Here is a 57,671-nt window from a genome sequence, read left to right on the forward strand (position 1 = left end):
AATGTGTTAGCAACTGTGTAAGAACCGAAATTCTTACTAAAATTAACGTTGACGTTTTGTCTTGTTTTGTTCAGTTTTCAAGGTTCAATCTGTTTTCGCTGTGTTTCAAAAGCGACTTTATTATCTTAACACTTCATCATCTCAGTGTCAAACACTTTTCAAAACTTTTTTTGAATGATGCGGTAAGTTAACGTGCCGTTTGCAGCGACGAATAATAATATATCATGATAATATTTTTTACGCAATACTTTTTTTGAAAACTTTTCTCTAATAAAACATAAATCTTTTATGGTCTCATATATTTTAAAAGTAAACATTACCTTTGAGAGGAGTTCTTCTATTACATGCTAATAAACACAGCCCTTTTTCTTTCATTCATCATGGCAATATATTTATTTTCATTTTCATATGTTCAAGCAATCAAGATCAGTGAATCCGAAACAGAGGTAAGAGGGGGGACATTCATTTTTTCTACCATTATGGCATTTTTCTTTTCCGCCCTTACGTACGTGTTTATATAAGATAATCAAAAAGGAGGAAGGCAAGCTCTGCCGTTCCTCCTTTTTGAATCTCACCTTTGGAAATCTTCTTTCAGCAGGGATGACAGTGATGCATCAACAAACTTTCCTTTTTCAAAAAACCGTTTCCTCTGTGTTCCTTCATATACAAACCCGCATTTCTCAAGAGCATTTTTTGATCGATCGTTCTCCGGATCATAAAAAGCTTCTATCCGGTTGACACCCATTTGTTCAAATGCATAAGTGAATATTGCATTTAACGCCTCTCGCATTATTCCCCTTCCCCAAAAATCGGGATTCAGTTCATAACCCGCTTCAACTTTGAAATGTTCTTTCTCGATTGCATGGAAGCCGCAAGTACCGATTAAGAGGTCTTCCGGCTTGATTGTGATCGCCCATCTCACTTGCTCACGGCTTGTGAAACCTGATAACAATTTATGTATGAGCGCTTCTGCTTGCGAAAGATCAGTGAATGTCTCAAGATCATAATACTCTGTCACCCGGTCATCAGAGAAGTTCTCATAAATTGCTTGTGCGTCCTCGACAGTTATTTCTCTCAGTATCAGTCTTTCTGTCTCCAGCAGAGGAAAGACCTTAAATGCCTGATCCATCGTTTTAAGCCCCCTTCATTTGTGCAGCTGTTAATTTTCTGAGTTTACGTTCCTCTCTTACAAATAGGTAGATCCCTAACAAGATGACACCTCCGCCAATCATTTGTGACGGCATTACCGACTCTTCCAAAAGATAATACGCTAGGACGGATGCGCCTATTGGTTCAAAAAGGATGGCCATGGAAATCGTTGAAGTGCTCAGCCATTTCAGTGACCAATTGAACAAGGTGTGTCCCAGCAAGGTCGGTATTATGGCCAGGAGCAGAAAATAGAACCATTCTTCATTTGGATATGGGCCCAGCCTTTCCCCTTTTATCAATACATATATGAAAAGGACGACCGCACTCATCAGATATACGATAAATGTATATGTAATCAAAGAAAGCCTCTGCCTGACGTTCTGTCCGAATAACAAATACGCCGTAACCAGCGCACAGGCAAGGAGCGCCAGCAGATCTCCCCATAAGGCCATTCCGCTTATCCGAAAATCACCCCAGCTGATTACGACACTTCCGCTGATTGCCAACGCAGCAGACAATAGTGCAGATCTACTGAATTTCTCTTTAAAGAAAAGATATGTCCCAATAAAAGCAAATAACGGCTGCAGCGTGACCAGGACTGTAGAACTCGCGACAGATGTGTAATTCAACGATTCAAACCATAGGATGAAATGAAACGCCAGAAAGAATCCTGCAGCTACTGTGTAGCCCCAGTCCTTAAGCGTGATCCTTCTCAGTTCCTGCCTGTACTTTATAAGGAATACAGGAGACATCAAGATGATGGTAAACAGAAGCCTGTAAAAGGCAATCACTCCGGCATCTGCGCTTGAAACCTTCACCAGGATGGCAGATGTGGAAACAGATAACACTCCGATGATCAGGATGAAATATGGATTTATGCGATATTCCTGCACCTTTATTACCTCCTTTAATTTAAACCCTCTCAGCGGATTCTTACTTCTATACCATTGAGCCAGAATCCTTCTCAATTGGCAAATAAAAAAATCAGCCTTGCTTCAGGCCGATTTTTTCTATGAGCGTTTATTCATTTCAGCTGACTTAACAAAAGTAAACTTTTGCAGTTCTTCCAGTATCTTTGAGGGATGAGACCGCCCTTTTGTCGAAATGGAAAGCGTATACTTTATCAAATTTCCGGCTTTCGTGGTGTCTCCCTCTAAATTATACTGAGATACATCCATATCTTCAGAAGAAAATACTTCATTTATTTTGCTGATATGTCCTTCACCTTTCTCCATGGTCAATGTCAGCAGCAGATTATCTTTCATATCTATTTTCTTTTTATACAATTTCTCGAATCGGTTTAAGAAGAACAATGTGGTAACGATGATGATAGTGGCCAGTACCGCTTCGTAGTACATGCCTATCCCGACCACGATGCCAAGTCCTGCCACAACCCAGATACTTGCAGCGGTCGTCAATCCTTTCACGGTTATACCGCCCTGGACTAAAATAGTACCCGCCCCAAGGAAGCCTATACCCGATATTACATAGGACGGGATCCTGCTGGGGTCGAAGCCTCGCAAGTCATTATGTTCCTTAAGATAATCTTCAAATCCAAAAATGGAAACCAGCATCAGGAGACATGCCCCGACACCGACAACAATATGCGTTCTTAAACCCGCGGGGTGATTTTTGGCTTCACGTTCAATCCCTATAAGCCCGCTTAATAGAACAATCACAAATAATCTTATAGTAGAAGTAATCATTTCATCGGTCATAAACATTGGTTTTCCTGCCTCTCCATCATACCCTGATTGCTTTTAGAAATATAATTATATTTTTTTCTCTTATTTATCCTCATTCAAAATGGATTAAACAGCAGTAATGCAGGGAATACTCGTTTTACATTGTAAATACGGCCATGCCTTTTTATATTTATATGCAGATTCCCTGCCATCATTATGACTTTTTCAACTTTGAACAATATAAAGGAGGCACTATGACAGAGTGGGAGAACTTATTAAGAAATTGGCAGCTCGAGAATAAACTCTTACGTGTGGAATATCTAACAGCCAAGAAGGGAAAATCCTCCTTTTCCGGCCGGCTCTTGCAGTTTTACCCAGACACTCGCACACTGATTTTTTACATGGATGATACGAAATCGGTCATTTCTCTTTACTTAAATCAAATAGAGAATATCAATGCCGATTAACTTGATAAATATTGGAAATCAACCCATTGATGATGAATCTTTTTATTCATCGTCCCCGGAAATCCCCCACTGGCAAGCTTCAGCCCTTAAATACTGAGGCAGTTCTGCCACATTCAGACGCCTTGACGAAAGCCCGTAATGGTGATAAGATGACATTAATTGTTTTTGTTCGGTAACGCTTAAAGATTCGTCTTGATAGATTATTTAGAGCAAGAATGGTAATACATTGTGGCAAAAGCCACGCAGGAGGAAACACATATGTTACAAGGTAAAGTAAAATGGTTCAACGCAGAAAAAGGTTTCGGTTTCATTGAAGTAGAAGGACAAGACGATGTATTCGTTCATTTCTCTGCTATCCAAGGCGACGGTTTCAAAACTCTAGAAGAAGGTCAAACAGTTTCTTTCGAAGTTGAAGAAGGCGCTCGTGGACCTCAAGCTGCTAACGTAACTAAGTAATTAGTTAATATAACTGCGAAAAAGAACTCCCGAATCGGGAGTTCTTTTTTTATTCCATTCCAGCCAACTCTGTATATACCACGAGGCGCTCCTCGTACTCTTGCTCTTCATCATTAAAATTCCCGGAACAGGTAATTAAATTCAATCGAGGATTTGCGTGGTAACCGAATATACTTTCGAGCGGTGCATCACCCGTAAAATAGGAAGCGATGCCAATGACCTCAAAGATAAGTCTTTTACCATTTTCACCCTGAATCTCAACGGTATCACCTTTTTTTAATTCCCTGATATGATAAAATGCCCCGGGCTCCCCCCTTCCATCAAGGTGTCCGGCAATGACGGCATTGCCTGACCCTCCCGGCTTTATACCAGGCTCGAACCACCCGGCTTCATGGATGTTATCAGGTACTTCCATTTCTCCATTTTCCAAATACCCCACCTTTGCGACAGGTGCTTCCATCTCAATAGAGGGTATGATAATTTTTTCAGGGATTACTTCAGCCTTATTGATGGTGTGGGTCTGTGTTGGATTATAATTGAGGTTGGTTCCAGCAATTTCTGCAACAGTACTTTCCTCTACTGGTGATGGAAGAATCATGCTATCCGAAGTTGCTGCACTTGTATTAGCACTAATTGTTGTAACAAGGAGAATCCAGTATAGAATAATGCTTTTTTTTAACCATGCTTTCATTTTTCTCCCCCTATGTAAAAAAGGGAAGAGTTACCCCTTCCCCTGTTGAATTTACTCTGTTACAGATTTACGTCTAAATAGTGCCAGGCCAGCAAACAGCAAACCAGGAACTGCCCATAGTACCCATGTACTGTCGGTATTGTTCATTCCACCAAGACCCGTATTCGGCATTTCAGGCATACCCGCAAATTTATCCGGGAACTGATTCACAAATGCCGAGCTGAATAATTTTGCAGGTGTGAACATATGTCCGTACCCTTTTCTGGCAGTTTCCCATGCTGCTTCATAGTCACCTTGGACATAACTATTAAAGGTTCCGATCAACTGGTCAACATGAGTTTGAAGCCCCGCTGCCAAAGCATCTGCTTCAACGCGTGTTTCAGTGGCGCTGCTGATGAATTGGGAGAAATCCTGACGGTACTGATTTAATTCATTCAGAGCTTCTTCTTTTGCTGCTTCATCTTCATTCGCTGTACCATTCACATAATCAACGAAATAGGAGATATGGTTGCTCCACATTTCTTTGAACTTAGCCGCTGCTTCATCTCCATATACAGAACCGATTGCTGCTGAAAGCTCTTCTGTATTTTCATTCAGGACATTGACATTCGCCTGAAATTCAGGTGCTCCATCGATTCCATTTTGCATCGCCTGCTGTGCAAGTGCAAAGTGTTCAGAAAGAAGGAAGTTCAAATCGGATCGAAGGTTTGAGGCATTCGTAACTGCTTTTGTATTATTGAATTTTTCCGGGAATTGATTCACGATTGCACTTGACAAGGCTTTACTAGTCATATACAAATGTTCCATTGCTTCACTCTGCGTTGAATATGCTTTATCATAGTCTTCAGCCATATATGCATCGAAACCGGATATTAATTGCTCGATATGAGTTTGCAATCCAGAAGCTAATACATCAGCAGGGACCTTTCCATCTGTAGCTTCAGAAATGAAAGTTGAAAAATCCTGCTTATACATTTGCAGTTCTTCCAAAGCTGCTTGTTTAGCATCTTCATCACCATTGGCAGAAGCTTTTACGTAATCTACAAAATAACTGATATGATTGCTCCAAAATTCATTAAATTGATTTCCTGCTTCTTCTCCGTAAACGCTTTCGATAGCGGCTGTCAGGTCATCTGTATTCCCATTTAATGCTTCTGCCACTTGAGCATAATCTTCATCCCCATTTGCCCCTTTTCTCATAGCTGTCATAGCAAGATAAGCATGTTCAGAGAACAGTTTATCCAGGTCAGCCCTTAACTCGACCGCCGGTGTCTCAACTGATGGTGCTTCCGAATTGTTTGCTGCTGCCACTCCGGGAACTAACAGCGATAAACTTAATGGAACTGCGACTAATGCTTTTTTAAAATTCATCTTTTACCTCCTTGGTTTTTTCTTCTTTTGAGATGTTATGTAACACCCTTGTAAAGAAGCTGTATAATTATATGTTACGTTAGGACTATTCCACCCCAAGTACTTTGTAAACAATCAGATTGTATCAACTCTGGTTTTTCAGGGTAGAAATAACCAGGCAAACCCTACTATCTCTAGAGATGAAAAAATATTTATTTTTTTAAAAAAACTTATTATTGAGGAGTGTTTGGTTTACGAAAAAACAAGGTAAGTATATAATGAAGGTATCATCATAAAATAAAAAGAGAGCCCTGACGGCAATCAGGACTCCCTTACAGCAAATACCTGCATGGAAATGCAGCGGCTCAACATAAGCTAAACATAAGAAGTAATCATCTTTAACCTTTGGCCGGGGATGGGATGGTTACTTCTTTTTTTCTGTCACCGCGATTATCGCGACAACGAGCGTTCCAAATGCAATCATGATCTGAAGGACATCTCCAATTGCAACCATAAGCGTATCACCTCCCTTCTTACGGGAGTATGAGCCGCTGCCCCATCCTGTATTATGCTGTATCTCTATTATATCATCTATTGGCTGATATTTATCTCAGCAAAAAGGACCCCTCTGAATTTTTAAATAGGTACATTTCCCTGTCATCGCACATATCCATATTCGTTTACTACAACTTTTTCAACTCGTCTGCCAGAAATTCAACGTCGGTTCCAACCACCACTTGCAAATCTCGTTGGTTAAGCTTGATGATTCCTTTGGCACCGAGTCTTTTCAATTCAGTTTCATCGATAATACCAGTGTCATTCACCACCATCCGGAGCCTGGTGACACAATTATCGATAACCGCCACATTTCCCTTTCCTCCCAAGGCATCAAGATATTTCACCGCAAGTTCTGCATAATTGCCGCCAGCGGGTGCAATTTGAGAAAATTCGCCTTCTACTTCATCTTCTCTTCCAGGTGTTTTTAAATTCAGCTTAATGATCAAGAAGTAGAAAACCACAAAGTAAATCGCACCGTACAACAGGCCGATTCCTAATAGCATCAGCGGCTTTTTGGCAATATTATAATTCAATATATAATCGATTACACCCGCGGAAAAACCGAATCCATAGTGAATATCAAGTATATAGACCAATGACATGGCTGCCCCTGTCAATATCGCATGTGCCAGATAAAGAACCGGCGACAGGAACATAAACAAGAATTCAATCGGCTCCGTTATTCCTGTCAGGAATGAAGTGAAGGCAATACCGGCCATTGCACCTGTAATCAGCTTCCTCCTTTCCTTCTTGGCCGCCGCTACCATTGCAAACGCCGCCGCAGGAAGACCGAACATCATTACCGGGAAGAAGCCCGTCATAAAGATCCCGGCATCAGGATCTTTGGCAAAGAAACGGGTTAAATCCCCTCTTACCACATCCCCCGCAGCATTCGTAAATTCACCAAACTCAAACCACACAAGTGTATTCAGCACATGATGAAGACCGAGGGGAATCAGTAATCGGTTTAGAAAACCAAACACTCCTACCCCTAGTGCACCCGCTCCCACGATCCATTCTCCTACAGCGTTGATCGCCTCCTGAATCGGCGGCCAGACATATCCAAAGATGCCTGCGAGCAAAATCATCGCCAGAGATGTGACAATTGGCACGAACCGCCTTCCTCCAAAGAACCCTAAATAATCAGGAAGTTTTTTATCGTGATACCGGTTATAGAGTATACCGGCAATCACACCCGCAAGAATCCCTCCCAGGACCCCCATGTTGATTTCCTCATTAATGGCTTTTGTTCCTTCCACTAATACAAGAAATCCTATCGCCCCTGCCAAACCGGCTGAGCCATTCCCGTCCTTCGAAAGCCCAATCGCTACCCCGATCGCAAACAACAATGCCAAATGATCAAATATCGCTTTTCCCGCTGCCGATATAAAAGCTATGTCCAATAAGTCCGGCTGGCCGATCCGCAGCAATAAAGCCGCTGCAGGAAGAACAGCAATCGGGAGCATCAACGCCTTGCCAATACGCTGCAAAAACCCTAACATTTCCACCCCTTCTTTCTCTCAAAATGTATTTACTTAGAAATAATGACTCGTACTATAAAATATGTCGGAATCCTATCGATAAGACGTACTTTCCATCTTGGAAAATAAAATCCCTCCATGAATTATGATTGATACGTGTTTATATGGCTTTCCCTTCAAGTCATTAGCCCGCGTGTGAAGAAGAGGAGAAAAAGGAAGTCCCATTGAAAGCTAAGAACCAGTAATCATGGATTCTAAAAGAAAGAGACAGACGCAGCATCTGTCTCTTTCTTCTATATTTATTTTCTTCCAGGTAAATGCCCGCTTTCTTACCATCCAGGCAGCCTGACCTCTTCTCTCATGAATCAGGTCTGTCCCCCCCTTAAACCACCGTGGAAGACCTTGCCACAAATATATCCATCTGCTTCATGGAAATCCCCCTGAAATACTGCTATATTAAACTATGTACCAAAAAGCAACGGAAGGAAGTTGTGAGATGACAAACAATTCAGAAACCAAAAATGAAGACATCGTTTATTATAAAGATGAACCTGATGAAGTCAGCGGAAGATGCGAATGCGGGAATAAATTATTCAAATCGACTGTTAAAGATGGAATGTTTTACAGAAAGTGCAGAGAATGCGGCAAGACAAAAATTGTATAAAAAACGAGGCTGGAACAAAAGCTTTTCATTAACTAAAAAAGCCGAATTATTTTTAGAAATGCTAACTCAGCATTCTAGAATAGTTCGGCTTTTTGAATTCAATTAGATCTTAAGTGAAATTAGCATTCGGCTTTGGACGCTAATAAAATAGCTATGTCACAGCCTCTACATTTTTATATCCGAATCTTTCTCTCTGTATTTTGTATATAGAACCTTCGCTCCCAAAACCAACAGGACGAGAGCTGCATAAATCATGAAAAAAACCAGGTATCCCCATAATCCGATTACAGCATCGGCAAATTCCATATTTCCCCTGTTTGTGATGGCCTGCTGAATTTCTATAGCAAACACTAGGACGAACATGAATGTCATGGTATAAAGGAAAGAAATGATTGTTATGCCAAAAGGAAGCTTCGAAAGCCATTTAGTGAAAAGGAAAACGACCATAAAGGCAGCGATCCCGATGAATCCCATGATCCAGAAATGCAAATCTTTATCCGTTAGGTTCAGGCCCAAAAAGTCATTCGACACTTTAATCAGTATATCATGCAGCTGATTCACAGCTTCAGCCAGCGCTTTGATGCCTTTCTTCATTTCCCGCTCTCCCATTTCTATATTAATCGAGCACCTACACAGTATACCAATATAGAAACCTGGATGGTATCACTTATTACAAGGCTGTTTTCGCATATATTGTTGCTTTTGGAAAAATCCCGGGTGCCTGATTTTCCCACCTGTATTCCGATGTTTTACTCTCGAAACAAAAGAGCATCTTTTTTCTTTCCGGCTTATCAGGATTTTTCGGCGATTTACCAGGATATTAGTTGAAATTCATTTTAAATAGCGACAAAGTTTACGAATAGAGCCTATTAAAATGATACCTTGGACACTTACGCCGTTACAGTATTACTGGCCCGCCAGCGTGGCAGTAAAGCTTTCTCAGTATATGATGGTTCTTTCGCATACATGCGGATGACGTCCTTGATCTCCTCAGCGAGGTACTTTTCATTTTTATTATTCGCAAGCGATGGATAGCCGGATCCTCTCTGAAGATAATCCGAACTTGCAACCTTGTAGAATTTTTCCTCTTCAAGCGGCTGGCCGCCGATCAATACCTCAATGACCTTATTGCCATCATGCTTTATTATCGCTCCGGAAACATGCAGTTTTCCGGCAAACCTCCCCCGAAACCCTGGTCCCTTTCCCTCGGCAAGGCATACCTGTGCATCAAGCGACTGCTCGAATGCTTCCCGCAAGTGCTTACCCTGGACTTCAAAAGAAGTGGGATTTAGTGGTGAGGGACAAATCTCAATGAGTTTCTTGTTAGATATAAATTCAAATGCCCCGGCGTTGACTATCCCGCTGTTGATCAATCCTATTTCACACTGAAGCATATCCCGCAACCCGTCTGCGATCAAGTTACTGATCGGATTTTCTTCGACGGCATCATGCCAAAGGGGGGTATTAAGGCGATATAGCGGCTGACTCAAAACATCAATGGCTTTCTCCTTATTTCGTTTGAGTATTGAGACCACTTCCCCATCTTCCTCCTCATCCCTTGTTGCCACTGTTTTGGAGTGAAGCAGTTCCACTCCTGCAGTAGAGATCTCAATATCAATGATTCCCACATATTCCCCATAACAACCGGCACTATTCAAGATCGTTCCATTGACTATTTTCGCCTCCGGGTAAAGCTGGTGATCATGAGAGGAGATGATGATATCAATACCATCTATTTCCTCTGCAAGGGCATCATCTGCAAAAGTACCGACATGATTCAGCACAAGACAAAGATCATATTCCCCTTTTCGAGTTTGGATTACCTCCTTAAGGGCTTCCTTATAAGAACTGATATGGACCCCCAAACCATCATTGAAAGCCCCAAGATCAGGTGAAGATCCAGTAATGAGGATACGGACCCCTTACTTCTGAATGATTATGGATGGCATAACTCCTTTGACCGGAACCTTTCCTTTTCTTTGAAGGTTGTTACTGATGAACGGCACCCTGCTTATCTCCGCCATATACTGCAGGGTGTCCACTCCATTGAAGGTTTCGTTATTGCCGATGGTGATGGCGTCATACCCTGCGTACTCCAGCAGTTCTATCGCAGCTGCCCCTCTTGTACCCTGGAGCTCGATACTTTTAAAGTCTGCAAAATCACCGCCATCCACTAACAATGTATGTTCATCTTTGTACTTTTTGATTAAAGTGACAGCTCTGGAAAATTGCCCAAAGTGACTGTGCAGATCATTCGTATGCATGATTCTTAATTTCATATTCCACCTCTATTTTCAATACTTGTTACCAATAAGCTTCGAGGCATCATCCTATACTCCTGCAAACATAGAAAAATTCCGAATATTAAAATTCCATTTTTTTCTTAATTTTTCGTTTAAAAATCTTGTTAATAGTCTATAATACCTATAGGAACGGAGATGTTGATATATGAACAAAGACATTGAAACCCTTATCTTCATAAAAGAACTCGGCAGACTTTTTGATGATTATAAGCGATGCCCTGACACTAGTTTAAAAGCATTGATACAAGATGAAATTCTTTTCTTGACAGAAATCATAAACCCGAATTAATTATTCTATAAATAACGGCCCTGTTTTTTTGCAGAGCCGTTTTTCTTTTCACTCATTTTCTAAGACAGGCATGAATAACCTTCTTATAGATGAAATCGTCTAAGGAGGAATAATGATGAAAAAGATTTTCGTAATTGGAGCTGCTCTCCTGTTCATTAGCGGATGCGGTACTGAAGAGGCAGCTGTTCCAAGTGAACTGTGCGGATATGGAGAGATGATGACCGTCAATGGAAAAGAGTATCTGCGGATTAATGAAGAAAAACCGCTGACTCTGGACAAAGAAATGGGTGAAATCACTTCAAAGATAGATAAAGCTCTTCACCCTGTCGCTGATCTCACCTCTAACAGCCTGGAGGAAGGGACTAAAATTTTCAGTGTACGGAACCATGATGATTTTCTTGTTGCAAAAACGAGTAATGAAAAGTATCTTCTATTCGAACAAATAAATTATTAAGTGAATGTCTGGCAAATGCCGGACTTTCTCTTGTCCACAATTAATTTCCTTTCCCTGGATGAAATAAGATATAATAATCGGTAGTTTGATAATTTGGAAGAGAAGTCCGGAAAACCGTGATAGAGAAGTTGGAGGATAATTAAATGACTAATGAAATACATGCATTGGGACACAGAATTTTAGTCAAGAAACATGATCTTGCAAAAGAAATACATAGGGATAGAATGGCAGGGGTCCCCATGACTGAAACAGATAAACACAATTTCGCAAAATTCGAACCAAAAATCCTCGAACTTCGTGCGGAATTTCTCAGCTTATTTGGAGAAGCATTGGTACAGTATGAAGATCCGCAGCAAGCTATCAATCAAGTTGACCAATGGGGGCGTACGAACGGTGAGTATTTCTTCCAACTGGGAGCACCTTTGAATGAAGCGTTGAAGGACACAAGTTTCTATAGGGAATATATCTGGAAGGCTGTCAGGGAAGCAGCAAATGAATGCAGTATTTCCACAGACACTTTATTTAAAGTAATCTCTATTATAGATCCATTATTGGACCGAGCGGTTTATAATTTCAGTCTGAGCTATGTGGACAGTTTCCAAAAGGCAATGGAAAATGCAAAATCGGCTTTCCTTGAATTATCAGTTCCAGTAGTCCCTCTTGGACCGGAAGTCGGTATCTTGCCTTTAATCGGAAATATCGATACTGAACGGGCAAGGCTGCTGATTGAGGAAACATTAAAGCAAGCGGAAAGATTACAATTGAATCACCTTGTCATCGACCTGTCCGGTGTACTCACTGTTGATACGATGGTTGCTGATCAATTATTCAAGATAATCGAAGCCCTTTCTTTAATCGGGGTAAAGGCGATCATCACCGGGATCCGCCCAGAGGTCTCTCATACAATGGTTTCCCTGGGATTGAACCTTGATCGCTTGACGATTAAAGGGACCCTTCATCAAGCTTTGATTGCGCTGAATTTCAATACCGTTTCTTAAGCCATATTTCCAGCAGCCACATTTATGCGGCTGCTATTTTTTCGAATTAATTTCATTTCAATAATGAGTCCGGCACAAATAAAAAGGACTGAAACTCAGCCCTTCATTCCACGCTACAAGGCAAATCTATCATATACTGTTTTGATTACTTTTCCGGTTTTGTCGTAATAAACTTCCTTCGTATAATACCAATAAGAATCCCTATCGCTATATAGCTTGATGTATCCTGATGAAGTATAGACAGTCTTCACATAGGTCCAGGTATGTCCGCCTCCATCCACTGGAACAGATAATGGACTGATTGTATCATCATCTGCCTGCATCACTGCTCCTTTATCGGATTCCTCAGCCGATGCTGCACCGCTGCTAAGGATTGCTGCTGCCGCTACCCCTCCAAGAAGACTAAAGAATGTTTTTTTTGCCGACATCATTTTCTTTCCCCTCTTTCAGTGATTTATCTATTTCTGCTCACTTGATGAAAATAATCTTTGATTTCAGCAGGGTGATATAGTGCAATTCTCTTATATATTATCATAATCTTTCCAATTCATTTGAAAATTGGTGCAATTTTATCGATCCGATTTGTCCATAACCCACCAGTATAGTTTGAAGGCAGTGTTTCCAGATCCTTCTCTGAATCAAACCCTTCAGACCAGGTTCCGTCTCCAGCCACAATGATGACTCTTGTCTCCACAGCCTCCATCCGATTTAGGAATTTATCCGGCCAGCCCCATAACAAACGGACATATTTTTGCGGTATGTGCAGCTGGGTTTCAGTGCAATCATCCGGCACTGCTCCCGACCATCCGTATGACAGGTAAGGAATAAGACAGCCTTTCAGCGTTTCTTTCGACATTACCCTGATATCAGGGAGGACCTTTTTCAGCGATTGAATCGGGGCATCTCCTCCATAAACTGTAATTAAATCCCGCTGGCTGTCTGAAAGCTGCAAGATTTTTTCAGCCAGCAGGCTGCCTTCCTCACGGTCATTGCTTTTAATATGAATCAAGAACAACTTACCAGGGAAAGTACTTAACACTTCCTTCAAGGATGGCATGAGCCCGACTCCTTCTCCCCTGAAAGGGTACGTCTTTCCGCCATCAGCTGTATATCCATATCCAATATCAGCCTTTTTCAACTGCTCCATTGTATACTCTTTCGGTTCTCCTGTAAGATTGGTGCGGCAATCCAGGGTCCAGTCATGAAAAACGGCAAATTCCCCGTCCTTCGTTGGCCGGATATCAAATTCCACCATATCTGCCCCCTCCTTAAAGGCTGCTTCTATAGAAGGAAGCGTATTCTCCAAATAAGTATGCTCCGGCTCATAGATTCTTTCCGCCGTACAAGTATCCCCTTCAATCCCATGCATGCTGAACGTTTGGGCCATTCCCCGGTGAGCAAGAAGGAAGGGGTCCCCTTTCCGCTCTTTTGTGAGGAGAGATGTATTATTGGCAAAAATAAAAACTGATAGAATAAGGATGACAATGGCACTCTTCTTTACTAGTTTCTTAAAGTTCACTTTCCTAACCTCCAATTTCGGTATAAACTATCTATGAAGACTATAGTAAATATTAAGGACATTCCTCAATAGAAGATCAATGATAATTCAATAACAATCACATCATTAGGAGAATAAAATGAAAGCAGCTGCATTTATGATCATTGAACAAGGCACACCTTATGAAAACGGCGCCTTTATACCCCTTAGCTCCAGAAAAACCATTATTGGCAGGAAGTCAAAAGAGAATTCTCCTGACATCCCCTTTCAGAATATCCACATATCAAGGGAACACGCCGCGATAATCCAACATCAATCCGGTGAGTTCTTCATTGAAGATCTAGGCAGCAAGCATGGGACATGGCTCAACCGCCGGCCGCTTACTGCTAATCAGCAGATTCCCTTAAGAAATTCTGACAATATTTCATTGGCTGGCGGCTTGATTAAATTTTCTTTTACACTGACCAGCCTTGAGTTGACAGCCGATCTTGTTCCCATGGGCCATGCCGCCACCCCAAAGGAATTTCAGTTAAACCCCATAAGACAGGAACTGACAGTCAATGGGGCCATCCGTGTTTTTTCAGAGAAGGAGTTTAAATGTTTAGAGGTTTTATTGAACAACCACAGTCAGTTCATCTATAACGACGATATAAAAGAAACTGTCTGGCCAGAGAGAAAACATTCAGAGGATTCGACACCTGATGTAACACCTGAAGAAATCAATGCACTGATCTATCGTATCCGAAAGAAACTACCTGAGTGCCTGAGCATAGAAAATATAAGAAGCAGGGGATACATCTTATCAATTCAAGATATTACCTGAAGGATCCGGTGAAAAGGACAGAACAAACTTCTCTACATGTTCAATGAAAGACCATGTTCCGTCTTTTTGTGATAGCACCACTATTCATAAAAAGAGCCAAAAAAAGCAGACACATGACAGCGTCTGCTTTTTGTCCCACTGCATTTAAAAATCAAAGTCATCCGGATCAGGACCGACCCGATGATCCTGATTCAAACCATCTATCTTTCTCATATCCGGTTCAGTAAGTTCAAAATCAAATACGGATGCATTTTCTATAATCCTTTTTTCTTTGGTGGACTTGGGAATCACCACGATCTGATTCTGCAAATGCCAGCGAAGGATCACTTGTGCTGCTGTCTTGGTGTACTTTTCTCCTATTTCTTGAAGAACAGGGTGTCCGAGGATTTCCCCCTGCATCAAAGGTGACCATGCCTCAAGCTGGATATTATTTTTTTCACAAAAAGCCAGCAGCGTTTTCTGCGTCAATCTTGGATGGAGTTCTACCTGATTCACCATCGGCTTTATAACAGCTTCCATAAGCAAGGTTTTTAAATGATGAATTTGAAAATTGCTTACCCCCACCGCTTTGATTTTTCCATCTTTATAAAGCTTCTCAAGGGCTTTCCATGCATCGATATATCTCCCTTCCACCGGCCAATGGATCAGATAAAGGTCCAGGTAATCCAAGCCGGATTTTTCTAATGATTGTTCAAATGCAGCCAAAGTTTCTTCATAACCCAGATCATCATTCCATACTTTCGAGGTGATGAACAGGTCGCTTCTGTTTATTCCGGCTTCTTGGGTTCCTTCCCTGATCCCTCGGCCTACTCCTTCTTCATTTCCATAGATGGCGGCAGTATCGATACTTCTATATCCATGCTTGATCGCTGTATTAACCGCATGGACAAGCTCCGGACCTTCTTCTACTTTAAATACACCCAGCCCCAGCAATGGCATTTGAATTCCGTTAGATAATTGAGTTGTGCTTTGTAACATGTTCATATTCTTTTCCTCCAATTATTTTATTCTTTACGCTTATTCTGCCTGTGAAGTAATCTGATCAACATTTTCCAGGCGCCTGCTCCAGGCTGTAAGCAGAACCGCTGCCGTCACCATAAGGCCGCCCAGCCAGCCTGTATGAATTAATCCGATTGAATCGGTAATGACCCCGCCAAGGTAGGAGCCGATTGCGATTCCCGCATTAAATGCGGCAATATTGAGGGCGGATGCCATATCCACCGCACCGGGAACAAATCGTTCAGCAAGCATGACTACATACACCTGCAATCCGGGAACATTCATAAATGCAAACAGCCCCATTGCAATAATCGTCAATAACCCAACAATTTTAAAAGGTGCCGTGAATGATAAGACAAATAGAATAACCGCCTGGAAGATAAACATATAAAATAATGCATTTATAGGGTTCTTATTGGATAACCTTCCTCCAACCATATTTCCGATCGCAATCGCTAGTCCATAAATCAGCAGGATGATTGCTACACTTCCTGACTTGAACCCGGTAACCTCCTGAAGTAATGGGGAAAGGTACGTGAAGACAACAAATGTGCCTCCGTATCCAAGAGCCGTTATGATGAACACAAGCAGCAGACGCCCGTTGGTAAGAAGTCTGAATTGATCAACAAACGTCGCTTTCGCACCCTTTTCTAAATCTGATGGTACAAGCAGGGCATTGGCGATCAAAGAGATAAGCCCGATGATGACGATTGCCAGGAATGCGTTTCTCCATCCGAATTGCTGGCCAAGGAAGGTTCCAAATGGCACCCCGGTGACCGTAGCAACCGTAAGCCCTGTGAACATAATTGAAATGGCACTCGCCCTTTTGTTTGCCGGAACGAGGCTTGCTGCTATGGTAGATCCAATGGACATGAACACGCCATGGGAAAAAGCCGACAGCACCCTTGCCGCAAGTAAAATGTTTACACTTGAAGCTGCTGCTGCAATACTGTTTCCAATGATGAAAATAATCATGATCCAGAGCAGCAGGGCTTTTCTGGACATACTGGAAGTGAGTGATGTAATGACAGGAGCTCCAACTGTCACTCCAAGTGCATACAGTGAAACCGTCAATCCGGCGGTTTTCACGGAAATATTCAAATCATCGGATATAAGCGGGAGCAATCCGACGCTGATGAATTCTGTCGTTCCTATCGCAAAGGCACTGACCGCTAAAGCCAGCAGCCCTAATAGACTTCTTTTTCTTTCTTTTGGCATTTTTTCTTCCTCCTCATTTAGTAGTCATTTCGGCCGGCAAATGTTAGTATGATTCATACAGATTCAAATGAAAAGTACGTACTTTAAAGTGATATAGGAACCATAAAGTACTATAGGCACTAAAAAGTTCCTGTGAATAGGAGGCTGCGATTTGAAAAAAAAGAAATATAACATAAGCGTAGAAGCCACTTTGGAAGTCATCGGCGGGAAATGGAAATGTGTGATTCTCTGCCATCTTACCCATGGTAAAAAAAGAACAAGTGAGTTAAAGCGGCTGATGCCGAATATTACCCAGAAGATACTTACCCAGCAGCTGCGGGAACTTGAAGAAGACGGCGTCATCAACCGCATCATCTATAATCAAGTCCCTCCGAAAGTAGAATATGAACTGAGTGAATATGGATGGAGCCTTCAAGGGATCCTGGATTCTCTTTGTGCGTGGGGGGAAAACCATATTACCAAAGTATATGGAGATAAATCGGAGGTACTTGAGGAAAGTATTTTGAACGAGTAGACTTAAACACACGAAAAGCCCGATTCAAAAAATTTGAATCGGGCTTTCTCTTAAGGTGCGGAGCAGGACAGCCTATGACCTGTTTAGGCCTAGTCCATACGTACGGAGCTGATCCGCTCTTATCTGACATTCATATCATTAGGATGAGGACCCTTACGTCTGTCCTTGTTCAATCCGTCAATTTGGCTCATTTCATCTGCAGTCAGTTCGAAATCGAATACATTGAAGTTTTCTTCGATTCTTGAAGGAGTGACTGATTTAGGGATGACAATTGTATTATTTTGCAGGTGCCAGCGAAGGACTACCTGAGCAGATGTTTTTTCATGTGCTTCAGCAATGCTTTTAATTGTATCATTTTGCAGCACTTCCCCGCCTTGCTCAAGTGGACTCCATGCTTCAACAAAGATATCATGCTTTGCACAGAATTCTTTCAAGTCATTTTGTGCAAGATGAGGATGGCATTCAACCTGATTCAATACAGGCTTGACGTCACATTCTTTTAAAAGGCGTTCCAAGTGCTCGATTTCGAAGTTGCAGACACCGATAGCCTTTACCTTACCGTCATTATAAAGCTTCTCTAAAGCTTTATATGTATCCACGTACTCATCAAACTCCGGAGTCGGCCAATGAATCAAGTATAAATCCACATAGTCAAGACCAAGTCTTTCCAAGCTTTCATCAAAAGCACGCAATGTGTTGTCATACCCTTGGTCGGTATTCCAGACTTTTGTTGTGATGAAGAGTTCTTCGCGCGGTACTGAAGCTTCTTTGATTGCCTTGCCCACACCTTCTTCATTTTGGTAGATCATTGCCGTATCAATGGATGTATAGCCCGTTTCAATTGCTTTTGAAACCGCTGCTGTCGCTTGATCATTCTCAACCTGCCATACCCCGAATCCAAGCTGAGGCATTTTGACACCATTATTTAGAGTCACGAAATTCATTAGGCATATCTCCTTTAAAATAGATTCCTCACCAGGTGAAGCACATCTTTAAGGTGTACTCCGCGGTCCTGCTTTATTCCAAGCAAAACGTGAAATCCACCTGGCCGGTAAGCCAATTATATAAAACCAGCTGGGAATTTTTAAAGTAAATAGACTTGAGAAAATGAAGGAGGGGACATGGGAGGACTGAAATTCCCCCTTGAGAGCTTGGCACATCGGCTGTTAAAGGGGAATTCGCCTTTTCATGAGAGAGATTAGGTGCATAAAGGCTATTTCTCTTCTATTCGTGCCTCTTTATGGCTGCTTCGGGACCTCTAAGGGCACGGATCCTCTTTTATTCGTACCTCTTCATGCCTGCAACACGCCCCCTAAGGGCATGTTTCTCTTCTATTCGTGCCTCTTCATCGCTGCTTCGGGACCTCTAAGGGTACGCTTCTCTCTTTCTCGTACCCCTTCATGGCTGCAACGCGACCTCTAAGGGCACGATCCTCTTTTATTCATACCCCTTCATGCCTACAACGCGATCTCTAAGGGCACGATCCTCTTTTATTCGTACCTCTTCATGCCTGCATATGGACCTCTATGGGCATGTTTCTATTCTATTCGTGCCTCTTTATCACTGATTCGCGACCTCTAAGGGTACGCTTCTCTCTTTCTCATACCCCTTCATGCCTACAACGCGACCTCTAAGGGCACGATCCTCTTTTATTCATACCCCTTCATGCCTACAACGCGACCTCTAAGGGCACGATCCTCTTTTATTCGTACCCCTTCATGCCTGCATATGGACCTCTATGGGCATGTTTCTATTCTATTCGTGCCTCTTCATCACTGCTTCGGGACCTCTAAGGGTACGCTTCTCTCTTTCCCGTACCCCTTCATGGCTGCAACGCGACCTCTAAGGGCACGATCCTCTTTTATTCATACCCCTTCATGCCTGCAACGCGACCTCTAAGGGCACGATCCTCTTTTATTCATACCCCTTCATGCCTGCATATGGACCTCTAAGAGCATGTTTCTCTTCTATTCGTGCCTCTTCATCGCTGCTTGGGGACCTCTAAGGGTACGCTTCTCTCTTTATCGTACCTCTTCATGGTGCATATGGACCTCTAAGGGCACGATCCTCTTTTATTCATACCCCTTCATGCCTGCAACGCGCCCCCTAAGGGCATGTTTCTCTTCTATTCGTGCCTCTTCATCGCTGCTTCGGGACCTCTAAGGGTATGCTTCTCTCTTTATCGTACCTCTTCATGGTGCATATGGACCTCTAAGAGCATGGTTCTCTTTTATTCATACCCCTTCATGCCTCCAACACGACCTCTAAGGGCACGATTCTCTTTTATTCATACCCCTTCATGCCTGCATATGGACCTCTAAGAGCATGGTTCTCTTCTATTCATACCCCTTCATGCCTGCAACACGACCTTTAAGAGCACGATCCTCTTTCATTCGTACCCCTTCATGGCTGCATCAGGAACTCAAAGGGCATGGTTTTCTTCTAATTTCGTATCTCATCTCGGCATATTTGCCCTTGTAAGGGCAGAATTCATAATAAAAAGGACGGTTCCCCTATTCAAACAGGGAACCGTCCTTTTTCAGTCTGAGACTGCATTTATTTACTTTCCGGCAGCCAATTCAGCTGCAACTTTTTTATTTACTGGAAGTTCCTCCATAGGATCCTCCGCTGGTGTTGATCTCTTGATGAAGAAGGCAAGGATCAAAGCCACTGCTGCGATACCGGAAGCAACCAGGAATGCATCATTGATCCCTTGCAGCATTCCCTCCATTGTAATCTGCTGCTGCATCTGAGCCATTGCTGCTTCAGAAGGCTGCCCAGTCGCATTTTTCATTGCGTCCTGCATCAATTCTTTTGTGTGAGTAACCGTACGATTGGACATGACAGTGATAAGCAAAGCGGTACCGATCGCACCAGAAACCTGATTCAGTGTATTGTTCATAGCTGTACCATGAGGATAAAAACGTCTTGGAAGCTGGTTAAGGCCGTTTGTTGAAACCGGCATCATGACCATAGACATACCGAACATCCTGATGGCGTTCAAAACGACTAAGTTTGTGTAAGAAGTATCCTGTGTCAGCTTACTGAATAGATACGTAGTGACAACTGTCAGCAGCAAACCGCTTGTAGCCAAAACACGGCCGCCGAATTTGTCAAACAGCTTTCCTGTGATTGGTGACATGACAGCCATGACAAGAGCACCAGGAAGCATAAGCAGGCCGGCATCCAAAGGAGAAATCCCGCGAATCGTCTGCACGTAGATCGGAATCATCAACATACCAGAGAATAGCGCCATATTGACAACCATTGTGATGGAAGAAGACAAGGCGAACATCGGGTATTTGAAGACATGGAAGTTGAGCATCGGTCTGTCAAGCTTCGATTGGCGAAGAATGAAGGTCACCAATGATACTGCACCCAAAATAATCATCCCATAAACCCATGGACTATCCCATCCTTTTGTGCCTGCTGAACTGAAGCCGTATAGTAAGCTTCCGAATCCAACACTTGAAAGGATTACAGACAAGAAATCAAGCCTGATATCCACTTTCTCTTTTTTATCTTTCAATAGGAAGAAACCGAGTAAAAGTACGATTATCGCAATCGGTGTTACGAAGTGGAAAAGCATTCTCCAGTCATAGTTTTCTACAATCCAGCCGGAGAGTGTCGGACCGATTGCTGGTGCAGCCATCATGATCAAACCGAATACACCCATAGCTGCCCCGCGTTTTTCAACAGGGAAGCTGACTAGCATGACATTCATCAACAGCGGCATCATGATTGCTGTTCCAGATGCCTGGATCATACGTCCGGCAAGCAGAACCGGGAATACATGGGCAACCCCGGCAAGCACTGTACCGATTGTGAATAAGCTCATCGCTACAAGGAATAGGCGGCGGACCGAATATTTTTCAATAAGAAAAGCGGTTGTCGGAATCAACACTCCATTCACCAGCATGAAGCCGGTTGTCAACCACTGTACCGTAGATGCTTCGACCTCAAGTTCCATCATGATGGATGGGAGGGCGATATTCAGTAATGTATTATTAAGAAATGCGATAAAGGCTCCGACCATGAGGACAGCCAGTATCCCATATTGAGGACGTACGTTTTTTGTTGTACTTTCCATTTATTTTCCCCCTGTACTGTTAGTTCATTTTTTTGTACTGTCATTTTAAACAAGATATATCATATACCATCGGTACAAAAATTTCAATTGGAAATTTATATTTTTTAAAAAAAGTTTGTGGAATCCTTGATACTAGGTTATTATCAGGATTATACAGGCGGTATAGTCAGGAGGAAAAGGAATGAATAAAAGAAAACAGCATGTGATTTCAAAAGCACATGGACTGTTTATTGAAAAAGGATTCCAGCAAACATCCATTCAGGACATTCTGGACTATAGCGGCATTTCAAAAGGGACGTTCTATAATTATTTCTCTTCAAAAAACGAATTGCTGATCGAACTTTTCAAATCGATATACAGTGAAATCGAACAGAAGAGAAACGACTTACTTATAAGCCAAGATCCTTCCGATATAAGGATTTTCATCAAGCAGATTGAAATTCAAATGATTGAAAATAAGGAAAACAAGTTGATCCCCCTTTTTGAAGAAGTCATGATGTCAAAGGATGAGGACCTGAAGAATTCGGTCAAAAGAGGGCAGTTGAAGATGATCTACTGGCTGCATGGACGTTTCCTGGATATCTTCGGGGAAAGTAAGAGACCTTATCTCTTGGACCTCGCCATCACGTTTCTCGGGATCCTGCATCATAATCTCCGCTACTATTCCATGGTGAATAATACGACTGCAGGTCTTCACCGCGTGGTCCATTACAGTGTCGACCGCATCATCAATATAGCAGAGGAAATGGAAAAAGGCAGCAAGCCGCTGTTCAGGCCAGAACTCCTTCAAGTGTGGTTCCCTGAATATCAAACAAGTGCTCCAGATGCAAGACAGGAGCTTCATCATACAGTTTTCTTCTTGAAACAGCAGCTCACCGATACCGGGGAACAAATGAAATACGAAGAACTTCTGGACTTCATACAGGAAGAGCTGCTTCATAGCAAAACCCCGCGCCGGTATATCGTCGAAAGTGCCTTCACTGCATTAAAAGAAGGAGAAGAATTATTCGAGGAAGCGCATTTTGAAAAGCTTGAAGAGTTAATCAAAAAAATTATGAACTAACAAGTTGTCCCCTGCTTATCTGCGAGGGACTTTTTTTATGAATAAATTTGCCAAACTTCTTTCACAAAGTCTATTGTATATCGAAATGTAACATGATACTTTAAAGTCAGTGAGATGAATGAGTCACCAACTGAATTGTTTTTCGGAAGCACGGCATTGATTACCCCACAGGGCGGAGTGAATATACCATGGAAAAGAAGGCAATCAGAATAAGTGACATGGAGTTAATATCAGATGAATTAAAGAATTTGCTTGTATCCATCGGTACCCTCAAAAAAGTGCAGGCCGATACATTTTTGTTCCAGGAAGGCGGGGATGCCGCCGAACTGTACCTGATAAAAACAGGGCTCTTCCAGATCAGCAAACTGACTAGTGACGGAAGGGAATTGAATATGAGGATATGCAAAGCGGATGATATCATAGGAGAGTTGACCTTATTTTCAACAGATGCAAAGTACATGCTCAGCGCCCTGTCCCTTGCTGACAGTGAAGTGCTTGTGATAAAAAAGGAAAGCCTTGAAGCTGAATTGATTCAAAATGCTGCCTTGACGTTCGAATTCATGAGGTGGATCAGTACACATCTGCGCAAGAATCAATCCAAGATCAGGGACTTGATGATTAACGGTAAAAAAGGGGCGCTTTACTCTACGTTGATCCGCTTCACCAATAGTTATGGTGTACAAACCGGCGAGGGCATCCTGATTGATATACACCTTACCAATCAGGAGTTTGCAAAGTTTTGCGCCGCCACCAGGGAAAGCGTAAACCGCATGCTGAGTGAATTAAAGAAGAAAGACGTCATTTCAGCAACTGCTGATGGAAAGATCATTGTGAAGGACTTACAGTATCTTAAGAATGAAATCGGCTGTGAGGATTGCCCGATCAGCATATGCAATATCGACTAAATACAGCTGCCTTGTGTGTATACAGGGCAGTTTTCTATTGCCCCCCTCACCCTGCATAATCATAAAAAGCGGAAGGCAGCAATCGCTGCCTTCCGCTTTTTCAACCCTGGATCCCTTACCTGTCACTTTTTAAAAACAGCTCATCTATCGTCCCTGTCACTCCAAAACAAACGATACCTGTGATCACCTAAAACTAGTGGTGTTTGTCCATCCATGCAACACCTTTTGATCCTGCAGCAATTACATAATAGGCCAGCTTCATTGTCACAAACCCCGCAAACATCCATGCCAAGATATGACTTCTGCTTTCACTGCTCATCATCCAATGATCACCTTCTCCTTAGGATAGTGATAGGATTCTTTAGCTGTATTGCCCCGGATCAAGAATAAGAAAGATAAGATTCCAATCCTTCCTATGAACATCAAGGCAATAATGATCCATTTTCCAGCGGTGCTCAGTTCTGCCGTGATGCCCATCGATAGTCCTGTGGTTCCGAATGCCGAGCAGACCTCGAAGATAATCTGCATGATGCTGAATGAAGGCTCAATATATGTAAGCAGAATAACTGCCGAGGAGCAGATCATTACAGCTGTAGTAATGACAATGAACGACCTGTGAATATCCTCTGGATCTACCTCTCTCCCGAACACTTTAATGGTGTCTTTACCTTTCGCATAGAAGAAAATGCTTAAGATCATGATGGCAAATGTCGTCGTACGGATACCTCCCCCTACACTGCTCGGTGATGCCCCGATGAACATCAGCCCGCTGAGGATCAGCAGGGTGGGGTTCGAAAACTCACTGACATCCATTGTCGCCAGTCCGCCATTCCTAGTGGAGACCGATTGAAATAATGAATAGAAAAATGACTCATGCCAGGATTTCCCCAAGAAATAATGATTTCTTTCAAACCAGTAAATAAGAATTGTACCGACCAGGATCAGGATAAAGAACGTCAGGGTCGTTAATTTTGTAAACAATGTGAACCTGTAGTGGGAACTCCCCCCGCTTTTTATGAAATCTTTTATTTCGATAAGGACCGGAAAGCCAATGGCACCAAGTATCAATAAGTCAATATTGATAAATTGGACAAAGTAGTCATCCGCAAACGGCACAAGAGATGTTCCTGTTATATCAAAACCAGCATTCGTGGTGGCACTTACAGAAGCGAAAAAACCTTGTAAGAAAGCTTCCTGCCAAGTAGGGAAGTAATGCAGGAAGTGTATACCCAGGATAAGCGCCCCAAGCAGCTCAATACTGATAATGATGATTAATATCTGTCTCATCAGCTGGACGAGCCCTGAGAAGGTGGACCTGTTTTGGTCGGTCATAATCAGGCGGCGGTCCTTCAAGCCGATCTTCTTGCCAAAGAGGAGCCAAATGAATGTACCGAGGGTCATGATGCCAATACCGCCGAATTGCAATATGAAAGCCAGCACAAAATAACCAGGGACACTGAAAGTATCAGTTGTCGATACGACTGTAAGCCCCGTTACACTAATGGCACTGACTGCAGTAAAGACAGCATCTATGAATGACCATTCTGCACCAGGCTTGTGTACACCCGGAAGGCTCAGCAGGATGGTCGAGACAGCCACAGCCAATAAATAAAATAAAACAATCAACTGTACAGACGATAACTTTCTTCTTAATTTATCTAATTTTCTTCTATCATTCATCATTACACGACCTTCGGAAAGATATAAATACTCTTTATAGAATACCTTTTTTATATTTTAACACTACCAATGAAAAATAAAAACGAGGCTTGGTTCTTTCACCGCCGATAATGATCAAAGCGGGCAAACAGACAAAGGACCTGCAGCCATGTTTACAAAAGCAGAAGGATTTCAATCCATAAAAACGGGAATAGACAACCAAGTCCAGTTCCCAAAAAATAGGTGGATTTTCCAAAGGTTTTTTTCAATTGCATCTACCTTTTTTCGACAACATACGCTATTATTAGCCTAGCAATAAAATTGAGATTTTCTGGAGGTTTGAATCGAATGGTATTCAAGAAAAAAGACAACTTCGCCATTCTACTTAGCAATATCGCCGTTAACTTAAAGGACGGAGCACATTATTTTGCTGACTATAAAATTAAGAATGCCAGTGACTTAAAAACGTTCTCGACCCACATGAAAGAACTAGAAACTAAAGGTGACAGTTATGTTCATGAAGTGATCAAGGATCTAAATAAAGTCTTCATCACACCGATCGAACGCGAAGACATCCTCGCATTGGCTATGAGTATGGACGATGTTCTGGATGGATTGGAGCATACCTCTGCCATGTTTGAAATGTACAATGTCACTCAAGCAGACGAATACATGCTGAAATTTGTGGAAGCAATCCGTGAAAGCAGTGATGAAATCGAGGCTGCGGTTAAAATGTTGTCAACAAAGAAATGGCCGCAGATACATGAACATGCTGTCAAAATCAAAGAATTGGAATCAAAGTGTGATGGTATTCTTCGACAGTCGATCAAGCATTTGTTCAGCACAGAAAAAGATCCGATTCGAATCATCCAATATAAAGAAATTTACGAAGAACTTGAAGAAGTGGCCGACTATTGCCAGCATGTAGCCAATACTTTTGAAGCCATTATCATGAAGAATGCGTAAGGAGCCTAATCAGGTATGGATACTATATTAATCTTGACCATTCTGATAGTGGCCGCGGCCCTGGCATTTGATTTCATCAATGGATTTCATGACACTGCCAATGCCATAGCCACATCAGTCTCAACAAAAGCGCTCAAGCCCAGACACGCCATCATCCTGGCAGCCGGGATGAATTTCGTCGGAGCGATGACATTCACCGGAGTAGCAAAGACGATCACCAAGGACATTGTCGATCCATTCACTCTTGAAAACGGGACAACGGTCATCCTGGCGGCACTTCTTGCTGCGATTGCCTGGAACCTTATCACCTGGTACTACGGGATTCCAAGCAGTTCCTCCCACGCCCTGATCGGTTCTATTGCAGGGGCGGCCATCGCCGCAGCGGGATTTTCGGCATTGAACTACACAGGATTCATCAAAATCATCCAGGCACTTCTGTTTTCGCCGATCCTTGCTTTCGTCATCGGCTTTATTGTCTACAGCATTTTCAAAGTTGTATTCAAGAACAGCAACCTGGCGAAAACAAACCGGAACTTCCGATTCATCCAAATCGGGACAGCTGCGCTGCAATCATTTACACATGGAACCAATGATGCTCAAAAGGCAATGGGAATCATCACTATGGCTTTAATCGTCAATAACTACCAGACTTCTGAAGATATCCAGACATGGGTTCAATTTTCCTGTGCACTCGCCATGGGTCTTGGAACATCCATCGGAGGCTGGAAAATCATCAAGACCGTCGGCGGGAAAATCATGAAGATCCGTCCCGTCAATGGCGTGGCTGCCGACCTGACTGGAGCTGCAGTCATTTTCGGAGCTACTGCCATTCATTTACCTGTCAGTACAACCCATGTCATTTCCTCTTCCATTCTGGGTGTCGGTTCGGCTCACCGTGTTAAAGGTGTGAAATGGGGAACGGCTCAAAGGATGCTGATCACTTGGGTGATTACGCTCCCGATATCAGCTTCCCTGGCTGCCATCATTTACTCCATCTTAAATTTGTTCTTTTGATGGATTCTTCACCAGCAAAAAGGTCTGTCCTACCGTCATGAAGACGGAAGGACAGACCTTTTTTATTGTTTATCCTGAACCGGTATTTTTTGTACAGCTTCCTACAGTTTGAACTGGGAAATAACTTCTTCCAATTCGACGGCCATCTTTGCTAATTCTTTGGCTGCGAAAGATACATCTTCCATTGAGGCATTCATTTGCTGAGAGGATGCTGCTACAGTCTGGGAATGGTCATTCACTTCCAAGGATGTTTTGGAAACATTATCTATGTAAGATACCACTTCCACTATGCGTTTTTTCATTTCATCCATTGCAGCACCCGCATCTGTAATATTTGATGATACATGCAGGACAGAATCCTTGATCTCTCCAAATGCCTGTCCGCTTTCATTTACAAACTGCAAACCTGCCTTAGCAGACTCGGAACCCCTCGTGACCATCACCATCGATTCAGTAATGCCACTTTTTATATCACTTACAATATCATTTATTTGCAGTGCAGACTGATTCGATTGCTCAGCAAGCTTACGCACTTCTTCCGCTACCACCGCAAAGCCTTTTCCATGTTCACCTGCCCTTGCTGCCTCGATTGCAGCATTTAACGCCAGAAGGTTTGTTTGTTCAGAAATGGACTGAATCATAAGGCTGATGTGGCTTACCTCGTTTGATTTCTCGCTCAATTCACTTATCTTCTCGGCAGATGAAGCAACATGGCGGTCAATTTCACTCATCTGTTCCACCGTCTGCTTGACCACATTTGTACCTTGTATAGCTGTTTCTGCAGATAAATTGATTGAATCACTGACCGTTCTCATGCTTACTGTTACATCATCTACGCTTCTGGAAACTTCGGTAATAATTTCAACCGCGTCTTCCATTGCCAATTTCTGATCATCGGTGCCAGCAGCTACCCCTTGAATGGACACAGCGATTTGGCCTGCCGCTTCCTGATTTTGAATAGACCCTGCAGCAAGTTCCTCAGAAGTAGCTGACAGCTGCTGTGATCCATCCGAAATCTTGGCAATCAAGCCTCTCAAGCTCGCAGCCATTGTATTATAGTTTTCACCCATTTCGCCAATTTCATCATTGGAGCGGACATCTACACGCTGTGTGAGATCCCCATCCGCCATCGCAACTGAGAGATTACTGATTTTCTTGATATTGCCTGTTATTCGTAAACTCATAAATACGGAAACGACTATAGCAATGACCGCGGCAATTGCCCCAATAATCAAAATCGCATTTCGTATGTTATCAGCGGTGGCAGCCAGCTCTTTTTGTTCTACCACAGCTACATATTTCCACCCCTCGATTTCCGAATCCACTGTATTCAGCAGATAATCTTTTCCATCGATAGAAGCCTCGAAAGTCCCATTTTCACTTAAATCCTTCAATTGAGGGATATTCATCTCTGCGATTGGCTGGAAATTCAATTCAGGGTTATGTGGATTTGCTAAGATTGTCCCGTCTGTTTGAGTCAGGATAACGTATCCATTCTCACCGATCTTGATGTCTTTGATTATATCTGTTAATCCATCCAAACTGACATCAAGGCCAAGCACCCCGTTTTCCTTTCCATTTACTTCAATCGCTGCCACGTTGCTTACGATGATTCCATCCTGTCCAGTAGCGGCATAAGCGCTTGTTAATCTTACTTCACCAGGCTGTTCCATAGCTGCTCCATACCATGGCCTCTCCCTGGGATCAAAACCAGGATTGGTCGGCCCTTCCGGATATTGGATGTATCCACCATCGGAAGTTCCCATATAAACATAAGCAGCATTTGGGTGCGTGGCTCCAAACTGGGAGAAGACATTAAATATCGCTTTTTCCACATCACCATTTTTAGAAGGAGTCATTTCGATAGAATCTCCCCCGCTGGCGTTCATGTAGGATGTCACACTATCATCCGCTTTTATTACTGATGGGTTTGTTGCAAGAAGCAGGACATTCTCCCTGATGGATTCAAAGTACATTGAAATCGCATTATCCACTTGATTGATTTCTCGTTCACTGAAATTGATGTAATCTTCTTTAGTTGTTTCACTTACTCTATTATTCACAAAGAAACCGATTAGAGCCATAGGCAGCAGGGAAAGCAGCAAAGAATAGATTAACAGCTTTGATTTAAAGGAGAACTTAATTTTTTTCATCATTATATCCTTCCGGGAAGAAAGGACAGGCATTCAGTTAGCCTGTCCTTTCTTGCAGTATATTATTCTAGAATAAGCGGCTTGAAGTACGCAGGTTTTCTTGACAAAATCAGCAGTTCCTGATTGAACCAAGCCTCAGGCTGGATCGTCTCAAATTCAACTACCAATGCCTGTTCTGTATCGTCTGATGCAACGACAGGCTGGTCAAGGGCGTATAGAGGGTCCAATGTATACAGACTGCTTCCGCCTAAGAAGTTCTGCTCTGTACCAATAAAGTTAGATACAATCGTATAAGCTTGTGCACCGATGGCTACTGCATCCCAAGTGACCATAGCCCCTTCAGGATACTCATTGGCTGATACCACTTTATTGATTTCCATTTTCCCGCCGAATTGTCCATTCCAAGCCGATGGGATTGCAATGATATCTGCTCGTTTAACAGCCATAACTCCTGAAGCCTCAGGGTATTCTGCATCCTCGCCGATAAGTATTCCAATTTTACCCAGACTTTCGGTCTCAAATACTGGCAGCTCGTCACCTGCAGAAGCCCACTTTTTATCTTCTTCACTCAAATGGGTCTTTTGATAGTGTCCTGCGGTGGAACCATCTTCGGAAACGAGCATAGCTGAGTTATATAACGCCTTCCCATCTTGTTCGATGAAGCCGAATACGATTGAAATATCAAACTGTCGTGATAGATCGGCGATAAATTCTTCTGATTCACCATCAGCTGTTTCTGCAAGAGCTTTAATGGCTTTTTTCTTCAAACCATCTACAGGCCCAGTCAACGAAAGTTCCGGAAGAACAACCATGTTCAGATCAGGATTCTTTCTCTTTGCCCCCTTGATCAGGTCTTTGATTTTTTCTTTATTGCTTTCCTTATTTCCGATTAAAGGCTCATATTGAAGTGCTGCTGCTGTAACCTTATGGGAAGTTGTATTCTTTGTATAATCCCAAGGTGCTGCCTGCTGCAATAGTTCCTTATATAATTCCGGCCTGCGGCTTTCCAAAGCTTCTTTATTCTCATTGTCGTACTTTTTCGGATCAATGCTTGCATACGTGATTGTTGGTTCGTTGATATCTTCTTCAGGTGTCATGACGACTGCAGCTTCGGCCAGCTTTTCTCCCTCAGGAGACCAAATGGCGCTTCCTCCGATCATATGAAAGCCGTTTTCCGTATTGGAGCGGTTCGCACTTACGACATACATTCCATTTTGCTGGGCTCTTGCCGGCAAAGCAGAAATGGCCTGCGCTGAAGAGTTCGTCGGAAAAGCCAGGATTTCCGCTCCCTGTATCCCTGCCAATCTGGCAGTCTCGTAATAAGCAGAATCCATGCAAACATTGATGGCTATTTTTCCAAGTTCAGTGTCGAATACTGGCACACCCAGGTCTCCCCAAGCTGCCCAATGCATTTCCGTTTCCCACATTTGTGTCTTTCTATATTTTCCTATGTAACCATCTGGTCCTACCAAAGCAGCTGAATTGTAATAGATGTCTGTCTCTTCATCCACTTCAGCCATTCCAAATGCAATATATGAATCATATTTTTTCGTAAGCTTCTCGAAAGCTTTGGTTGTCTTTCCAGGGATTGAATCAACAAACGGTTCAATGCCTGCACGATCTGCATAGTAGTATCCCGTCGTAGCCATCTCCGGAGCTACTACAAGCCTGGCTCCATTTTGAAATGCTTCTTCCACAATCTTCAGTAACTCTTCAACATTTTTATCCCGCTCATTAAGAATGGGGTTGAATTGAACAGATGCAACTTTAAACGGTTCCTCAATCTTTTCTGTTTTCTTATCTTCTTTCGCTTCGACACGTGAATTTTCTTGATTCCAGTAGTAACCGCCGACAGATACTACAGAAAATAAAAGTATAATAAAAACTAACAGCTTCTTCTTCATATAAACTCCTCTTTTTACTCCATTTTGTAATGATTGATTTATAAAATTAACTCAGGGCTTCAGTGAACAACATTTCATTCTTGAAAAGCATAATTACAAAAATCTCCATCCTCCTTTAAATAAGGGCAAACAAAAAAGCGGCCGTATCCCAATAAAGGAACAGCCGCTTTTCTGGCTATTCGGCAACCTGGCAATCATGACCCTGTTGAACAGGATTTTAGACCCATAGCTTTGCGTCCTTACCTTTCGATAAGTTTGCCTTTATCGTCACTTCGTTATTAAATGGGTGAGTTAAGACTCACACCAACCAAAATATATGTTACAAAAGAACCACTTTTATAACAAGATGTTTTTGTATAGAAATAAAAGTAATTAAATTGCGAATATTCCTTTAACCTTTATTTGTAAGACAACAAAAAAACACAGCCATTTTGACTGTGCTTTTGGTATGGAGCATAGCGGGATCGAACCGCTGACCTCTTCGCTGCCAGCGAAGCGCTCTCCCAGCTGAGCTAATGCCCCTTAATATAATGTTGCGACGCTTATTATTATATAAAGTTTACTTTATTTTAGCAAGTGGTTTTATCAATTTTTTTTCACTTTGGAATGTATTGTTCTACATTCCATATTGTAAACGCTTTCCATTCCTTTTATAATGAAAGAAAATTCAGATATCAATAGGAGGATCATATGCTGCAAGCTGAACTGCTGCCGGAAGAGACCAGGCCGTTTGATGAGTCATATATTGGAAAAAGCGAGATGCAAGGGAATTACCGTATGGATCTTCGAAACTTTACAGAGAAGGAATATAACAAATTTGTTAAGGTGGATACCGTCCGTGACTGGTCCATGTTGTCCTGGAAAGATGTGGGCCGGCCCTTTGAGGTGAAAAATTATTCTGCAGACAGACATCAATATGAACAAGAGCACGGCAAGCCCATGAGCGCACATACTTCCTGGCAGTACTTCAACAAGTCCTTTCATGAATGGTTCTCAAAAGATATTCCGCATGAGCAGCAGAAGGAAAAAGAAAAGTTCTTTGCCAGCCTGAAATCCTTCAAGCCTGGAGAAATCAAATCTGCCCTTGGCGATGTCGTCCGTATTCAACTATGGAATTATGTCCATCGTATTCAGGATGGAATCTGGGACCCGCGTGGGAAAAGGACCCTCTTTGAAGGAATGGATGTTTCTAAACCGAGGATTCTTTTCCTTGGGGCAGCGGAAGGGTATGAAGCTATGCAGCTTGCCGCTATGTATCCCGGTGCAAAAGTGGTGATGGTCGACTATGATGAATACTGCAAGACAACAAGGTTTGAGCATTTTCCGGACTCCTATCCATTTCTCGGTGAAAATCCTCAAACAGGCCAGCCAAAAATATATTATAAGGATGACTTGAATATTGAATATGTTGTGGATGATATCCGGAACCTCCCGTATGGAAAGGAATTCGATATTGTCCTGTCAGTCGGGCTTCTTGAGCATTTTCCGGACGAATATAAACCTGAAGTGGTGGACTGGCACCGCAAATTCCTGAAACCGAATGGATATGTTGTCATGACCACACCACGGAACCAATTGCGTTCACGAATCTATTACAATATTTTTGCAGATGTTATGAATCATACTTACCGGGAACTGATGACGGTCGAACAAATGGGGTTATATATGTATGAAAACGGTTTGGACATCCTTAAATCCGGGTTCATCAAAGTTCATAATGGTATAATCGCAAAAGCCCGTTGAGGTTATTTTTCTTTTATGTAACATTTCCGTTTCATCTTCGTCTACTTCAGTAATAAATGACAAAAAGGAGTGAGGAGATGAAGAAGTTATGGATTGGTGCTGCCGGTATTCTGCTGGCTGTTACTATTGCTTTTGTTTTTTTCAAACAGCCTTCGGTGGAGACCGGTGCCCTTGGTTCTGAAAGAAATATCGTCCTTTCGGACAAAACCTGGCAGTTGGAATTTTCCGAGCCGATAAAAAGGACTGGGTCCGATGCCTTTTATGTAGAGGATAGCAAGGGAGAAAAAATTCCAGTGAAGGTCACAATCAGTAAAGACCGTAAAAGTGTCTCTATCCTGCCGCCTGAGGAAGGGTATCCGACTGAAACGGAATACTTCACACTGCACATTTCCCCAGAGGTCAAATCTTCTCTTGGACTCCCACTGCGGGGAGATAAAACAGTGGAATTTGCCGTCGTTCCCACTCTACCAGAAGTAAAATCCAAAGAAGACCTGAATCGATATTTTAAATATGCCATAAAAAGAGAGAAAGAAAACAGACCGAAATTTTCATTCTTCAATGGGACTGCGACGGAAGAATCGGCAGATACCGCTGATTCAGGCGGAGCCCCTGCATTGGAAAATGAATCTGCCTCCTCTGATCACAGCATAACCAATAATCAGGTTCAGGGAGTCGATGAAGCTGATATTGTGAAAACCGATGGCTCTTATATATATCAGGTCACTTCCCAGAAGCTGATGATTACAAAAGCTGTCCCTGTTAAGAATATGGAGACCGCCTCTGCCATCACTTTCGAGCCTGACTTTTCTGCACAGCATATATTCCTGCATGGAGACAAACTAGTAGTCATAGGTAACAGCTGGGATGATGGGTACTCCAGCAAACCTGCATCCAATAAGAACTCCGTACAGGCATTGGATATACCTGTTCATGGAATGATGAAGACACTTATTTACGATATCTCTGATAAAAAGAAGCCTGAACTGCTGCGTGAGTTCGGTATGGAAGGAAATTATACGGCCGCCCGGAAGACAGGATCCTTTGTATACCTTGTCGCCAGCCACTATCCTGATTACTGGATACTTGAAAACAAGGAAAATGCTGATTTGCGCCCTAGGATAACGGACAGCTTGAATGGAGAGGAACCCACCCTTTTGAACTTTGAGGATATCAAATATATGCCACAATCCACTGAAACCAATTACACATTATTCGCCTCCATCAACCTTGATGAAATATCTTCTGAAATCAATGTGGAATCTTATCTAGGCAGCGGCCACCAGATTTATATGTCCAAAGATAATCTTTATATGGCGTTAACAAGATATAATCCTGCAAAGGAGAATGCCTGGGAATCTGCAGATACTGAAGTATATAAGTTCACGGTTGATAAGTCTGACATTGAATTTTCTGCAATGGCTAATGTAAAAGGCACGATCCTCAACCAGTTTTCCATGGATGAACATGAAGGAAACTTCCGGATCGCCACAACAAAAGGAAATACATGGGGTAACCAAGAAACTCCTTCTGCCAACAATCTTTATATCCTTGATGAAAACTTAAAGCAGATCGGAAAAGTCGAGGACCTGGCCAAGGGAGAACGGATATATTCTGTCAGGTTCATGGGAGATAAAGCATACATGGTCACATTCAAACAGGTGGATCCGCTCTTTGTCATCGATACAAGCAACCCGTCTTCCCCGAAAGTACTGGGTGAGTTGAAAATACCAGGATTCAGCAGCTATCTCCATCCAGTGGATGAAGATCATTTAATTGGTTTCGGTAATGACACCAAGCTCGTCAAGGACGATAAAATGCCGAATGAAGAACCCAGGGTCCTGACAACCGGTATGAAGGTTTCCCTTTTTGATGTATCAGACTTCAATAACCCAAAAGAAAAGGATACAGAAATCATCGGGGGCCGCGGTACCTACTCTTATTTGCTGGAAGACCATAAAGCACTTTTTGAACATCCGGAAAAGAACTTATTTGGTTTCCCGGTTTCTGTCTATCATGAAAAAGAAGGCAGCATGCATGAACAGGTATTTGATTTTCAAGGAGCACTCATCTTTGAAATCACTCCTGAGAACGGCATTGTCCGGAGAGCAAAAATGGTCCAATCGGACGGTGATGATATTTATGAACACTGGGAGAATCAGATCCAGAGGATGATTTATATAGGGGATAACCTTTACACATTATCCCCTGAGGAAATCAAAGCGTACGGATTAAATGATTTTGAAAAGATCAAAGAACTGAACTTTCAATAAGGTTCTTTTCGTAAACTTTGTTGCAATTTAATATAATTTCCATATAACATCCTGGTAAATCGTCGTAAAAATTCCGATGAGCAGGAAAGAAAAGAGCTGCTCTTTCTTTATCGAGAGTAAAACCTTCGAATACGGGGAAAAATCCGGCACCTGGGATTTTTCCGAAAGCAATAATATATGCGAAAACAGCCTTTAATAATGAAGAAAATTGAATCGGGCTCTCTGATGAGAGTCCTTTTATTTTTGTGAAAACCGGGAATAATGTATAAGTATGCGGGAAAGGAGAGCTTAATTTGAATCTTTATTTTTATCAGCGGTTTCTAAGATGGCCGATATTAGTGCGGACATTCCTAATTGCCATGGCGGCTATTTCCGGATTCGGAATTCTGATTCATCTGATAGAACCGGAAAATTTCCCGACAGTCTTTGACGGGATCTGGTGGGCCATCATCACAACCTCCACTGTCGGATACGGGGATTACGTTCCATTGACTGCCACCGGCCGAGTTGTGGCGATGCTATTAATCCTGTTAGGAGCAGGCTTTTTAACCACTTATTTTGTCACACTCGCAACTTCTACTGTCACGAATCAGAATGCCTATCTTGAAGGAAAGGCCCCCTATTCCGGGAAGGACCATACAATCATTGTCGGCTGGAATGAGCGTTCAAGAGAAATCATTGATCAACTGCATGCCTTTGACACAAAGCATGACATTACATTAATTGATAATACACTTAAAGAGAATCCCTATAGAAATCATTATATCCACTTTATCAGGGGAGAAGCATTCCGTGATGATGTGCTTTTAAAAGCAGGAATTCAAAAGGCAACGATTGCAGTGATTACAGCTGATCAAAATAAGAATGAGATTGATGCTGATATGAACTCGGTTATGACCTTGCTTGCCATGAAGGGGATCACTCCTGAACTTTATTGCGTTGCCGAAATTTTGACTAGTGACCATATAGCCAATGCCGAGAGGGCCGGAGCCGATGAAGTGATTCAGACGAATAAACAGACAAGCTATATCATTATGGACAGCATATTATCCAAAGGGATGAGCACCACGATCTTAGAGCTGTTAAATCATTTAAAAGGCAATAATCTCAAAGTCATTGGAACCTCCCCGGAATGGTGTGAAATAACGTTCAGTGAACTCAGCAGCATCCTTCTAGAAAAAAACATCATTCTTTTGGGCATAAAGAAAGGAGAGTCCACTACTGTGAACCCTCCTCTGGAAACCATCATCAAACCGGAAGACGGACTTCTTGTTATCTCAAGTGAAAAATAATCACCTTAACAGCTGGTCTTCCAGTTCCTTTACAAGTTCAACACCAACGGACACATATTCTTCCGGAAAGCTTGCATCGGGATCCTGGGGTTCGGAGAACTGGTTCGTCGTGCCGGAAAAAGTACCGGTGGACGCGTGATCGTCAAGTCCGCGCTGGTACTTGTGAGACAGCAGGAACGGCCTTCCGAATTCCACGGTCGCACCCCGCGAATCGAGCTGGCCATCCACGGATGCAAATGGAACACGGAGAAATTGGTAACCTACTTCGTCATCAATTTTATAGTCAAAATAACCATGGTCATAATCCCAGTTGCCGCCGATATCATATCCAAGCGGCTTTAACAGCTGCTCCAGCTTGTATAACTGGAAATGCTGCCCCTCCAGTTTAGAAGGAAGTTCAATCATTCCAACCACTCCTTTCTTTTCGGTTAGTTTTTCCCAGAGTGGCCGGGATAAGTCATAAAAGGGGAAAATCAGTTGAGTGAAGTTGGGGTCGGTGCTTCCAGCGGGCGTTTTGAAGTGTGCGATCTGCTTCATCGCAGTATGAGAATATGCTGCTGAATCTTTTTCCGCTGGAAATTTTTCCGAAAATCCCCTTGAGGTTTTTCGGTTTTGGTTCAGAAGTCTTAAGAGCGGTTCCAGTGGTGTTCCCTAACCTCATTTCCTCTTCTTCCTTGTACTAATGCCCCCCTCATGAACCACGTAATCCAAAAGAAAAAGCTGACACCCAACTAAACGGGTGCCAGCCTTTCATGTCCATTATTTCAAGCGTTTTTCCAGCTCGGCTTTCTTTTCTTCAAATCCAGGTTTTCCAAGAAGGGCAAACATGTTCACTTTATAAGCTTCGACTCCCGGCTGGTCAAATGGATTGACGCCAAGAAGGTAGCCGCTGATGGCACACGCTTTTTCGAAGAAGTATACAAGGTAGCCGAATGTATAAGCATCCATTGCAGGAATTTCAACGATCAGGTTTGGCACGCCGCCGTCCGTATGGGCAAGCAATGTTCCTTCGAAAGCTTTATTGTTTACGAAGTCCACTGTCTCACCCGCAAGATAGTTAAGGCCGTCCAAGTCGCTTTCTGCTTTCTCGATCGTCAGCTCGTGACGCGGCTCAGAAACCTTGATGACCGTTTCGAATAAATCTCTTCTGCCTTCTTGGACATACTGCCCCATTGAGTGAAGGTCGGTGGAGAAGTTTGCAGACGCCGGGAAAATTCCTTTTTGGTCTTTTCCTTCGCTTTCACCGAACAATTGCTTCCACCATTCAGAGAAGTATTGCAGCCCAGGCTCATAGTTGATCAGCATTTCGATTGTTTTGCCTTTGTTATAAAGGATGTTGCGCACAGCTGCGTATTGGTATGCCGGGTTTGATTCAAGTTCGTCTGTACCGAAATCACTGCGCGCTGCTGCAGCACCTTTCATCATGGATTCGATATCGATGCCGCTCACTGCGATTGGCAAAAGGCCTACAGCTGTCAAAACCGAATAGCGGCCGCCTACATCATCAGGCACGACGAACGTTTCGTAGCCTTCGTCATTCGCAAGGGTTTTAAGCGCTCCTTTTGACTTATCAGTAGTAGCGTAGATGCGTTTTCTCGCTTCCTCCACACCATATTTCTCTTCCAGTTTCTTGCGGAAGATACGGAAGGCAATCGCTGGTTCAGTTGTTGTACCGGATTTTGAAATCACATTGATGGAGAAATCCTTATTTTCAAGAAGATCCATCAAGTCTGTCATGTAAGTCGAGCTGATGTTGTTACCCAGGAACAGGACCTGTGGTGTTTTGCGCTTTTCGCCAGGAAGAGCGTTATAGAAGCTGTGGTTCAGCATTTCCAAAGCAGCTATTGCTCCAAGGTATGAACCGCCGATCCCGATGACAAGAAGGACATCAGAATCATTTTTGATTTTTTCAGAGGCTTTTTGGATCCTTGAAAATTCTTCCTTATCATAGTTCTCCGGAAGGTCCACCCATCCCAGGAAGTCACTTCCCGCACCTGTTCCTTCATGCAATGACTTGTGCGCTGTTTTTACAGCGTCTTTTAAGTATGTAATTTCATGTTCACCGAAAAATGCCAATGCTTTCGAATAATCAAAGCGTACATGTGTCATTTCTTATTCCTCCCTTTTAATTATTCCTTTACTCACTTTACCCGAAAGGGATAGTGATAATCAAGAATGGACCCGGACTGAAAGCGATACCATTTTGGTTTTTTTACAAACTTTCACTAAAAAGCCGCGAATCCTTGAGTATCCTTCTTGAAATCAACTTATAACCCGCCTCGTTGGGGTGCAGGGAATCACTGAAATATTTCCTTTTGGACTTGTCTTTAAAGACTCCATTCAGGGGAATATAGTTGATTCCGGCAAACTTATCCGACATCTCAATGTTCAGCTTATTCCACTGGTCAATATATCCTTCGATCTCCAGATTTTCGGGATAGGGATTATATAGGCCGATGAGATGGATGGGAACTTTGTCATTTTCATCCCTGAGGATCTTAAGGATGGATTTCAGATTCCTCTGGTACTCATCCTTGCCTTCCTTTATCTTCTTTTCATGAAGGGGGTTCAGGTCTCCTCCGTTGCTGTTGATGAGATCATTGGTCCCGATGAAAACGATGATGCTGTCTGCCTCAGCCGCCTCTTCCCTTACCTCTGGATCTTTAAGCTGCTGCAAAACGCCCTTCGATTCCTGGCCCACGATCCCATAATTCAAGATATCCACAGGACCGCTTTCATATTTGTCGTTCAATACAGTTTCAACATCGTCGACATACCCCTCTTCACCTTTATCTCCATATCCGTAAGTCAACGAATCCCCGAATGCAGCAATGGTATGTTCTTTTGATTCATAGTTTGCCCAGCCGAGGATAACAGTAGTAATAAAAATCCCCAAAATGGTGTAAATTGCGGGTTTCATAAAAAAAATCCTTTCCTGTAAGGCAGGCTTCGGCTGGCATGAATAAAGGGGGACTGTACCTGAATTCAGGCCAGCCCCTCCAGTAAATTCATTATAGTGATGCTTTCAAGATGGCTTTTACATCGTCATGGTTAAGAGATGTGAAGTTGCCGAATTCACCATTGGCCATCGCTTTGTCTGCCATTACATCAATATTTTCGTCATTGATCTCGTAATCAGCCAAGCGTGAAGGTGCTCCCAAGCTGCTCCAGAATTCAGACAGCTTATCGATCCCTTCCAAGCCGACTTCTTTTTCTGTTCTACCCGCTGGATCCACTTCGAAAACACGTACAGCCATTTGGGCGAAACGGGCAGGGTTTACATCAATATTATGCCTCATCCAGTTAGGGAACAGGATTGCAAGTCCCCCTGCGTGCGGGATGTCATAAACGGCAGAAACGGCATGTTCGATGTTATGTGTTGCCCAGTCACCACGGTACCCCATTTGAAGCATTCCGTTCAATGCAATGGTCCCTGAGTAAAGGATCGTTTCCCTATGTTCATAGCTCTCTAGGTTTTCAAGAAGCTGAGGAGCTGTTTCAATTACTGTTTTCAGCGTTGATTCACATAATCTGTCCTGCAGCGGCGTGTTTGACGCGTTATTGAAATACTGTTCAAAAACATGTGACATCATGTCTACCATGCCGTAAATGGTTTGGTCCCTTGGCACAGTGAACGTGTTTTGAGGATCGAGTATTGAAAATTTCGGGAACACGGCAGGACTTCCCCAGCCATACTTTTCGTGTGTTTCCCAGTTGGTGATGACAGAACCTGAATTCATTTCAGATCCGGTCGCAGCTAATGTAAGGACTGTACCGAATGGAAGAGCTTCTTCAGCAAAGGCTTTTTTGATCACAAGATCCCATGCGTCTCCGTCATACTTTGCACCTGCAGCTACTGCTTTCGTACAGTCGATGACGCTTCCGCCGCCTACTGCAAGAATGAATTCAATTCCTTCATTTTTACAGATTTCCACACCTTTTCGCACAGTGGAAATCCGCGGGTTTGGTTCAACACCTGCAAGTTCATGCACTTCTGCATTTATTTCCTTTAATAAACCTGTTACTTGATCATAGAGGCCGTTACGCTTGATGCTTCCTCCTCCGTATACAAGCAGGACCTTTTTGCCGTATTGAGGAATTTCTTCCTTAAGCTTTTCCACTTCATTCTTACCAAAAATCAATTTGGTCGGATTATAGTAAGCAAAACTGTTCATTCCTGTTACCTCCTTTATTTTCAGCAGCCTTCGCACTTATGTACAGGCCGGGTTCTTCTATACTTTTGCCCTTTCATTATCGAATATAATGTTCCCTTATTGCAAAGAAAATGCACTCGCTTATTTTTTCAGTGCATGCATAATAAATGGCGAAATTCAACAAGCTATGAAGGAACCATTAAATAAAAAGTGCCGGGAAATTAATTTAATGCCGGTACCTATTCCATAAGGAGGTAACAACATGAGTACTATTCAACGCATCGCACTGGTCCTTACTATCATCGGAGCAATTAACTGGGGGCTTGTTGGGTTCTTCCAATTCGACCTTGTTGCCGCTATCTTCGGCGGACAGGATTCTGCCCTTGCCCGTCTTGTATATGGTTTGGTCGGTATCGCAGGCCTTATCAACATCGGCCTTCTATTTGCTCCTTCTGAAGAAGCAGAGCATTCTCCTGAAGCACGCCCGACTCGATAAAAAAATGCCAAAGACAAACTCCGGGATAGGGAGTTTGTCTTTTTTGTTCGGGCAGGGCCAAAGTCGGGGTTTTAGTCTGGTTGGATTCAGCGGTTCTGTGCCTTTTACTAGACGAGCTTTATGAGCCAGGTACACTTCAATCGGCCGGCTCTTGCCAATCATATCTCACTAAAAACGCAGACTACTTGAGCAGTCTGCGAAGGATCTTCAACCCATTTTTCGAGTTGGGATATTTGAATGAGAAATCAAAAAGGTTGGTTTGTTTCAAGACACTTTTATAATGGGAGAAGGTCGAGAAGCTGCTTTCCCCGTGGTAGCTGCCAATTCCGCTCTCCCCCACTCCCCCAAACGGAAGGTGAGGTGTGGCAATGTGCATGAGCGTATCATTTATGCAGCCTCCGCCATACGAAAGATTCTCTGTAATGTCCTTTTCAACCTCCCTGTCAGCAGTGAACAGATAAAGGGCAAGCGGCTTAGGACGGCTGGCGACAAAGGATTTGACCTCATCCAGCCTGTCATAAGTTAGAACCGGAAAGATCGGTCCGAATATTTCCTCGGTCATCACCGGCACACCCATACTCTCAGGCCTAAGAAGTGCAGGCTGGATTTGCAGGGATTGATCATCAAATCCTCCTCCGAAGATTACTTCACCATCGCTCAAGTAACTCTTCAGCCGGTTGTAGTGGCGTTCATTGACTATTTTGCCAAACTGGTCGCTTTTGAGCGGCTCTTCCCCGTAAAACTCATGCACCGCTTTTTTAAATTCTTCTATGAACTTCTCCTCCGCACTGCGATGCACAAACAGGTAATCCGGTGCTATACAGGTTTGGCCGGCGTTTGCCAGTTTACCGAATGCGATCCTCTTTGCGGCAAGAGCCATATCAGCGTCTTCATGAACGATGCAAGGACTCTTCCCTCCCAATTCAAGGGTGACTGGAATCAGCCTTTTAGAGGCCGCTTCCATTACAATCTTCCCTACTGGGACACTTCCAGTGAAAAAGATGTAGTCCAACTCTTGGTCCAACAAGTGCTGGTTCGTTTCAATCCCGCCTTCCATAACATAAACCAGCCCACTATCGAAGGAGCCTTCAAACATTTCCGAGAGCATCCTCGATGTATGCGGGGTTAATTCAGACGGTTTAACTATAGCAGTATTGCCCGCTGCAAAAGCTCCAATCAACGGTGAGATTGCCAGCTGAATCGGATAGTTCCATGGGGCGATGATCAATGACACCCCGTAAGGCTCGGGAATGCGGTATCCTTTTGACCCTATATGTGTGACTGCGGTTTTCACTTTTTTCGGTTTCGCCCAGGAATCCAGATTCTTCAATGTAAAGCTGATTTCTTCAAGCAGAATGCCGATTTCGGTCGTGTAAGCTTCCCTTTCCGATTTGTTCAGATCATCATGAAGGGCTTTTAGTATTTTTGACTCGTTCTTCCTTAGGACATCAGCCAACTTGTTCAGGCTTGCCTTCCTTGCTTCAAGCGGCCGGGTTTTTCCGGATGCAAAGTAATTCCTCTGAAGTTTGACTGCTTCATTCACTTGTTCCTGTGTCTTTTCGCGAATCGTTATTCCGGTCATAAAAAACTCTCCTCGGATTCTGATTATTCCTATATTATATACCTTTTCCCAAGCGTTTACTTCTAAACTGGCCGAGTCAGCCCTGTTTTTGAGTACAAAAAGGCCGACCAGGCATCAACCTGATCGGCTTATTCTTAAACCCATCCTCTGAATCTTGAAGCTTCCGCCATTTTGCGGGCACCAACCATGTAAGCTGCCAAGCGCATATTGACTCTCCGATTGGCTGCAGTGTCATATACATTATTGAAAGCCTCTACCAGTTTCTTATGAAGTTTTTCATTCACTTCTTCTTCTGTCCAGTAGTAACCTTGGTTGTTCTGCACCCATTCAAAGTAAGAGACTGTTACCCCGCCCGCACTTGCCAGTACGTCAGGCACGAGAAGGATATCTCTCTCGGACAAGATTTTCGTCGCTTCAAAGGTTGTCGGTCCATTCGCGGCCTCCACAACAATTGACGCTTTTATGTTTTGGGCATTGTCTTCAGTAATTTGGTTGGAAATCGCTGCAGGAACAAGGATATCACAATCCAGTTCCAGTAATTCCTTGTTAGAAATAGTGTTTTCAAACAGTGTTGTTACGGTTCCGAAGCTGTCACGGCGATCCAGCAGATAATCGATATCCAGGCCTTTCGGGTCATGCAGGGCTCCATGGGCATCAGAAATCGCGATGACTTTTGCACCCGCATCATGCATAAATTTCGCCAAAAAGCTCCCGGCATTCCCAAATCCTTGGATGACTACGCGTGCCCCTTTGATATCAATGCCTTTTTTCTTGGCAGCTTCCTCGATACAAATGGTAACGCCTTGTGCCGTAGCCTTTTCACGCCCTTGAGATCCCCCAAGGACCAACGGCTTCCCTGTAATGAAACCAGGAGAGTCGTTTTCACGCAAACGGCTGTATTCATCCATCATCCAGGCCATGATTTGTGAATTGGTGTATACATCAGGGGCAGGGATGTCTTTGGTAGGGCCGACAATCTGGCTGATTGCCCGGACATATCCGCGGCTGAGTTTCTCCAGCTCAGTGAAGGACATCGTGCGCGGGTCACAGATGATACCGCCTTTTCCGCCGCCATATGGTAAATCTACAATTCCGCATTTCAGGCTCATCCACATGGATAATGCTTTAACTTCTTCTTCATCAACTTCCGGATGGAAGCGGACGCCGCCTTTGGTTGGGCCTACTGCATCATTGTGCTGGGCCCTGTAACCGGTGAACACCTTGATTTTTCCATCATCCATACGTACAGGGATGCGGACAGTCAGCATTCTCATAGGCTCTTTTAAAAGCTCAAACACTTCCTCACTATAACCAAGCTTGCCCAGCGCATCGTTGATTACATGTTGAGTAGATGTAAACAGATTCAGATTTTCTCCCATTGAAAAATTCGCCTCTTTATTGTGTAGTCTAAAACCGTTGTTATTGTAACATACAACCTGGTAATTACTTAATAGCTGACAAGGAAAATGTATAAATTACTTTTACAGTCTTTTATATCTTATCCATTACAACCAAATATACATGAAGGACAACGAAATGAAACAGGATTATTTTGAAAGGACTTTTTGGATGCGCTCTATCGCCCAGTCCAGATCTTCCTCGCTGATCACAAGCGGAGGTGCGAACCTGATGACCGTTTCGTGTGTCTCTTTACACAATAAGCCTTCTTCTTTCAGTTCTTCACAATAGCTGCGTGCGGGTTCGGTCAGTTCCACTCCAATAAACAGACCTTTCCCCCGAACTTCCTTGATTTTCGGGTTGTCGATTTCCTTCAGCTTATCCATGAAGTATTCCCCGAGTTTCAATGAACGTTCAGCGAGTCCTTCATCTTCAAGGACTTCCAAGGAAGCAACTGACACAGCGGATGCCATCGGATTTCCTCCGAATGTAGAACCGTGGGAGCCCGGGTTGAATACGCCTAGAACATCTTTATTGGCTACTACACATGAGATTGGGAATACCCCGCCGCCCAGTGCTTTTCCAAGGATATACATATCAGGTTCAACATCTTCCCACTCACAGGCAAACATTTTGCCGGTACGGGCAAGACCCGCTTGGATTTCATCTGCAATGAACAGGACATTATTTTCTTTACACAGCTTGTAAGCTTCCTTTAAGAAGCCTTCAGGCGGGATGACAATTCCAGCTTCTCCCTGAATGGGCTCAAGCAAAAATGCTGCCGTATTCGGTGTGATGGCTTCCTTCAATGCATCGATATCGCCATAAGGGACAAGGTTGATTCCAGGAAGCATAGGGCCGAATCCGCGCTTATACTCTTCCTCGGAGGATAGTGAAACAGCCGACATGGTACGCCCGTGGAAGTTTCCTTCGCAGGCAATGATCTCCGCTTGATTATCGGCAACACCTTTTTTGTCATATGCCCAGCGGCGCGCTGTCTTGATTGCAGTCTCTACCGCTTCTGCACCTGTATTCATCGGGAGCGCCATATCTTTATTTGTCAATTTGCAGATTTTTTCATACCAAGGTCCCAGCTGGTCATTATGGAACGCACGAGAAGTCAAGGTCACGCGGTCTGCCTGGTCTTTAAGAGCCTGGATGATTTTCGGGTGGCGGTGTCCCTGATTCACTGCAGAATAAGCACTTAACATATCCATATACTTGTTTCCTTCAGGATCCTTAACCCAGACCCCTTCCGCCTCTGAAATGACGATAGGAAGCGGATGATAGTTATTTGCACCATATTCCTGGGTTTGTTCAATGATAGATTGAGAGTTTCTTGACATTTTATCTTCCTCCTAATCATTATCTATATAGTTGAAAATCGGCTGCTGGTTCACGGCCTTCATTGGAGAACCGGCACTTTCAATCCGGCAGCTCTGATAAAAACATTGTAAAAAGCTCAATTCTGGTTAAGTATCCGATTAATCTTAATATGTCTGGTTATAATCAATGGAGCCTCCTTATGAAGGCTCCATTATTTGTAGTTTTATAGCATTTCAGAAGTTGTTTTAGCCTGCATGTGAAGAAGCAGGTAGTCAGGTCCGCCTGCCTTCGAATCCGTACCGGACATGTTGAAACCGCCGAATGGCTGATATCCAACGATTGCTCCAGTACATCCGCGGTTGAAGTAAAGGTTTCCGACATGGAAATCTTCACGGGCCTGTTCGATGTGCGCACGGTTGTTTGTGATGACCGCGCCAGTCAATCCGTATTCAGTGTTGTTTGCAACCTCGATTGCATGGTCGAAGTCCTTCGCTTTCGCAAATGCCACGACTGGTCCGAAGATTTCTTCTTTCATGATGCGTGCTTCAGGATCAACGTGAGCAAAGATCGTCGGCTTGATGAAATAACCTTTGGAGTCGTCCCCTTCTCCACCGATCATCAATTCGCCTTCTTCTTTACCAATTTCAATGTAGCTCATGATCTTATCGAATGCTGCCTGGTCATTAACAGGTCCCATGAATGTTTCACGGTCTGTTGTATCTCCAAGAGTCAATTCTTTTGTCAGTTCAACGGCACGTTCAAGAACCTGATCGTAAACGTCCTCAACGATGATTGCACGGGAACACGCAGAACATTTTTGCCCTGAGAATCCGAATGCGGATGCAACGATCGATTTCGCAGCAAGCTCTAAATCAGCTTCCTTGTCAACGACGATTGTATCCTTACCACCCATTTCAGCGATTACACGCTTCAGCCAGATTTGGCCAGGATTCACTTTTGCAGCGCGTTCGTAGATGCGTGTACCTACATCGCGGGATCCTGTGAATGAAACGAAACGTGTTTTTGGATGGTCAACAATATAGTCTCCCATTTCAGAACCGCTTCCAGGAATGAAGTTAATAACGCCTTTAGGAAGTCCGGCTTCCTCAAGGACTTCGATGAACTTAGCTGCAACAACAGGAGTCGTTGAAGCTGGCTTAAGAAGCACAGTATTACCTGATACGATTGCAGCAACAGCTGTACCGGCCATGATGGCGAACGCGAAGTTCCAAGGGGAAATGACTACACCTACTCCCAGTGGAATGTAGTTGAATTGATTGTATTCGCCCGGACGGCTTTCTACTTTGAAGCCTTCAGCAATACGAAGCATTTGGCGACCGTAATATTCCATGAAGTCAATTGCTTCTGCCGTATCTGCATCCGCTTCGTTCCAAGGCTTTCCTGCTTCCCTTACAAGGATTGCAGAGAATTCATGCTTGCGGCGGCGTACAATTGCAGCAGCCTTGAACAGGATATCTGCACGTGTTTCCGGTTTTACTTTTCTCCAAGTCTGGAATGTTTCATAAGCTTCGTTCATTGCTTTTTCAGCCAATTCACGGCTTGCTTTGGAAACGCGTCCCACAACCTGCTCTTTGTTTGCCGGATTCACTGAAACGATCTTGTCTTCAGTCGTGATTTTCTCTCCGCCGATAGTCAACGGATAATCCTGCCCTAAATAGCTGTCCACCAGTTCAAGGCCCTCTTTAAAGGCTTTTTGATTTTCTTCTTTCGAGAAATCTGTGAATGGTTCATGTTTGTACGGAATCAATTTCATTTCCCCCTTTATTTAGAATAAAAATTAGTATTTTTATATATTTGCAGGGTGAATACGCAAAAAAAATTTGCAATAAGAAAACCCTTACAGATATAATAATGCAAAAGATAGTTGCATTTTTCAAGCCTTTTGCTTAATTTTCTAAAATAAATTATAAAAATGACCGCATCATATGTATGCAATGGCATTTTGATTCATTTATTTCAAGGGCTGGTGCTTGCTGAAAAACTATCTTGCACATTACACTATTACACTGTGAAACAGCCTTTCAAACTTATAAACCTGAATCTTATAAAAATTCTAGAGTTTTTTCAGGGGCAGTACATAAAAGGGGAGAAATAAGATGTTTGTGAACGGGATGCAAGAGTTGGTTTATCTCTATGAAAACGTGTTGGACTCTATAGATGCAGGCGTTCATGTAATCAATTCAGCAGGAAAAACCATTATCTATAATAAAAAAATGAGAGTCATCGAGGGAATGGATGTCGAGGATGTCCTCGATAAGACTTTGCTTGAAGTCTTTGAATTCAATTACGGGGAAGAAAGTACACTGTTAAATGTGCTTCGGACCGGAAGGCCGGCACTGAATGTCAAGCAAACGTACTTCAATGTGAAAGGCAGTGAAATCACCACCATCAATAATACCTATCCGGTTATTCATGAAGGTGCCATCATCGGGGCTATGGAGATTGCCCGGGATATCACCAAGCTCGAAAAACTCATCCGCGAAAACCGGACAAAAAAAGATGAACCGACCTATACATTCAGTCATATCATCGGGAAAAACCTGCGCTTGAAAGAAGTCCTTGAAAACAGCAGGCGGGCTGCCAAAACCACTTCCCCTGTTTTGATTGTCGGGGAAACCGGTACCGGAAAGGAACTCTTTGCGCACAGCATTCACAACAGCAGCCCCAGGGCGAAGAATTCTTTGATCAATCAAAATTGTTCCGCACTGCCGGACACTGTTATGGAAGAACTTTTATTCGGTGTCAACAAAGAGGATTCAGGGGAAACAATCGATAACCCGGGACTTTTTGAACAGGCGGAAAGCGGAACATTGATTTTGGATGAAATCAATAGTCTCAGCCCAACGCTCCAAACAAAATTATTAAGGGTGCTGAGGGAAAGGAAAGTCCGCAGGCTCGGATCCACAGTTGACAGGCCGATCGACTGCAGAATGGTGTGTACAATAAATGAAGATCCCATAGACGCCATTTCTGAAGGCAGGCTGAAAAAAGAGCTCTATTACCAATTGAGTGTCGTTTCCATCTTCATCCCTCCATTAAGGGAACGGATGGAAGACCTGGAGACTTTGCTCGCCTTCTTTATCGAAAAGTACAACGGACTGTTCGGGATGGCTGTCCAAGGCCTTGAAGATTCAGTATATGAAAGATTTAAAAACTATGAGTGGCCGGGAAATGTACGTGAACTCGAGCATGTCATTGAAGGCGCCTTTAATCTGATGGATTCAGGAAGCAGGATCAGTTACAACCAGCTTCCGGTTCACTTCAGGCAGCGGACCCAGCTTTCAAACGAGCTGGAACTTATTAATACCGCTGAAGATTTTCTTTTTGATGGTGATAGAGAAATCAAGCCGCTTGAAGACTATATCGCAGAAGCAGAAACGTATTACATCCAGAAAGCCCTTTTACATCATGACTATAATGTCACCAAAACCGCTAAGGCACTTGGGATGAGCAGGCAGAATCTTCAATATCGGATCAAGAAATTTGATATTGAACGCCCTGATTGAACTCTCTGCACAAAGAATTCCCCTTCTTATGGGGAGGGCACTGCAAAGTCCGACAAAAATAAAAGGCATCATCGTTCATTTCACAGAACGATGATGCCTTTTATACTTCAGGTTTTGTAAAGAGTGTGGATTTCCGATCCAGCTGCGACTACGCGGGGCGGTGAATAAAAAGCGGAAGCGGCCGATCAGCGACGCACAGATTGGAGGGCTGTCGCATGAGATAAAGGAATCACGAAGAACGGAGTGATTCGATGATGACTTATCGCAAGGAGAGAGACCGAAATCTGCTAGTCGTTGGCCGCTGGAGCTGGATCGGCCTCCTCAGCTTCGCCTGCGGGGTCTCACTTATCAAAAGCGGAAGGGGCCGTTCAACGACGTACGGATTGGAGGGCTTCTGTATGAGATAAAGGAATCACAACGAACAGAGTGAGTTGATGATGACTTATCGCAAGGAAGGAGCCTGAAATCCGCTAGTCGTTGGCCACTGCAGCTAGACGGGTCCCGCTAATCCAGCAGGAGATCGCATACCTTCCACTCCAATCAACGTGGAAAAACAAGATTAACGACAAATAGTATACTTACTGAACATCATAGTTTGTTGTTGAATCAGTGGAAATAATAGTAGGTATCATTGTCTGCTCCTTTTTCACCTTGCCATGCTTTCCCAATAGCCATGTGCAGTGCTTGCAGAGATATATAGAAAAAAGCAGACTATGCTTCCTTTTGGAGAAAGAGTCAGCTTATTTTTTGTCATTTCCAAGTCGGTTATAAAACTCTGAAGTTTTTAGTGCCCCTCCTTCTGTAGAAAGGTTTTTTTTTACTAATGAAAAGGGACTTTATCGATAGGTACAGAAAACTCGTCGATAGAAATCGTCAGAGCGACGATAGAACTGCCAAGGTCGCAGATAGACTCCACCCCCTACCCTGTTTGCCGGTCCAGCAATTCGAACACAAAAAAGGACCGGCCACATAAGCCGGTCCTTCCACGATATTACTTCTTGATTAGATCTTCACGCTCTGATTGCTCGATCCACTCTTCAAGCTTGTCTTTAAGAGTGTTGAAGCCAGTTGGAGCAGCTTCAGCGGCAGGAGCAGATTTAACGCTTCCTTGGCGACGCTTAGGCTTTTTCGCAGCAGCGGCCTTAGGCTCTTCTGCAGGCGCTTCTTGAGTCGCGCGGATTGATAAGCTGATTTTGCCTGCTGCTTCGTCGACAGACAATACTTTTACTGTTACTTCATCGCCAACGCTAAGATGCTCGTTTACATCTTTAACGAATCCGTGTGTGATTTCAGAAATATGAACAAGTCCTTGTGTATTTTCATCAAGAGCAACAAATGCACCATATGGCTGAATGCCTGTTACTTTACCTGTTACAACGTTTCCTGTTTCGTATTTTGTACTCATGGGAACAACTCCTAATTATATATAAATTTTCTCCTTTTTACGCAATTATAAATTATATCACAGATGGCGAACATACGCAAAAGTTCTCTATATATATTAAGTATTTTCCCTTTTTGCCAATACAAAAACATTCTTATTGATAATTTTAAAGCTCGTATTCCATATAAAAGCCGTCCCAATTTTCCGGTTTGGCAAACTGATTTTCCATCAGTTTATTATAGTAAGGCTGTATCCTCGCTGCCGTCTTTGAATCAGGATATTTCTCCATCAGTTTTTCAAAAGATTCTTTAACATCTTCCTTCAGCACACCCTCATCATTGAAGATGGATTGAGAGGACGAACCTTTCACATAAGCCCTTAGTAATGTGCTGTACTCAATCCTGAATTGTTCAAGAAACTCCGAGCCAGGGGGCAGGTTTTCAAGCACACTCTCATATAGCAGGAGGTCTCCTCCCGCCCTTACCCAATTGGTGGTTATGACCCCTCCATTCAAACTGGCCGGCAGTCCCTCCAGCGTCAAAACATTCATATACACTTCAGGGAGTTCTGAAGATGAGAGGAATTCTTTAAGAAAATGCGCATCCATCTTTGCCGAGAAGCGTCCTTCGGATTGAGAATAATCCAATGATATTCCATTGCCTACAGCACCTTCTGCCAGTGTAATCAACTTATCAGAGTACTGTTTTTTCCGTTCCAGTAAGATATCGCGTTCCTCAAGGCGGCCCTGCTGAATTTCCGTTTCCCATTCTTTTCTGTGCTGTTCAATTCCTGCTTCATATGCTGAAAGAAGGCCCTTTTGTACTTCCAGATAATTCTTGACCCATAGATCTGCCTTTTCTTTGGAAAGTGACTTCCCTGTCAATCCAGTGATCATCTGGGCTGGGGTTTTCAGGATATCATCTACGTTTGAGTTAATCATTGCGACAGTATCTGTACCCTCGTACATGGACATTCTCCCATCCTTGATCGTTTGTTTCGCATAAGATACATATGCTTCTGCGGACGTCCCCATTTCGGTCTGCCTGAATCCCTCTTCTGTCAATCCCAGGCTTCCCATTGCTTGCATGCGTCGGACTTTGTAATGCTTTTCGATTTCTTCGATGTTTTTTGCCACTTCTTCCGACGTCATTACTGACTGCTGGCCGTTCTGTAGATTTCCCTCTTGACTGCCCGTAAACTGGAATACCAGCACTGAAGAGATCAGCAGGACACCTATGAAACTTGCTGCGTATGGCCAGTGAATGAGTTTCCGTCTGGATTTCTTTGGTTTCTGCTCGTTTTCAATAGCTTTTAGGACATTGGAAACATCCGTTTGTCCGGGCATCCGCTTGTAGTTGTTATTGAGAAGCTCCATCCGTTTTTCCAGCATCTTATCATCCATGGTTTTCATCCTCCTTTTTTTCAGCCTGCAGCAGCGCTTTCTTCAGCATGTTTTTCCCGCGCAGCAGCCTTGTCTTCACTGTGGATAGATTCAAAGACAGGATCTCCTGAATTTCTTCATATTTTTTTTCATGGAAATAGTAAAGAATAATCGGAAGCCGGTATTTTTCATCCAGGCTTTGAATACTTTCATGAAGCAGTCTGTCCTCTTCTTCCCTGAAGAAGGTTTCTTCAGGCAGGGATGAAGGCTCCGTCAGGGAATCTTTGGCCAGTTTTTCCGTTTTTAGCTGATGCCTGTTTTCCTTTCTAAGGAAATCCCGAGTGACATTAAGCGTGATTTTATAAAGCCAGGTTGTGAATTTAGAATGTGAAAACTGGTGCAGGAACCGGTAAACCCTGATGAACACTTCCTGTGAAATGTCTTGGATATCACCGTTTGAAGCCCCCATTTGAAAAGCGAAGCGCTCGACAACCGGGGCGTAATACTTGACCAATTCCCCGTAGGCAAATAAATTTCCGTTTTGTGCCTGTCTTATAAGATACTCGTTTTCCACAATCAGTCCCCCTTTCCTTTTATTTGTAATTATGAAACGCTGGTTTTCCAGTAATTGTTTCATGAAATAAGTAAATATATCTGATTATTTTAAATCATCTATACACTGGGTGAAAAACATAGTAAGATGGTGAAATCATCTGGAGAAAGGAGAGAAAATTTTTGAAAAACAGCGATCAATGGTCATCCAAAATCGGATTCATCCTTGCCGCAGCCGGTTCCGCCATCGGACTCGGGGCGATATGGAAATTCCCTTATATGGCTGGAACAAACGGGGGCGGAGTTTTCTTTTTGCTCTTTATTCTATTTACTATCTTAATCGGGACCCCCATCATGCTTGCTGAGTTTGTCATTGGCAGACGCGGCGGTGCTGATGCCGTCACTTCCTACCGTGTCCTGGCCCCTTCTTCACCCTGGCCGTTTGTGGGCTATTTCGGAACATTAGTGTCCTTGATTATTTTATCATTCTACAGTGTTGTCGGCGGTTGGATTCTTTCATATCTGATAAGGAGCCTTACAGGCGGTCTGACCGGAATGTCACAGGCAGAGTATGGTGCCCTGTTTGAAAACATCATTAGCCGGCCATGGGAGGTCCTCTTTACACAGGGAATTTTTATGATCATGACAGTCCTTGTGGTCAAAGGAGGAATCAAAGCCGGGATTGAGCGTGCAAGCAAATTCATGATGCCTGCTTTGTTTGTCCTTTTCCTTGTTCTGGTTGTCCGCTCGCTTACACTTGAGGGGGCTATGGATGGGGTCCGCTTCTTATTGCAGCCTGACTGGAGCTATCTAACGGCAGAAACCGCTTTGCTGGCACTTGGACAAGCCTTCTTTGCCCTCAGCGTAGGTATCTCGGTCATGGTGACTTATTCTTCTTATCTGCCAAAAACGGAAAACATGCCAAACTCGGCATTCAGTGTCGCGAGCTTGAATATCTTCATTTCCCTGCTGGCCGGGCTGGTCATTTTCCCTTCTGTGTTTGCGCTCGGATTTCAGCCTGACGTAGGGCCGGGACTCGTTTTTGTTGTGATTCCCGCAGTATTTAATGAAATTGCCTTTGGGGGACTATTCCTGACCATCTTCCTTGTTCTGCTCCTTTTTGCCACCTTGACTTCCGCATTTTCCATCCTGGAAATCATCGTTGCAGTCATGGAGAAAGGAAATGAGCAGAAGCGAAGCCGTTATGCCTGGTTCGCGGGGATCCTTGTTTTCGTGGTCGGAATTCCTAGTGCATTGTCATTCGGGGTGCTGACAGACTTTCAAATTATCGGGAAATCCTTTTTCGATTTTGCCGACTTTATCACAAGCAATATCGGCCTGCCGGTTGGAGCCCTGCTGATCAGCATATTCACAGGTTATGTTTTGAAGAAATCTGCAGTGAAAGAAGAGCTCCAGCGGGGTTCGGGAATGTCCGACGGGTTATTCCAAGTCCTTTACTTACTGATTCGTTACATCGTCCCACTCGCTATCATCGCCGTATTCCTGAATTCATTCGGCATCCTTTAACACTCTAAAGCACAGAGGGACAGTCCCCGGTTACGTTAACGCGTTAAAGCGCGAAGGGGGACTGTCCCTTTTCGCGCGGTGAATCGTTGATGCAAACTGTCTGCAGCCCTCACATTTTGTTCAAGGATTTCATGACTTATTTTGGCGTTGTGATGGTAAAATAATAGTGTAAAGGTTAATTTGATGGAGGGATTCATATGTCTCATTTTGGTCAGAATTTGAAATTATTGCGTGAAGAACGGAATATCACCCAAGAAGAATTAGCCATGCGGGCGCGGCTCGGAAAAAGAACCATTGAAAAATACGAAAGCGGCAGCCAGATCCCTGATACTCAGACGATTTTGAAGCTGTCCACAGTCCTTGATGTACCGGCATCCGAAATGCTCGAAAAGGAGCTTCTGGAAAGCCCATCTCAAGGAATTGACCTGGAAATTGAACAGCTCATCAGCGAAATCGGCACCAAGAAATCCAAATTGATCCTCCGGAAAGCAAAGGAGTTTTCTGAAGAGGATTTTCTTAGGGTCATGCAGATGCTTTATGAAATTAAGTACGGTTCAGCAGTTGAATAAACTTTTTTAAAAATGAAGGTATATAAGTAACCCATAGGGGCAATGCTTTTAGTAAGCTTTCTAAGTATTCCCCCTTTTGTTTTCATTGTGGACGATATTTATATATCGTCCTGTTTTTTATTTTGAGGAGGTCGATTTCCCCAGCGCAGTCGATAGACGACTAGAATGGCTTAGATGCCCTGACCTTTTTTTTGGAATTGAGTAATTCATGAACCTCTTATGTGACACCCAAACCTGTCCTGGGCTCTTATTGCTGCTTAATGAACCTCTCACTTCTTCTGATTCATAAATCACTTCAATAACAATGGTAACTTCTCCTGATTCCTGACACCCCGGCCAAAGTCACCGATTCCCCAATACACAAAGCCTCAATATTAACTTCCCACTCTTAGATTCATGGTGTTTTTTCACTCATGCAGGGTAGAATACAAGTACCTATTCTTATCAGGAGTGAGAGTAATGAATGAGATAACTTACAAAGCTGTGATCAATGGCGCAGAAATTTTCTATGAATACCACCGTCATCCCTCTTCCAAGGAAACCTTTGTATTGCTTCATGGATTTCTTTCATCTACTTTCAGCTTCCGGCATTTGACACCGCTGTTGAAGGAACAGTATAACGTCATCTCGGTGGATTTGCCTCCATTTGGGCAGAGCGGAAAGAAAACCGACTTTATCTATTCCTACCAAAACCTTGCCAGGACCGTCATCCTTCTCATGGAAAAACTTGAAATAGAGAATATTCATCTCATAGGCCACTCGATGGGCGGCCAGATTGCCCTCAATATCATGAAACAGAAGCCGGAGCTCGTCGAAAAAGGTATACTCCTTTGCAGCTCCGGTTACCTGAAGAAAATGAACTGGCCTGTAATGATGCTCAGCTATATTCCGTTCTTTCATCTTTATGTAAAAATGCATCTGGCCAAGTCGGGGATCCGTCAGAACTTGGAAAATGTCGTTCATGATTCTAAAATGATCAATGACGAAATGATGTTCGGTTACTTGCAGCCTTTCCTTGACGATGACATTTTCCGGGCACTGACCAGGATGATCCGCCACCGGGAAGGCGATCTGAGCCAGCAGGATTTGAAAAAGATTCAAACTCCTTGCTTATTGATATGGGGCAAACATGACCGGGTCGTCCCTCTCAGCATTGGAAAAAGACTCGATAAAGATCTGCCGAATTCAAAATTGCTGGTCCTTGAAAATACAGGGCACCTTGTACCGGAAGAAAGACCAGAGGATGTAACCCGGCATATAAGGTCGTTCATTTCACAGGAGTTTGAAGAGCAAAAGGTCGGAACAAAGAGTAAAAGCCAAATCTCTAATACTCTCCCTGTCACCTGATAAAGGATGTCCGCCAGAAACATTACTTTCCGGCGGACATCCTTCTTTCTCGGGAAAACTGAGCCAAATCCAAGCAGATATTTTTCATCTTATGCCGGCATATTTTAACATACTAATATGAACTATATTAATTTTCACAAAGGATGTGATCTGGGTGCACAATTTTGATAAAGTACCAAACAGAAAAGGAACATCATCGGTAAAATGGGACATGACCAAAACGGTCTTCGGACGTGATGATGTGCTGCCGATGTGGGTTGCGGACATGGATTTCCCCCCTCCGCCTCAAGTCATTGATGCACTTAAGGCTCGGTTGTCTCATGGCATATTCGGGTACACCTTTACAGGGGAACCATTGGGCGAAGCTGTCAGCGCTTGGATGAAAGACCGCCACAACTGGGAAATCAGGAAAAGCTGGCTGCTATACAGCTCTGGGATCGTCCCAGCCATAGCGACAATCATTAATGCTCTTACCGAAAAAGGCGACGCTGTCCTTATGCATTCACCGGTCTATACTCCTTTCTTCAGCCTGGTCGAAAAGAATGAGCGAGTAGTGAAAAAGTCACCACTGAAAATGAAAGACGGACAATATGTGGTCGATTTCGAAAAATTTGAAGAAAGCTTACAACAAGGCGTGAAGCTTTTCCTTCTATGCAGCCCTCACAATCCAGGCGGCCGCGTGTGGAAGCAGGATGAATTGGTGAAAATGGCGGAACTCTGCCAAAAATACAATGTACTGATCGTCTCTGATGAGATCCACGCCGACCTGGTACATAAACCAAATAAGCATATCCCAGTTTCTTCTATTAAAAATGAATTTGAAGACTTCATCCTTACACTTATCGCTCCGAGCAAAACGTTCAATATTGCCGGACTTCAGGCATCAGCCATGATCATACCGAATCAGAAATTAAGGGAAAAAGTAGCTGAGGAACAACAAAAGCAAGGGGTTTTCACATTGAATACCTTCGGTGTGGTTGGTATGGAAACTGCTTACCTGTATGGCGGGGAATGGCTGGACAGCCTCCTTTCCTACCTGCAGGAAAATATCAGGCTGGTTAAATCGTTTGTTGAGAAAGAACTTCCGGAATTGACAGTGATGGAGCCGGAAGCTACCTATTTGTTATGGATTGACTTCAGTCAACTTGGAAAGTCTGAGAAAGAGCTGGAAGACTTGCTATTAAATAAAGGCAAACTGGCCCTTGAGCCGGGAACCAAATACGGCAAAGACGGGGACGGGTTTTTCAGGATGAATATCGCCTGTACGCGCGAAACACTGAAAGAGGGTCTCGCACGATTAAAAAAGGCATTCAGCTAAAAAAGCGGAAACACTTTAACGCACCACCGCATTGAGGGACTGTCCCCGGCTGCGGTGACGCGTTAATGCACTAAAAAAGCTGGCAACCTCAGGGTTGTCAGCTTTCAATTTTTCTTCTTTTCACTTGTGATCTCTCCGCAGGCGATCCGTTCTCCGGAATCCCCGGCAGGCTGAGTCATACCGTCATCCTGGCCTTCATTAATGACGATGGTTGTACCTTCTTTAGTAAACAGCGAGGTCGGACCCTTGGAAAGTGTAACCAGCGGGGCCATGATTTTTCCTTTATAAGAACCGTCACTCTCCACAATCAAGTTGGGAAGGTCGCCTGCATGAGCCCCTTCAGGGTGAAGAAGTCCGTGTTCTTTATCTTCCGGGTTGAAGTGGTTTCCAGCTGATACAAAATCAGGTGCTTCGCATTTTCCTTTTTCATGGATATGTATGGCATGCACTCCTG

Annotated in this window: 53 protein-coding genes, 1 tRNA gene, 1 pseudogene and 1 riboswitch (1 of these 56 running past the window's edge); of the genes and pseudogenes, 21 read left to right on the forward strand and 34 right to left on the reverse strand. The window is 43.3% G+C overall.

The window, feature by feature from the left end; genetic code table 11:
* Window positions 1-571: 571 nt before the first annotated feature.
* The 3 genes from D3H55_RS00005 to D3H55_RS00015 form a co-directional block, all read right to left on the reverse strand.
* The gene (locus D3H55_RS00005; protein WP_119544762.1) at window positions 572-1,129 is read right to left on the reverse strand and encodes a GNAT family N-acetyltransferase; all 558 of its coding nucleotides are present in this window, start codon (window positions 1,127-1,129) and stop codon (window positions 572-574) included.
* Window positions 1,130-1,133: 4 nt separating this feature from the next.
* Entirely contained in the window at window positions 1,134-2,042 is a 909-nt protein-coding gene (locus D3H55_RS00010; RefSeq protein WP_119544763.1) for a DMT family transporter, read from the reverse strand.
* Window positions 2,043-2,159: 117 nt separating this feature from the next.
* Entirely contained in the window at window positions 2,160-2,873 is a 714-nt protein-coding gene (locus tag D3H55_RS00015) for an MgtC/SapB family protein (protein ID WP_119544764.1), read from the reverse strand.
* 215 nt (window positions 2,874-3,088) lie between these two features.
* On the opposite strand from D3H55_RS00015, the gene D3H55_RS00020 reads away from it, so the two are divergent.
* Together D3H55_RS00020 and D3H55_RS00025 are read left to right on the forward strand one after the other, a co-directional pair.
* Window positions 3,089-3,301 (forward strand): hypothetical protein, encoded by a 213-nt coding sequence (locus tag D3H55_RS00020; RefSeq protein ID WP_119544765.1) that lies wholly within the window; start codon window positions 3,089-3,091, stop codon window positions 3,299-3,301.
* A gap of 258 nt (window positions 3,302-3,559) precedes the next feature.
* Window positions 3,560-3,757: a cold-shock protein gene (locus tag D3H55_RS00025; RefSeq protein WP_119544766.1), complete on the forward strand. Its 198-nt coding sequence runs from the start codon at window positions 3,560-3,562 to the stop codon at window positions 3,755-3,757.
* Between the two features lie 49 nt (window positions 3,758-3,806).
* On the opposite strand, the gene D3H55_RS00030 is transcribed toward D3H55_RS00025, so the two are convergent.
* From D3H55_RS00030 to nagE, 4 genes are all read right to left on the reverse strand, one after another.
* Window positions 3,807-4,448, reverse strand: coding sequence for a class F sortase (locus D3H55_RS00030; RefSeq protein WP_119544767.1), 642 nt, complete (start codon window positions 4,446-4,448; stop codon window positions 3,807-3,809).
* Window positions 4,449-4,499: 51 nt separating this feature from the next.
* Window positions 4,500-5,819, reverse strand: a complete 1,320-nt coding sequence (locus D3H55_RS00035) for a copper amine oxidase (RefSeq protein ID WP_119544768.1) — start codon at window positions 5,817-5,819, stop codon at window positions 4,500-4,502.
* A 403-nt stretch (window positions 5,820-6,222) separates the two neighbouring features.
* The gene (locus D3H55_RS24790; protein ID WP_240628433.1) at window positions 6,223-6,312 is read right to left on the reverse strand and encodes a putative holin-like toxin; all 90 of its coding nucleotides are present in this window, start codon (window positions 6,310-6,312) and stop codon (window positions 6,223-6,225) included.
* A 169-nt stretch (window positions 6,313-6,481) separates the two neighbouring features.
* Window positions 6,482-7,858 (reverse strand): N-acetylglucosamine-specific PTS transporter subunit IIBC, encoded by a 1,377-nt coding sequence (nagE, locus tag D3H55_RS00040; protein ID WP_119544769.1) that lies wholly within the window; start codon window positions 7,856-7,858, stop codon window positions 6,482-6,484.
* 475 nt (window positions 7,859-8,333) lie between these two features.
* On the opposite strand from nagE, the gene D3H55_RS23910 reads away from it, so the two are divergent.
* Window positions 8,334-8,501, forward strand: coding sequence for a DUF8096 family protein (locus tag D3H55_RS23910; RefSeq protein ID WP_168412903.1), 168 nt, complete (start codon window positions 8,334-8,336; stop codon window positions 8,499-8,501).
* Window positions 8,502-8,666: 165 nt separating this feature from the next.
* On the opposite strand, the gene D3H55_RS00050 is transcribed toward D3H55_RS23910, so the two are convergent.
* The 3 genes from D3H55_RS00050 to D3H55_RS24800 form a co-directional block, all read right to left on the reverse strand.
* Entirely contained in the window at window positions 8,667-9,095 is a 429-nt protein-coding gene (locus D3H55_RS00050) for a hypothetical protein (RefSeq protein WP_119544771.1), read from the reverse strand.
* Window positions 9,096-9,391: 296 nt separating this feature from the next.
* Window positions 9,392-10,285 carry a 5'-nucleotidase C-terminal domain-containing protein gene (locus D3H55_RS24795; protein ID WP_240628435.1) on the reverse strand — a complete coding sequence of 298 codons (894 nt, stop codon included), beginning with the start codon at window positions 10,283-10,285 and terminating at the stop codon, window positions 9,392-9,394.
* A 138-nt stretch (window positions 10,286-10,423) separates the two neighbouring features.
* On the reverse strand, window positions 10,424-10,780 hold the full coding sequence (locus D3H55_RS24800) for a metallophosphoesterase (RefSeq protein ID WP_240628437.1): 357 nt from the start codon (window positions 10,778-10,780) through the stop codon (window positions 10,424-10,426).
* Between the two features lie 428 nt (window positions 10,781-11,208).
* On the opposite strand from D3H55_RS24800, the gene D3H55_RS00060 reads away from it, so the two are divergent.
* Window positions 11,209-11,547, forward strand: a complete 339-nt coding sequence (locus D3H55_RS00060; protein ID WP_119544772.1) for a hypothetical protein — start codon at window positions 11,209-11,211, stop codon at window positions 11,545-11,547.
* Window positions 11,548-11,690: 143 nt separating this feature from the next.
* Window positions 11,691-12,545, forward strand: a complete 855-nt coding sequence (locus tag D3H55_RS00065) for an STAS domain-containing protein (protein WP_119544773.1) — start codon at window positions 11,691-11,693, stop codon at window positions 12,543-12,545.
* Between the two features lie 113 nt (window positions 12,546-12,658).
* On the opposite strand, the gene D3H55_RS00070 is transcribed toward D3H55_RS00065, so the two are convergent.
* Both D3H55_RS00070 and D3H55_RS00075 read right to left on the reverse strand, forming a co-directional pair.
* Window positions 12,659-12,973 carry a hypothetical protein gene (locus tag D3H55_RS00070; RefSeq protein WP_168412904.1) on the reverse strand — a complete coding sequence of 105 codons (315 nt, stop codon included), beginning with the start codon at window positions 12,971-12,973 and terminating at the stop codon, window positions 12,659-12,661.
* A 119-nt stretch (window positions 12,974-13,092) separates the two neighbouring features.
* Window positions 13,093-14,064 (reverse strand): glycerophosphodiester phosphodiesterase family protein, encoded by a 972-nt coding sequence (locus tag D3H55_RS00075; protein WP_119544775.1) that lies wholly within the window; start codon window positions 14,062-14,064, stop codon window positions 13,093-13,095.
* Between the two features lie 118 nt (window positions 14,065-14,182).
* Between D3H55_RS00075 and D3H55_RS00080 the strand changes: the two genes are divergently transcribed.
* Window positions 14,183-14,866, forward strand: coding sequence for an FHA domain-containing protein (locus tag D3H55_RS00080; protein ID WP_119544776.1), 684 nt, complete (start codon window positions 14,183-14,185; stop codon window positions 14,864-14,866).
* A 144-nt stretch (window positions 14,867-15,010) separates the two neighbouring features.
* On the opposite strand, the gene D3H55_RS00085 is transcribed toward D3H55_RS00080, so the two are convergent.
* Together D3H55_RS00085 and D3H55_RS00090 are read right to left on the reverse strand one after the other, a co-directional pair.
* Window positions 15,011-15,850 carry an aldo/keto reductase gene (locus tag D3H55_RS00085; RefSeq protein WP_119544777.1) on the reverse strand — a complete coding sequence of 280 codons (840 nt, stop codon included), beginning with the start codon at window positions 15,848-15,850 and terminating at the stop codon, window positions 15,011-15,013.
* A 33-nt stretch (window positions 15,851-15,883) separates the two neighbouring features.
* A complete protein-coding gene (locus D3H55_RS00090) occupies window positions 15,884-17,083 on the reverse strand; it encodes an MFS transporter (protein ID WP_119544778.1) in 1,200 nt (399 codons plus the stop codon).
* A gap of 151 nt (window positions 17,084-17,234) precedes the next feature.
* On the opposite strand from D3H55_RS00090, the gene D3H55_RS00095 reads away from it, so the two are divergent.
* On the forward strand, window positions 17,235-17,597 hold the full coding sequence (locus D3H55_RS00095) for a winged helix-turn-helix transcriptional regulator (protein WP_119544779.1): 363 nt from the start codon (window positions 17,235-17,237) through the stop codon (window positions 17,595-17,597).
* A 119-nt stretch (window positions 17,598-17,716) separates the two neighbouring features.
* Here D3H55_RS00095 and D3H55_RS00100 read toward each other — a convergent pair whose 3' ends face one another.
* Together D3H55_RS00100 and D3H55_RS00105 are read right to left on the reverse strand one after the other, a co-directional pair.
* The gene (locus D3H55_RS00100; protein ID WP_119544780.1) at window positions 17,717-18,541 is read right to left on the reverse strand and encodes an aldo/keto reductase; all 825 of its coding nucleotides are present in this window, start codon (window positions 18,539-18,541) and stop codon (window positions 17,717-17,719) included.
* Window positions 18,542-20,157: 1,616 nt separating this feature from the next.
* Window positions 20,158-21,687 (reverse strand): DHA2 family efflux MFS transporter permease subunit, encoded by a 1,530-nt coding sequence (locus D3H55_RS00105; protein WP_119544781.1) that lies wholly within the window; start codon window positions 21,685-21,687, stop codon window positions 20,158-20,160.
* Between the two features lie 181 nt (window positions 21,688-21,868).
* On the opposite strand from D3H55_RS00105, the gene D3H55_RS00110 reads away from it, so the two are divergent.
* Together D3H55_RS00110 and D3H55_RS00115 are read left to right on the forward strand one after the other, a co-directional pair.
* A complete protein-coding gene (locus tag D3H55_RS00110; protein ID WP_119544782.1) occupies window positions 21,869-22,750 on the forward strand; it encodes a TetR/AcrR family transcriptional regulator in 882 nt (293 codons plus the stop codon).
* A 188-nt stretch (window positions 22,751-22,938) separates the two neighbouring features.
* Window positions 22,939-23,655, forward strand: coding sequence for a Crp/Fnr family transcriptional regulator (locus D3H55_RS00115; protein WP_119544783.1), 717 nt, complete (start codon window positions 22,939-22,941; stop codon window positions 23,653-23,655).
* 193 nt (window positions 23,656-23,848) lie between these two features.
* Here the strand turns inward: D3H55_RS00115 and D3H55_RS25120 are convergent, their stop codons facing one another.
* Together D3H55_RS25120 and D3H55_RS00120 are read right to left on the reverse strand one after the other, a co-directional pair.
* Window positions 23,849-23,977: a hypothetical protein gene (locus D3H55_RS25120; RefSeq protein WP_276310188.1), complete on the reverse strand. Its 129-nt coding sequence runs from the start codon at window positions 23,975-23,977 to the stop codon at window positions 23,849-23,851.
* Complete coding sequence (locus D3H55_RS00120) at window positions 23,974-25,338, reverse strand: TrkH family potassium uptake protein (protein WP_436967324.1); 1,365 nt, start codon at window positions 25,336-25,338, stop codon at window positions 23,974-23,976. Before D3H55_RS00120 ends, D3H55_RS25120 begins: the two co-directional genes overlap by 4 nt.
* Before the next feature lie 324 nt (window positions 25,339-25,662).
* Between D3H55_RS00120 and D3H55_RS00125 the strand changes: the two genes are divergently transcribed.
* Window positions 25,663-26,280: a DUF47 domain-containing protein gene (locus tag D3H55_RS00125; protein WP_119544784.1), complete on the forward strand. Its 618-nt coding sequence runs from the start codon at window positions 25,663-25,665 to the stop codon at window positions 26,278-26,280.
* 15 nt (window positions 26,281-26,295) lie between these two features.
* The gene (locus D3H55_RS00130; RefSeq protein ID WP_119544785.1) at window positions 26,296-27,294 is read left to right on the forward strand and encodes an inorganic phosphate transporter; all 999 of its coding nucleotides are present in this window, start codon (window positions 26,296-26,298) and stop codon (window positions 27,292-27,294) included.
* Window positions 27,295-27,395: 101 nt separating this feature from the next.
* On the opposite strand, the gene D3H55_RS25420 is transcribed toward D3H55_RS00130, so the two are convergent.
* The 4 genes and pseudogenes from D3H55_RS25420 to D3H55_RS00145 all read right to left on the reverse strand — a co-directional run bounded on the left by D3H55_RS25420 (window position 27,396) and on the right by D3H55_RS00145 (window position 31,873).
* Window positions 27,396-28,364 (reverse strand): methyl-accepting chemotaxis protein, encoded by a 969-nt coding sequence (locus D3H55_RS25420; RefSeq protein ID WP_420808723.1) that lies wholly within the window; start codon window positions 28,362-28,364, stop codon window positions 27,396-27,398.
* Window positions 28,338-29,480, reverse strand: a pseudogene (locus tag D3H55_RS25425) (HAMP domain-containing protein); the annotation flags it as partial. The pseudogene D3H55_RS25425 and the gene D3H55_RS25420, both read right to left, overlap by 27 nt.
* Before the next feature lie 29 nt (window positions 29,481-29,509).
* Window positions 29,510-31,351 carry a nitrilase-related carbon-nitrogen hydrolase gene (locus tag D3H55_RS00140; protein WP_119544787.1) on the reverse strand — a complete coding sequence of 614 codons (1,842 nt, stop codon included), beginning with the start codon at window positions 31,349-31,351 and terminating at the stop codon, window positions 29,510-29,512.
* Between the two features lie 178 nt (window positions 31,352-31,529).
* Window positions 31,530-31,621: riboswitch (cyclic di-GMP riboswitch) on the reverse strand.
* Between the two features lie 179 nt (window positions 31,622-31,800).
* Window positions 31,801-31,873 (reverse strand) — tRNA-Ala (locus D3H55_RS00145).
* Between the two features lie 168 nt (window positions 31,874-32,041).
* On the opposite strand from D3H55_RS00145, the gene D3H55_RS00150 reads away from it, so the two are divergent.
* The 3 genes from D3H55_RS00150 (at window position 32,042) to D3H55_RS00160 (ending at window position 36,656) form a co-directional block, all read left to right on the forward strand.
* Window positions 32,042-33,094: a class I SAM-dependent methyltransferase gene (locus tag D3H55_RS00150; RefSeq protein ID WP_119544788.1), complete on the forward strand. Its 1,053-nt coding sequence runs from the start codon at window positions 32,042-32,044 to the stop codon at window positions 33,092-33,094.
* 77 nt (window positions 33,095-33,171) lie between these two features.
* Window positions 33,172-35,364 (forward strand): beta-propeller domain-containing protein, encoded by a 2,193-nt coding sequence (locus D3H55_RS00155; protein ID WP_168412906.1) that lies wholly within the window; start codon window positions 33,172-33,174, stop codon window positions 35,362-35,364.
* Window positions 35,365-35,657: 293 nt separating this feature from the next.
* Window positions 35,658-36,656, forward strand: a complete 999-nt coding sequence (locus D3H55_RS00160; protein ID WP_240628439.1) for a potassium channel family protein — start codon at window positions 35,658-35,660, stop codon at window positions 36,654-36,656.
* Here D3H55_RS00160 and D3H55_RS00165 read toward each other — a convergent pair whose 3' ends face one another.
* The 4 genes from D3H55_RS00165 to D3H55_RS00185 form a co-directional block, all read right to left on the reverse strand.
* Window positions 36,657-37,061, reverse strand: coding sequence for a YugN-like family protein (locus tag D3H55_RS00165; RefSeq protein WP_119544790.1), 405 nt, complete (start codon window positions 37,059-37,061; stop codon window positions 36,657-36,659).
* Window positions 37,062-37,415: 354 nt separating this feature from the next.
* The gene (locus D3H55_RS00175) at window positions 37,416-38,765 is read right to left on the reverse strand and encodes a glucose-6-phosphate isomerase (RefSeq protein WP_119544792.1); all 1,350 of its coding nucleotides are present in this window, start codon (window positions 38,763-38,765) and stop codon (window positions 37,416-37,418) included.
* 103 nt (window positions 38,766-38,868) lie between these two features.
* Window positions 38,869-39,576: a GDSL-type esterase/lipase family protein gene (locus D3H55_RS00180; RefSeq protein WP_119544793.1), complete on the reverse strand. Its 708-nt coding sequence runs from the start codon at window positions 39,574-39,576 to the stop codon at window positions 38,869-38,871.
* A gap of 91 nt (window positions 39,577-39,667) precedes the next feature.
* Window positions 39,668-40,831 (reverse strand): iron-containing alcohol dehydrogenase, encoded by a 1,164-nt coding sequence (locus D3H55_RS00185; RefSeq protein ID WP_119544794.1) that lies wholly within the window; start codon window positions 40,829-40,831, stop codon window positions 39,668-39,670.
* 241 nt (window positions 40,832-41,072) lie between these two features.
* Here D3H55_RS00185 and D3H55_RS00190 point away from each other — a divergent pair, with 241 nt between their 5' ends.
* Window positions 41,073-41,306, forward strand: coding sequence for a DUF378 domain-containing protein (locus D3H55_RS00190; RefSeq protein ID WP_006837125.1), 234 nt, complete (start codon window positions 41,073-41,075; stop codon window positions 41,304-41,306).
* A gap of 181 nt (window positions 41,307-41,487) precedes the next feature.
* Here D3H55_RS00190 and D3H55_RS00195 read toward each other — a convergent pair whose 3' ends face one another.
* The 4 genes from D3H55_RS00195 to pruA form a co-directional block, all read right to left on the reverse strand.
* The gene (locus D3H55_RS00195; RefSeq protein ID WP_119544795.1) at window positions 41,488-42,888 is read right to left on the reverse strand and encodes an aldehyde dehydrogenase; all 1,401 of its coding nucleotides are present in this window, start codon (window positions 42,886-42,888) and stop codon (window positions 41,488-41,490) included.
* Between the two features lie 134 nt (window positions 42,889-43,022).
* The gene (locus tag D3H55_RS00200) at window positions 43,023-44,267 is read right to left on the reverse strand and encodes a Glu/Leu/Phe/Val family dehydrogenase (RefSeq protein ID WP_119544796.1); all 1,245 of its coding nucleotides are present in this window, start codon (window positions 44,265-44,267) and stop codon (window positions 43,023-43,025) included.
* Window positions 44,268-44,435: 168 nt separating this feature from the next.
* Window positions 44,436-45,632: an ornithine--oxo-acid transaminase gene (locus tag D3H55_RS00205; protein ID WP_119544797.1), complete on the reverse strand. Its 1,197-nt coding sequence runs from the start codon at window positions 45,630-45,632 to the stop codon at window positions 44,436-44,438.
* Between the two features lie 203 nt (window positions 45,633-45,835).
* On the reverse strand, window positions 45,836-47,386 hold the full coding sequence (pruA, locus tag D3H55_RS00210; protein ID WP_119544798.1) for an L-glutamate gamma-semialdehyde dehydrogenase: 1,551 nt from the start codon (window positions 47,384-47,386) through the stop codon (window positions 45,836-45,838).
* A gap of 343 nt (window positions 47,387-47,729) precedes the next feature.
* On the opposite strand from pruA, the gene D3H55_RS00215 reads away from it, so the two are divergent.
* Window positions 47,730-49,139 carry a sigma-54 interaction domain-containing protein gene (locus D3H55_RS00215; protein ID WP_119544799.1) on the forward strand — a complete coding sequence of 470 codons (1,410 nt, stop codon included), beginning with the start codon at window positions 47,730-47,732 and terminating at the stop codon, window positions 49,137-49,139.
* A gap of 254 nt (window positions 49,140-49,393) precedes the next feature.
* Window positions 49,394-49,546, forward strand: coding sequence for a hypothetical protein (locus D3H55_RS23915; protein WP_168412907.1), 153 nt, complete (start codon window positions 49,394-49,396; stop codon window positions 49,544-49,546).
* A gap of 584 nt (window positions 49,547-50,130) precedes the next feature.
* On the opposite strand, the gene yugI is transcribed toward D3H55_RS23915, so the two are convergent.
* The 3 genes from yugI to D3H55_RS00230 all read right to left on the reverse strand — a co-directional run bounded on the left by yugI (window position 50,131) and on the right by D3H55_RS00230 (window position 52,478).
* Complete coding sequence (gene yugI, locus D3H55_RS00220) at window positions 50,131-50,544, reverse strand: S1 domain-containing post-transcriptional regulator GSP13 (protein WP_119544800.1); 414 nt, start codon at window positions 50,542-50,544, stop codon at window positions 50,131-50,133.
* A 145-nt stretch (window positions 50,545-50,689) separates the two neighbouring features.
* Entirely contained in the window at window positions 50,690-51,925 is a 1,236-nt protein-coding gene (locus tag D3H55_RS00225; RefSeq protein WP_119544801.1) for a hypothetical protein, read from the reverse strand.
* On the reverse strand, window positions 51,918-52,478 hold the full coding sequence (locus tag D3H55_RS00230) for an RNA polymerase sigma factor (RefSeq protein WP_338067921.1): 561 nt from the start codon (window positions 52,476-52,478) through the stop codon (window positions 51,918-51,920). Before D3H55_RS00230 ends, D3H55_RS00225 begins: the two co-directional genes overlap by 8 nt.
* Before the next feature lie 161 nt (window positions 52,479-52,639).
* Between D3H55_RS00230 and D3H55_RS00235 the strand changes: the two genes are divergently transcribed.
* The 4 genes from D3H55_RS00235 (at window position 52,640) to D3H55_RS00250 (ending at window position 57,217) form a co-directional block, all read left to right on the forward strand.
* The gene (locus D3H55_RS00235; protein WP_119544802.1) at window positions 52,640-53,983 is read left to right on the forward strand and encodes a sodium-dependent transporter; all 1,344 of its coding nucleotides are present in this window, start codon (window positions 52,640-52,642) and stop codon (window positions 53,981-53,983) included.
* Window positions 53,984-54,180: 197 nt separating this feature from the next.
* Window positions 54,181-54,552 carry a helix-turn-helix domain-containing protein gene (locus tag D3H55_RS00240; protein WP_119544803.1) on the forward strand — a complete coding sequence of 124 codons (372 nt, stop codon included), beginning with the start codon at window positions 54,181-54,183 and terminating at the stop codon, window positions 54,550-54,552.
* A gap of 459 nt (window positions 54,553-55,011) precedes the next feature.
* A complete protein-coding gene (locus D3H55_RS00245) occupies window positions 55,012-55,899 on the forward strand; it encodes an alpha/beta fold hydrolase (RefSeq protein ID WP_119544804.1) in 888 nt (295 codons plus the stop codon).
* Window positions 55,900-56,053: 154 nt separating this feature from the next.
* Window positions 56,054-57,217 carry a MalY/PatB family protein gene (locus D3H55_RS00250; protein WP_420808720.1) on the forward strand — a complete coding sequence of 388 codons (1,164 nt, stop codon included), beginning with the start codon at window positions 56,054-56,056 and terminating at the stop codon, window positions 57,215-57,217.
* Window positions 57,218-57,321: 104 nt separating this feature from the next.
* Here D3H55_RS00250 and D3H55_RS00255 read toward each other — a convergent pair whose 3' ends face one another.
* Window positions 57,322-57,671: the 3' portion of a superoxide dismutase family protein gene (locus D3H55_RS00255; protein ID WP_119544805.1), read on the reverse strand. 184 nt of this gene lie beyond the right edge of the window; 350 of the gene's 534 nt are visible here — the last part of the coding sequence; the start codon falls outside the window, past its right edge; the stop codon is at window positions 57,322-57,324.

The sequence above is a fragment of the Bacillus salacetis genome, from assembly GCF_003581585.1.
In the GTDB taxonomy this organism is placed as follows: Bacteria; Bacillota; Bacilli; order Bacillales; family Bacillaceae_B; genus Rossellomorea; species Rossellomorea salacetis.

What these genes read in the sequence shown, in the direction of transcription:
- D3H55_RS00020 (WP_119544765.1), top strand. Translation starts at nt 3,089, where the DNA reads ATGACAGAGTGGGAGAACTTATTAAGAAATTGGCAGCTCGAGAATAAA.
- D3H55_RS00060 (WP_119544772.1), top strand. Translation starts at nt 11,209, where the DNA reads ATGAAAAAGATTTTCGTAATTGGAGCTGCTCTCCTGTTCATTAGCGGA.
- yugI (WP_119544800.1), bottom strand. Translation starts at nt 50,544, where the DNA reads ATGAGTACAAAATACGAAACAGGAAACGTTGTAACAGGTAAAGTAACA.
- D3H55_RS23910 (WP_168412903.1), top strand. Translation starts at nt 8,334, where the DNA reads ATGACAAACAATTCAGAAACCAAAAATGAAGACATCGTTTATTATAAA.
- D3H55_RS00165 (WP_119544790.1), bottom strand. Translation starts at nt 37,061, where the DNA reads ATGATTGAACTTCCTTCTAAACTGGAGGGGCAGCATTTCCAGTTATAC.
- nagE (WP_119544769.1), bottom strand. Translation starts at nt 7,858, where the DNA reads ATGTTAGGGTTTTTGCAGCGTATTGGCAAGGCGTTGATGCTCCCGATT.
- D3H55_RS00015 (WP_119544764.1), bottom strand. Translation starts at nt 2,873, where the DNA reads ATGTTTATGACCGATGAAATGATTACTTCTACTATAAGATTATTTGTG.
- D3H55_RS24800 (WP_240628437.1), bottom strand. Translation starts at nt 10,780, where the DNA reads ATGAAATTAAGAATCATGCATACGAATGATCTGCACAGTCACTTTGGG.
- D3H55_RS00185 (WP_119544794.1), bottom strand. Translation starts at nt 40,831, where the DNA reads ATGAACAGTTTTGCTTACTATAATCCGACCAAATTGATTTTTGGTAAG.
- D3H55_RS00035 (WP_119544768.1), bottom strand. Translation starts at nt 5,819, where the DNA reads ATGAATTTTAAAAAAGCATTAGTCGCAGTTCCATTAAGTTTATCGCTG.
- D3H55_RS00140 (WP_119544787.1), bottom strand. Translation starts at nt 31,351, where the DNA reads ATGAAGAAGAAGCTGTTAGTTTTTATTATACTTTTATTTTCTGTAGTA.
- D3H55_RS24790 (WP_240628433.1), bottom strand. Translation starts at nt 6,312, where the DNA reads ATGGTTGCAATTGGAGATGTCCTTCAGATCATGATTGCATTTGGAACG.
- D3H55_RS00110 (WP_119544782.1), top strand. Translation starts at nt 21,869, where the DNA reads ATGAATAAAAGAAAACAGCATGTGATTTCAAAAGCACATGGACTGTTT.
- D3H55_RS00150 (WP_119544788.1), top strand. Translation starts at nt 32,042, where the DNA reads ATGCTGCAAGCTGAACTGCTGCCGGAAGAGACCAGGCCGTTTGATGAG.
- D3H55_RS00130 (WP_119544785.1), top strand. Translation starts at nt 26,296, where the DNA reads ATGGATACTATATTAATCTTGACCATTCTGATAGTGGCCGCGGCCCTG.
- D3H55_RS00090 (WP_119544778.1), bottom strand. Translation starts at nt 17,083, where the DNA reads ATGCCAAAAGAAAGAAAAAGAAGTCTATTAGGGCTGCTGGCTTTAGCG.
- D3H55_RS25420 (WP_420808723.1), bottom strand. Translation starts at nt 28,364, where the DNA reads ATGGGTGAAAACTATAATACAATGGCTGCGAGCTTGAGAGGCTTGATT.
- D3H55_RS00115 (WP_119544783.1), top strand. Translation starts at nt 22,939, where the DNA reads ATGGAAAAGAAGGCAATCAGAATAAGTGACATGGAGTTAATATCAGAT.
- D3H55_RS00120 (WP_436967324.1), bottom strand. Translation starts at nt 25,338, where the DNA reads ATGATGAATGATAGAAGAAAATTAGATAAATTAAGAAGAAAGTTATCG.
- D3H55_RS00085 (WP_119544777.1), bottom strand. Translation starts at nt 15,850, where the DNA reads ATGAACATGTTACAAAGCACAACTCAATTATCTAACGGAATTCAAATG.
- D3H55_RS00195 (WP_119544795.1), bottom strand. Translation starts at nt 42,888, where the DNA reads ATGACCGGAATAACGATTCGCGAAAAGACACAGGAACAAGTGAATGAA.
- D3H55_RS00070 (WP_168412904.1), bottom strand. Translation starts at nt 12,973, where the DNA reads ATGTCGGCAAAAAAAACATTCTTTAGTCTTCTTGGAGGGGTAGCGGCA.
- D3H55_RS00155 (WP_168412906.1), top strand. Translation starts at nt 33,172, where the DNA reads ATGAAGAAGTTATGGATTGGTGCTGCCGGTATTCTGCTGGCTGTTACT.
- D3H55_RS00030 (WP_119544767.1), bottom strand. Translation starts at nt 4,448, where the DNA reads ATGAAAGCATGGTTAAAAAAAAGCATTATTCTATACTGGATTCTCCTT.
- D3H55_RS00175 (WP_119544792.1), bottom strand. Translation starts at nt 38,765, where the DNA reads ATGACACATGTACGCTTTGATTATTCGAAAGCATTGGCATTTTTCGGT.
- D3H55_RS00080 (WP_119544776.1), top strand. Translation starts at nt 14,183, where the DNA reads ATGAAAGCAGCTGCATTTATGATCATTGAACAAGGCACACCTTATGAA.
- D3H55_RS00105 (WP_119544781.1), bottom strand. Translation starts at nt 21,687, where the DNA reads ATGGAAAGTACAACAAAAAACGTACGTCCTCAATATGGGATACTGGCT.
- D3H55_RS00200 (WP_119544796.1), bottom strand. Translation starts at nt 44,267, where the DNA reads ATGGGAGAAAATCTGAATCTGTTTACATCTACTCAACATGTAATCAAC.
- D3H55_RS00190 (WP_006837125.1), top strand. Translation starts at nt 41,073, where the DNA reads ATGAGTACTATTCAACGCATCGCACTGGTCCTTACTATCATCGGAGCA.
- D3H55_RS00100 (WP_119544780.1), bottom strand. Translation starts at nt 18,541, where the DNA reads ATGAATTTCGTGACTCTAAATAATGGTGTCAAAATGCCTCAGCTTGGA.
- pruA (WP_119544798.1), bottom strand. Translation starts at nt 47,386, where the DNA reads ATGAAATTGATTCCGTACAAACATGAACCATTCACAGATTTCTCGAAA.
- D3H55_RS00240 (WP_119544803.1), top strand. Translation starts at nt 54,181, where the DNA reads ATGTCTCATTTTGGTCAGAATTTGAAATTATTGCGTGAAGAACGGAAT.
- D3H55_RS00025 (WP_119544766.1), top strand. Translation starts at nt 3,560, where the DNA reads ATGTTACAAGGTAAAGTAAAATGGTTCAACGCAGAAAAAGGTTTCGGT.
- D3H55_RS00205 (WP_119544797.1), bottom strand. Translation starts at nt 45,632, where the DNA reads ATGTCAAGAAACTCTCAATCTATCATTGAACAAACCCAGGAATATGGT.
- D3H55_RS00125 (WP_119544784.1), top strand. Translation starts at nt 25,663, where the DNA reads ATGGTATTCAAGAAAAAAGACAACTTCGCCATTCTACTTAGCAATATC.
- D3H55_RS00215 (WP_119544799.1), top strand. Translation starts at nt 47,730, where the DNA reads ATGTTTGTGAACGGGATGCAAGAGTTGGTTTATCTCTATGAAAACGTG.
- D3H55_RS00180 (WP_119544793.1), bottom strand. Translation starts at nt 39,576, where the DNA reads ATGAAACCCGCAATTTACACCATTTTGGGGATTTTTATTACTACTGTT.
- D3H55_RS23915 (WP_168412907.1), top strand. Translation starts at nt 49,394, where the DNA reads ATGACTTATCGCAAGGAGAGAGACCGAAATCTGCTAGTCGTTGGCCGC.
- D3H55_RS00065 (WP_119544773.1), top strand. Translation starts at nt 11,691, where the DNA reads ATGACTAATGAAATACATGCATTGGGACACAGAATTTTAGTCAAGAAA.
- D3H55_RS25120 (WP_276310188.1), bottom strand. Translation starts at nt 23,977, where the DNA reads ATGATGAGCAGTGAAAGCAGAAGTCATATCTTGGCATGGATGTTTGCG.
- D3H55_RS00245 (WP_119544804.1), top strand. Translation starts at nt 55,012, where the DNA reads ATGAATGAGATAACTTACAAAGCTGTGATCAATGGCGCAGAAATTTTC.
- D3H55_RS00050 (WP_119544771.1), bottom strand. Translation starts at nt 9,095, where the DNA reads ATGAAGAAAGGCATCAAAGCGCTGGCTGAAGCTGTGAATCAGCTGCAT.
- D3H55_RS00225 (WP_119544801.1), bottom strand. Translation starts at nt 51,925, where the DNA reads ATGGATGATAAGATGCTGGAAAAACGGATGGAGCTTCTCAATAACAAC.
- D3H55_RS00005 (WP_119544762.1), bottom strand. Translation starts at nt 1,129, where the DNA reads ATGGATCAGGCATTTAAGGTCTTTCCTCTGCTGGAGACAGAAAGACTG.